The sequence below is a fragment of the Pseudoalteromonas neustonica genome, assembly GCF_001653135.1.
In the GTDB taxonomy this organism is placed as follows: domain Bacteria; phylum Pseudomonadota; class Gammaproteobacteria; order Enterobacterales; family Alteromonadaceae; genus Pseudoalteromonas; species Pseudoalteromonas neustonica.
In genome coordinates, this window is sequence record NZ_BDDS01000025.1 from 1 (window position 1) to 55,516 (window position 55,516).

Annotated in this window: 52 protein-coding genes and 1 tRNA gene; 20 read left to right on the forward strand and 33 right to left on the reverse strand. The window is 40.4% G+C overall.

The annotated features are described in order from the left end of the window. Nucleotides 1-635: 635 nt before the first annotated feature. Complete coding sequence (gene pyrE / locus A7967_RS19975) at nt 636-1,280, reverse strand: orotate phosphoribosyltransferase (RefSeq protein WP_054206701.1); 645 nt, start codon at nt 1,278-1,280, stop codon at nt 636-638. A gap of 20 nt (nt 1,281-1,300) precedes the next feature. Continuing rightward, the gene (rph, locus tag A7967_RS19980) at nt 1,301-2,014 is read right to left on the reverse strand and encodes a ribonuclease PH (RefSeq protein WP_054206700.1); all 714 of its coding nucleotides are present in this window, start codon (nt 2,012-2,014) and stop codon (nt 1,301-1,303) included. A 178-nt stretch (nt 2,015-2,192) separates the two neighbouring features. Here rph and A7967_RS19985 point away from each other — a divergent pair, with 178 nt between their 5' ends. The 7 genes from A7967_RS19985 (at nt 2,193) to A7967_RS20015 (ending at nt 10,805) form a co-directional block, all read left to right on the forward strand. After that, nucleotides 2,193-3,053 (forward strand): YicC/YloC family endoribonuclease, encoded by an 861-nt coding sequence (locus tag A7967_RS19985; RefSeq protein WP_054206699.1) that lies wholly within the window; start codon nt 2,193-2,195, stop codon nt 3,051-3,053. Nucleotides 3,054-3,301: 248 nt separating this feature from the next. Further along, nucleotides 3,302-5,311 carry a methyl-accepting chemotaxis protein gene (locus A7967_RS19990; protein WP_054206698.1) on the forward strand — a complete coding sequence of 670 codons (2,010 nt, stop codon included), beginning with the start codon at nt 3,302-3,304 and terminating at the stop codon, nt 5,309-5,311. 102 nt (nt 5,312-5,413) lie between these two features. Next, entirely contained in the window at nt 5,414-6,034 is a 621-nt protein-coding gene (gene gmk, locus A7967_RS19995; RefSeq protein ID WP_054206697.1) for a guanylate kinase, read from the forward strand. Between the two features lie 118 nt (nt 6,035-6,152). Beyond that, entirely contained in the window at nt 6,153-6,428 is a 276-nt protein-coding gene (rpoZ, locus tag A7967_RS20000) for a DNA-directed RNA polymerase subunit omega (protein WP_054206696.1), read from the forward strand. Nucleotides 6,429-6,556: 128 nt separating this feature from the next. Continuing rightward, nucleotides 6,557-8,656, forward strand: a complete 2,100-nt coding sequence (gene spoT, locus A7967_RS20005; RefSeq protein ID WP_054206695.1) for a bifunctional GTP diphosphokinase/guanosine-3',5'-bis pyrophosphate 3'-pyrophosphohydrolase — start codon at nt 6,557-6,559, stop codon at nt 8,654-8,656. 12 nt (nt 8,657-8,668) lie between these two features. Continuing rightward, on the forward strand, nt 8,669-9,061 hold the full coding sequence (gene ridA / locus A7967_RS20010; protein ID WP_054206694.1) for a RidA family protein: 393 nt from the start codon (nt 8,669-8,671) through the stop codon (nt 9,059-9,061). 139 nt (nt 9,062-9,200) lie between these two features. Beyond that, a complete protein-coding gene (locus tag A7967_RS20015; protein ID WP_054206693.1) occupies nt 9,201-10,805 on the forward strand; it encodes a flagellar assembly protein A in 1,605 nt (534 codons plus the stop codon). Between the two features lie 58 nt (nt 10,806-10,863). Here the strand turns inward: A7967_RS20015 and asnA are convergent, their stop codons facing one another. Beyond that, entirely contained in the window at nt 10,864-11,859 is a 996-nt protein-coding gene (gene asnA, locus A7967_RS20020) for an aspartate--ammonia ligase (RefSeq protein ID WP_054206692.1), read from the reverse strand. Nucleotides 11,860-12,049: 190 nt separating this feature from the next. Here asnA and asnC point away from each other — a divergent pair, with 190 nt between their 5' ends. Genes asnC through recG form a run of 3 tightly spaced genes read left to right on the forward strand, consistent with a single transcriptional unit; the run spans nt 12,050 to nt 15,378 of the window. After that, nucleotides 12,050-12,508, forward strand: coding sequence for a transcriptional regulator AsnC (gene asnC / locus A7967_RS20025; protein ID WP_054206691.1), 459 nt, complete (start codon nt 12,050-12,052; stop codon nt 12,506-12,508). Nucleotides 12,509-12,549: 41 nt separating this feature from the next. Further along, the gene (gene trmH, locus A7967_RS20030; RefSeq protein WP_054206690.1) at nt 12,550-13,236 is read left to right on the forward strand and encodes a tRNA (guanosine(18)-2'-O)-methyltransferase TrmH; all 687 of its coding nucleotides are present in this window, start codon (nt 12,550-12,552) and stop codon (nt 13,234-13,236) included. Nucleotides 13,237-13,296: 60 nt separating this feature from the next. Next, entirely contained in the window at nt 13,297-15,378 is a 2,082-nt protein-coding gene (gene recG, locus A7967_RS20035) for an ATP-dependent DNA helicase RecG (RefSeq protein ID WP_054455955.1), read from the forward strand. 218 nt (nt 15,379-15,596) lie between these two features. On the opposite strand, the gene A7967_RS20040 is transcribed toward recG, so the two are convergent. Then, entirely contained in the window at nt 15,597-16,514 is a 918-nt protein-coding gene (locus A7967_RS20040; protein WP_054206688.1) for a porin, read from the reverse strand. Nucleotides 16,515-16,704: 190 nt separating this feature from the next. Next, nucleotides 16,705-17,583 carry a LysR family transcriptional regulator gene (locus A7967_RS20045; RefSeq protein ID WP_064436035.1) on the reverse strand — a complete coding sequence of 293 codons (879 nt, stop codon included), beginning with the start codon at nt 17,581-17,583 and terminating at the stop codon, nt 16,705-16,707. 91 nt (nt 17,584-17,674) lie between these two features. Here A7967_RS20045 and A7967_RS20050 point away from each other — a divergent pair, with 91 nt between their 5' ends. Beyond that, nucleotides 17,675-18,049 (forward strand): MaoP family protein, encoded by a 375-nt coding sequence (locus A7967_RS20050; RefSeq protein WP_054206686.1) that lies wholly within the window; start codon nt 17,675-17,677, stop codon nt 18,047-18,049. A gap of 131 nt (nt 18,050-18,180) precedes the next feature. Further along, nucleotides 18,181-19,416: a response regulator gene (locus tag A7967_RS20055; RefSeq protein WP_064436036.1), complete on the forward strand. Its 1,236-nt coding sequence runs from the start codon at nt 18,181-18,183 to the stop codon at nt 19,414-19,416. On the opposite strand, the gene rarD is transcribed toward A7967_RS20055, so the two are convergent. Then, a complete protein-coding gene (gene rarD / locus A7967_RS20060) occupies nt 19,413-20,336 on the reverse strand; it encodes an EamA family transporter RarD (RefSeq protein ID WP_054455949.1) in 924 nt (307 codons plus the stop codon). The genes A7967_RS20055 and rarD overlap by 4 nt on opposite strands. 52 nt (nt 20,337-20,388) lie before the next feature. Then, nucleotides 20,389-20,844, reverse strand: a complete 456-nt coding sequence (locus A7967_RS20065) for a thioesterase family protein (RefSeq protein ID WP_054455948.1) — start codon at nt 20,842-20,844, stop codon at nt 20,389-20,391. Nucleotides 20,845-20,963: 119 nt separating this feature from the next. Here A7967_RS20065 and recQ point away from each other — a divergent pair, with 119 nt between their 5' ends. From recQ to A7967_RS20085, 4 genes are all read left to right on the forward strand, one after another. Beyond that, nucleotides 20,964-22,787, forward strand: coding sequence for a DNA helicase RecQ (gene recQ / locus A7967_RS20070; protein WP_054206706.1), 1,824 nt, complete (start codon nt 20,964-20,966; stop codon nt 22,785-22,787). 15 nt (nt 22,788-22,802) lie between these two features. Then, entirely contained in the window at nt 22,803-23,102 is a 300-nt protein-coding gene (locus A7967_RS20075) for a DUF3630 family protein (protein ID WP_054206683.1), read from the forward strand. 246 nt (nt 23,103-23,348) lie between these two features. After that, the gene (locus tag A7967_RS20080; protein WP_054206682.1) at nt 23,349-25,058 is read left to right on the forward strand and encodes a POTRA domain-containing protein; all 1,710 of its coding nucleotides are present in this window, start codon (nt 23,349-23,351) and stop codon (nt 25,056-25,058) included. A gap of 53 nt (nt 25,059-25,111) precedes the next feature. Beyond that, the gene (locus tag A7967_RS20085; RefSeq protein ID WP_054206681.1) at nt 25,112-25,687 is read left to right on the forward strand and encodes a mechanosensitive ion channel domain-containing protein; all 576 of its coding nucleotides are present in this window, start codon (nt 25,112-25,114) and stop codon (nt 25,685-25,687) included. A gap of 56 nt (nt 25,688-25,743) precedes the next feature. On the opposite strand, the gene A7967_RS20090 is transcribed toward A7967_RS20085, so the two are convergent. The 3 genes from A7967_RS20090 to A7967_RS20100 form a co-directional block, all read right to left on the reverse strand. Further along, nucleotides 25,744-26,802 (reverse strand): succinylglutamate desuccinylase/aspartoacylase family protein, encoded by a 1,059-nt coding sequence (locus tag A7967_RS20090; RefSeq protein WP_054206680.1) that lies wholly within the window; start codon nt 26,800-26,802, stop codon nt 25,744-25,746. Continuing rightward, nucleotides 26,789-27,694 carry a 30S ribosomal protein S6--L-glutamate ligase gene (gene rimK / locus A7967_RS20095; protein ID WP_054455946.1) on the reverse strand — a complete coding sequence of 302 codons (906 nt, stop codon included), beginning with the start codon at nt 27,692-27,694 and terminating at the stop codon, nt 26,789-26,791. The genes A7967_RS20090 and rimK overlap by 14 nt, the downstream gene beginning before the upstream one ends. Nucleotides 27,695-27,760: 66 nt before the next feature. Next, nucleotides 27,761-28,183 (reverse strand): ATP-dependent zinc protease family protein, encoded by a 423-nt coding sequence (locus tag A7967_RS20100; RefSeq protein WP_054206678.1) that lies wholly within the window; start codon nt 28,181-28,183, stop codon nt 27,761-27,763. A gap of 150 nt (nt 28,184-28,333) precedes the next feature. Here A7967_RS20100 and A7967_RS20105 point away from each other — a divergent pair, with 150 nt between their 5' ends. Beyond that, nucleotides 28,334-29,305 carry a zinc transporter ZntB gene (locus A7967_RS20105; protein WP_054206677.1) on the forward strand — a complete coding sequence of 324 codons (972 nt, stop codon included), beginning with the start codon at nt 28,334-28,336 and terminating at the stop codon, nt 29,303-29,305. Here the strand turns inward: A7967_RS20105 and A7967_RS20110 are convergent. Both A7967_RS20110 and A7967_RS20115 read right to left on the reverse strand, forming a co-directional pair. After that, nucleotides 29,283-29,507: a Rho-binding antiterminator gene (locus A7967_RS20110; RefSeq protein ID WP_054206676.1), complete on the reverse strand. Its 225-nt coding sequence runs from the start codon at nt 29,505-29,507 to the stop codon at nt 29,283-29,285. The two genes, A7967_RS20105 and A7967_RS20110, sit on opposite strands and share 23 nt — an antisense overlap. Before the next feature lie 65 nt (nt 29,508-29,572). After that, nucleotides 29,573-29,647 (reverse strand) — tRNA-Arg (locus A7967_RS20115). A gap of 255 nt (nt 29,648-29,902) precedes the next feature. Between A7967_RS20115 and A7967_RS20120 the strand changes: the two genes are divergently transcribed. Further along, complete coding sequence (locus A7967_RS20120) at nt 29,903-30,085, forward strand: hypothetical protein (RefSeq protein ID WP_054206675.1); 183 nt, start codon at nt 29,903-29,905, stop codon at nt 30,083-30,085. Here the strand turns inward: A7967_RS20120 and A7967_RS20125 are convergent. The 3 genes from A7967_RS20125 to A7967_RS20135 are packed head-to-tail and all read right to left on the reverse strand — an operon-like array spanning nt 30,082 to nt 31,796. Continuing rightward, the gene (locus tag A7967_RS20125) at nt 30,082-30,891 is read right to left on the reverse strand and encodes a phosphotransferase (RefSeq protein ID WP_054206674.1); all 810 of its coding nucleotides are present in this window, start codon (nt 30,889-30,891) and stop codon (nt 30,082-30,084) included. The two genes, A7967_RS20120 and A7967_RS20125, sit on opposite strands and share 4 nt — an antisense overlap. An 8-nt stretch (nt 30,892-30,899) precedes the next feature. Further along, nucleotides 30,900-31,523 carry a nicotinamide riboside transporter PnuC gene (pnuC, locus tag A7967_RS20130; RefSeq protein ID WP_054206673.1) on the reverse strand — a complete coding sequence of 208 codons (624 nt, stop codon included), beginning with the start codon at nt 31,521-31,523 and terminating at the stop codon, nt 30,900-30,902. An 18-nt stretch (nt 31,524-31,541) separates the two neighbouring features. Continuing rightward, a complete protein-coding gene (locus A7967_RS20135) occupies nt 31,542-31,796 on the reverse strand; it encodes a YkoF family thiamine/hydroxymethylpyrimidine-binding protein (protein ID WP_054206672.1) in 255 nt (84 codons plus the stop codon). 132 nt (nt 31,797-31,928) lie between these two features. On the opposite strand from A7967_RS20135, the gene A7967_RS20140 reads away from it, so the two are divergent. After that, a complete protein-coding gene (locus A7967_RS20140; RefSeq protein WP_054206671.1) occupies nt 31,929-32,168 on the forward strand; it encodes a DUF2960 domain-containing protein in 240 nt (79 codons plus the stop codon). 28 nt (nt 32,169-32,196) lie between these two features. Here the strand turns inward: A7967_RS20140 and alr are convergent, their stop codons facing one another. The 14 genes from alr to rpsF all read right to left on the reverse strand — a co-directional run bounded on the left by alr (nt 32,197) and on the right by rpsF (nt 42,701). Further along, nucleotides 32,197-33,276: an alanine racemase gene (gene alr / locus A7967_RS20145; RefSeq protein WP_064436037.1), complete on the reverse strand. Its 1,080-nt coding sequence runs from the start codon at nt 33,274-33,276 to the stop codon at nt 32,197-32,199. 1 nt (nt 33,277) lies between these two features. Further along, nucleotides 33,278-34,657, reverse strand: coding sequence for a replicative DNA helicase (gene dnaB, locus A7967_RS20150; protein WP_054206669.1), 1,380 nt, complete (start codon nt 34,655-34,657; stop codon nt 33,278-33,280). A 113-nt stretch (nt 34,658-34,770) separates the two neighbouring features. Beyond that, entirely contained in the window at nt 34,771-35,712 is a 942-nt protein-coding gene (locus A7967_RS20155) for a DUF4097 family beta strand repeat-containing protein (protein ID WP_054206705.1), read from the reverse strand. Nucleotides 35,713-35,723: 11 nt separating this feature from the next. Continuing rightward, nucleotides 35,724-36,206, reverse strand: coding sequence for a hypothetical protein (locus A7967_RS20160; RefSeq protein ID WP_082355730.1), 483 nt, complete (start codon nt 36,204-36,206; stop codon nt 35,724-35,726). Further along, nucleotides 36,187-36,744, reverse strand: a complete 558-nt coding sequence (locus tag A7967_RS20165) for an RNA polymerase sigma factor (protein WP_054206668.1) — start codon at nt 36,742-36,744, stop codon at nt 36,187-36,189. Before A7967_RS20165 ends, A7967_RS20160 begins: the two co-directional genes overlap by 20 nt. A gap of 557 nt (nt 36,745-37,301) precedes the next feature. Next, on the reverse strand, nt 37,302-39,122 hold the full coding sequence (locus A7967_RS20170; RefSeq protein WP_064436038.1) for a pilus assembly PilX family protein: 1,821 nt from the start codon (nt 39,120-39,122) through the stop codon (nt 37,302-37,304). After that, nucleotides 39,122-39,643 (reverse strand): PilW family protein, encoded by a 522-nt coding sequence (locus tag A7967_RS20175; protein WP_054206666.1) that lies wholly within the window; start codon nt 39,641-39,643, stop codon nt 39,122-39,124. The genes A7967_RS20170 and A7967_RS20175 overlap by 1 nt, the downstream gene beginning before the upstream one ends. Before the next feature lie 2 nt (nt 39,644-39,645). Further along, on the reverse strand, nt 39,646-40,047 hold the full coding sequence (locus A7967_RS20180; RefSeq protein WP_054206665.1) for a type IV pilus modification PilV family protein: 402 nt from the start codon (nt 40,045-40,047) through the stop codon (nt 39,646-39,648). After that, on the reverse strand, nt 40,047-40,496 hold the full coding sequence (locus tag A7967_RS20185; protein ID WP_064436039.1) for a GspH/FimT family pseudopilin: 450 nt from the start codon (nt 40,494-40,496) through the stop codon (nt 40,047-40,049). The genes A7967_RS20180 and A7967_RS20185 overlap by 1 nt, the downstream gene beginning before the upstream one ends. A gap of 2 nt (nt 40,497-40,498) precedes the next feature. Next, entirely contained in the window at nt 40,499-40,951 is a 453-nt protein-coding gene (locus A7967_RS20190; RefSeq protein ID WP_369691076.1) for a type IV pilin protein, read from the reverse strand. 307 nt (nt 40,952-41,258) lie between these two features. Next, nucleotides 41,259-41,711, reverse strand: coding sequence for a 50S ribosomal protein L9 (rplI, locus tag A7967_RS20195; protein WP_054206663.1), 453 nt, complete (start codon nt 41,709-41,711; stop codon nt 41,259-41,261). Nucleotides 41,712-41,747: 36 nt separating this feature from the next. Next, on the reverse strand, nt 41,748-41,975 hold the full coding sequence (rpsR, locus tag A7967_RS20200) for a 30S ribosomal protein S18 (protein WP_002962753.1): 228 nt from the start codon (nt 41,973-41,975) through the stop codon (nt 41,748-41,750). 12 nt (nt 41,976-41,987) lie between these two features. Then, nucleotides 41,988-42,290: a primosomal replication protein N gene (gene priB / locus A7967_RS20205; protein WP_054206702.1), complete on the reverse strand. Its 303-nt coding sequence runs from the start codon at nt 42,288-42,290 to the stop codon at nt 41,988-41,990. 69 nt (nt 42,291-42,359) lie between these two features. Next, the gene (rpsF, locus tag A7967_RS20210; protein ID WP_054206662.1) at nt 42,360-42,701 is read right to left on the reverse strand and encodes a 30S ribosomal protein S6; all 342 of its coding nucleotides are present in this window, start codon (nt 42,699-42,701) and stop codon (nt 42,360-42,362) included. A gap of 82 nt (nt 42,702-42,783) precedes the next feature. Here rpsF and A7967_RS20215 point away from each other — a divergent pair, with 82 nt between their 5' ends. Continuing rightward, nucleotides 42,784-43,050, forward strand: a complete 267-nt coding sequence (locus tag A7967_RS20215; protein ID WP_209438570.1) for a hypothetical protein — start codon at nt 42,784-42,786, stop codon at nt 43,048-43,050. A 35-nt stretch (nt 43,051-43,085) separates the two neighbouring features. On the opposite strand, the gene rlmB is transcribed toward A7967_RS20215, so the two are convergent. The 4 genes from rlmB to A7967_RS20235 all read right to left on the reverse strand — a co-directional run. Further along, nucleotides 43,086-43,832, reverse strand: a complete 747-nt coding sequence (gene rlmB, locus A7967_RS20220) for a 23S rRNA (guanosine(2251)-2'-O)-methyltransferase RlmB (protein WP_054206661.1) — start codon at nt 43,830-43,832, stop codon at nt 43,086-43,088. Further along, on the reverse strand, nt 43,829-46,321 hold the full coding sequence (rnr, locus tag A7967_RS20225; RefSeq protein WP_064436040.1) for a ribonuclease R: 2,493 nt from the start codon (nt 46,319-46,321) through the stop codon (nt 43,829-43,831). Before rnr ends, rlmB begins: the two co-directional genes overlap by 4 nt. A gap of 483 nt (nt 46,322-46,804) precedes the next feature. Beyond that, a complete protein-coding gene (locus A7967_RS20230) occupies nt 46,805-50,902 on the reverse strand; it encodes an OmpA family protein (RefSeq protein ID WP_064436041.1) in 4,098 nt (1,365 codons plus the stop codon). Further along, on the reverse strand, nt 50,895-55,516 hold a 4,622-nt coding region (locus A7967_RS20235; RefSeq protein ID WP_209438569.1), incomplete at its 5' end, for an SdrD B-like domain-containing protein. The genes A7967_RS20235 and A7967_RS20230, both read right to left, overlap by 8 nt.

Here is a 55,516-nt window from a genome sequence, read left to right on the forward strand (position 1 = left end):
TTCAATCTGAGCCATGATCAAACTCTTCAATTAAAAGTTTTTTCTGTTCTCATCCAATAAAGAATGAAGAACCTGCTCAATGAATTCTGAATTTATTTAATATCTTTCGATATTGAATTGACTGTGCTGCAATAAATAAATTTATTGCTGTTGGTCACTCAGTTTCAATTGAGACTCTAAATTTTTTGCCTCACTACCGAAGTAGCTTGGCTGTTAGAACTCAATCTGTACGAGTGCCCACACAGATGATTGCTTTATATTGTTAAAGAACGTTGCGATTAAAGTTAAACTTTATTTCGCTAGGGCTGCGCATCTTACGCTTTCCTATTTTTTTGTCAACACTTAATTTTTAGTTTCTTTTAAAGAATTTCAAAGTTAAGTTTTACTCGACTCACTGATTAACTCTTGCCCCGCTAAGCGTTGCGCTCTGCCGTCTCAGTGGGGTCGCATTATAGGGCGCGGCGGATTTTACGCAAGCGTTATTTGAAGAAAACTTGAAATAAAGTACTGTTCGTTCATTATTTAAACCAAACACTGCAAAACCAAAGCTTTTAACGTTTAAATAACCCTAATAACGGGTTTTAAATGTAAAAAGCCCAGTGATATATCACTGGGCTTTATTTAAATAACTCTAGTTAAGCAATACCATATTGTTCACGGTATGCTTTTACTGATTCTAGATGCTCATCCATAGTACCTTTACTCTCAAGGTAACTGATTAAATCAGCAAGCTTAACGATTGAAACTACTTTAGTTCCAAAGTCACGCTCTACTTCTTGAATTGCAGAAAGCTCTGCTTTTCCTTTTTCTTGGCGGTCTAGTGCTATTAACACACCGCTTAGGTCTGCACCGTTTTGCGCGATGATCTCCATAGACTCACGAATTGCTGTTCCAGCAGTGATCACGTCATCAACTAACATGATTTTACCTTTAAGCTCAGAGCCGACTAATGTGCCACCTTCGCCGTGTGCTTTTTTCTCTTTACGGTTAAAACAATAAGGCACATCTTTATCATGATGATCAGCAAGTGCGACTGCGGTAGTCGTTGCAATTGGAATACCTTTATAAGCAGGGCCAAATAATACATCATATTCAATTGCAGCATCTTCTAATGCTGCAGCATAAAAACGACCAAGGCGTGCAAGGTCTCGACCAGTATTAAATAAGCCCGCATTAAAGAAGTAAGGACTAGTACGGCCAGACTTTAAAGTAAACTCACCAAACTTTAGTACCTGCTTTTCAAGGGCAAATTCAATAAACTCTATTTGATAATCTTTCATTGCTATAAACCTATCATTTATTAAGCTAATGCTTGTTTTTGAATATCGATAATTTCGCGAATTGAATGTTTTGCAAGTGTTAGCAGCTCATCAAGCTCGTCAAACGAAAATGGTTCGCCTTCCGCAGTACCTTGAATTTCGATCACTTTGCCTGTTTCAGTAAGAATTACATTCATATCTGTTTCAGCGGCTGAATCTTCTAAATACTCTAAATCACTAATAGCCTGGCCTTTATAGATGCCAACAGATATAGCAGCGATCATATATTTAAGAGGATTCGAATTGATCATACCTTTACTACGCATATGTGTAAGTGCATCGACTAACGCAACACATGCGCCGCTGATAGATGCGGTACGTGTTCCGCCATCAGCTTGAATAACATCACAATCAATAGTAATAGTATTTTCACCTAACGCTTTTAAATCTACAGCAGCACGAAGTGCTCGTGCGATTAGGCGTTGAATTTCCATAGTTCGACCGCTTTGTTTGCCGCGCGCCGCTTCACGACCATTTCGAGTATGGGTAGAGCGCGGTAACATACCGTACTCAGCTGTGATCCATCCTTTGCCTTGGCCTTTCATAAAGCGTGGTACACCTGATTCAACAGTTGCTGTACAAAGTACTTTAGTGTTACCAAATTCAACCAACACAGAGCCTTCAGCATGCAAGGTGTAATTACGTGTAAATGTAACCGGTCTAATTTGGTTAGGTGTTCTTTCGCTTGGACGCATTCACGATCCCCTTAATTCAGAATTTTACGTATTATAAGTCGATGTGTGCTTAGATGCCATGCTGATTTAAACAAAAACCAACTGTAAAATTCTCATCAACAAAAATTTCCGCTAGAGCTTATACAGTGTTACGGTATAATCACTTTAATATTGTCTAAATAAAACTAGGAAACCATCCATGATCCACAGTATGACTGCTTACGCGCGTCGCGAAATTAAAGGCGATTGGGGCACTGGCACCTGGGAAGTTCGTTCAGTAAACCAACGTTACCTTGAAACCTTTATCCGCGCACCTGAGCAATTTCGTGGCATGGAGCCGGTTATTCGTGAGCGCTTACGTAAACATTTGCAACGCGGTAAAGTTGAAGTGTTCTTAAAGTTTGTAGCAAATCCAGCTCATGTTGGTGAGCTGTCGATCAATGAAGCATTGGCAGCGCAGCTTATTAATAGTGCTAAATGGGTGCAACAACAAAGTAATGGTGACATTAATCCTGTTGATATCTTACGCTGGCCTGGTGTTATGGAAGCAGAAGAACTTGATATGGACAGCGTTAACACAGCACTTATATCGGGTTTTGATCAAGTGATCGAAGACTTTAAATCTGCCCGTGGTGATGAAGGTGCTAATCTCGAAGAAATGATAGCGACCCGTCTTGATGCTATTTTAGAACAAGTGAATATAGTAGAAACTCACATGCCGGAAATAGCAAAATGGCAACGTGAAAAACTCGCTCAAAAACTAGAGGATTTAACCGCTAATATTGACGAATCACGCCTTGAGCAAGAACTTATTTACCTAGCACAAAAACAAGATGTAGCTGAAGAGCTTGACCGTTTAAAATCTCACGTAAAAGAAACAAAAAAGATTCTTAAAAAAGGCGGAGCGTGTGGTCGTCGTTTAGATTTTATGATGCAAGAGTTTAACCGCGAAGCAAATACTCTAGCGTCTAAATCTATTAATAGTGATATCACTAGCGCAGCTGTTGAACTTAAAGTATTGATTGAACAAATGCGCGAGCAGATCCAGAACATAGAGTAACGCAATAAAAAGACCCAAATAAATATTTTGCTCTTTCAGTCTATCTATAGGTACTTAAGCTAGCATTTAAGTGCCTTTAAATAGACTCTGGTTTTGCAAGAAAAGTATTTAGATCCCTCCCCTCTCTCCACTTTTTTATTTTATAAACTCACATTATTTATCATAAATAATTCGCTGCCAATAGAATATAATGGGCTATACTTACGTCTAAATAAGCAACAGTGTTGAATTTAGATAAGGTTATACCTATGAAGTTAAATGTTAAATTATACTCTGCATTTTCGAGCATCATCATTTTGATGTTAGTCTCGAGTACTATTGTTTGGTTTAAAGTATCTACTGAAACTCAACGAGCTTTAGAAATTAAAGGCGATGACTTACCTGGGCTTATTTTATACATGGCGCAGCTTGATGAAATGTATCGTATGCAAAATGAAGCTTTAGAGTACTTATCTGGTGATGTGAATAAAGTTAAAGATTTTAATGAGCTATTTACTCAATTCAAGAAAACTAATTCAGAGTTAAGGAAATACGAATCAGCAAAAGCTTCTGATCGTATAAAGATGGATAAAATCTCAAGTCTAATGGAACAGTATCATCAAAGCGTTAATAATAATATTTTTGAAAAATACAATCCTGCAACGCACCAACAAGCTATTGCTCAAGCAAAAAGCCTGAAAAATACATCTGGTAAGCAGTTAGAGACTCTTTTAGATAAATTAAAAGACGAAGAGTTTGCCGACGCCTTTAACACAACTGAAATAAACGAAGCCCTAAACGATGATTTACCCGGGGTGCGTTATTATTTAGAAATGGTTGATGAAGCCGGTGATATGCTGTCGTCGATTAATTCACATCTAGCAGGTGATTTGTCTGCGCAAAATGATTTTAAAAAGGATGCAGCAAGCTTTGCTGAATACCTAACATTAATAAAACCGCTAGAACAAAAGCCCAATGAAATTCAAAATATCAAACAAATTGAAAGTTACTTTGAAACGATAAAGCGTGAAGCTGCTGTTGTTTTTAATGCTTATAATCCACAAAACCATACAGCTGCAAAAATCGCAATTAATACTCTAGAAGAAAGTATTATTAATGAATTAGTTGCAATTTTACAATCATCCGCTGATGAAGAAAGAGATGATGCTACTTCTGCTCTAGATCACTTAGATACCGGATTAAATTTTACTTTAACTATTATTATTATAATAACCTTAATAGCAACCATCATTGGATTTAGTGTAGCTTACCTAATTAGTAAATCTATTTTATCAAGACTCTCTTTGGTACTAGATACCGCTCATAGCATTGGTAATGGAGATATATCAAAACCAGCAATCGAACATCGTAATGAAGATGAAATTGACGCACTTGCTGATGCAACCAACAAAATGTCGTTATCATTAAATAACTTACTTGAAGCCATCAGTGGAGTTGTTTCTGATGTGAAGCTTTCAAGTGGTGATATTGCAAATACAAACACCCAAATAGCAACCCGCAGCCAAGAGTCTGCCGATCAATCAACACAGGTCGCGACAGCTATTGAAGAAATGAGTTCAACGGTCTCCGAAGTTGCGCGTCAGAGTCAGCAAGCCTCCAGCCAAGCTGAAAATGCAAAAGATCTCGCAAGCAATGGGGGTATATCAGTAAAAAGTACGGTTGATGAAATCAAAAGTGCCTCAGCGCGCGTACAAACTACTGCAGATACGGTGACTGAACTTGGTGATTTAAGTGCGCAAATAGGCAATGTGATAGGGGTTATAGGCAGCATCGCAGAGCAAACTAATCTGCTAGCATTAAACGCTGCAATTGAAGCTGCTCGAGCCGGTGAACAAGGTCGTGGATTTGCCGTTGTAGCCGATGAAGTTCGTACTTTAGCTGAGCGAACAACTAAAGCAACTGAAGAAGTAGTTAATACTGTGCAATCCATTCAAAATCAAACGCAAGTTGCAGTGAACTCAATGCAAAGTAGTGTTGAACAAGTAAATATGAGCGTAACTTTAGCTGAAGAGGCTGGTAATCAGCTAGAAAACATTGTAATTGGCGCAACTGAAATCGCAGCAATGATCCAATCTATCGCAACAGCCACAGAAGAGCAGTCTGTTGTTGCAAGTGAAATGGCTAAAGATGTGTCACTCATCGAGCAATCAAGCCAAAGCTCACTCCGTGATACTCAAGTTGCTGCGCACTCCGCAAACTCATTAAATAGCCAAGCAGAGCAACTTGCGCAATTAGTTGCTAAATTTAAACTAAGGTAATGTGTAGTTGAGCAAGTTTAGTCATTTACAGTACAATGCTCCTATCAAAGGCTTGGGTAATAGTTAACCCAGGCCTGTTTACTTTATGTAGAGAATTAAATAATGGCGCAAACTCGTGGTAACCTGTTTATTTTATCAGCCCCATCTGGCGCAGGTAAATCAAGCTTAATCAATGCATTGTTAGCTAAGTATAGTGATATGAAAGTGTCTGTATCACACACTACCCGCTCACCTCGCCCTGGTGAAGAAAACGGCGCACATTACCATTTTGTGAATGTTGATGAATTCAAATCATTGATCGAAAAAAATGATTTTTTTGAATGGGCCCAAGTCTTTGATAATTACTACGGCACATCAAAGCAAGCAATTGAGGAGCAACTCGCTGCCGGTATTGATGTGTTTTTAGATATTGACTGGCAAGGCGCGCAACAATTACGCAAACTTGTTGATGATATAGAGACCATTTTTATCCTACCGCCATCAAAAGCAGAGCTTGAATCTCGCTTAAATAACCGCGGACAAGATTCACAAGAAGTGATTGCAAGTAGAATGGCTAAAGCACAATCAGAAACCTCTCACTACGATGAATATGATTATGTCGTCGTTAACGATGACTTTGCCAGTGCATTGAATGAAATTGAAACAATTGTGCTAGCAAAACGCCTATCACTACAAAGCCAAGCTATTCGTCATCAAGATTTACTCGCTGACCTACTGAGTTAAATCTTAATTTAAGCTCGGTAAGTATTTTATTTGTTTAAATTAACCACAAGCTATTGGCGAATCTGGCTCGGTGCAGTAAACTACGTCTTTGCTTAAAAATTTATTTGGAGTGCTGAAGATGGCTCGCGTAACTGTTGAAGATGCAGTAGATGCAATTGGTAATCGTTTTGACTTAATTTTAGTTGCGGCTCGTCGTGCCCGCCAAATTGCAGTTGGTGGAAAAAACCCACTAGTTGACCCTGAAAACGATAAGCCAACAGTTGTTGCTTTACGTGAAATTGAACTTGGTTTAGTTGATAGCTCATCGATGGATCTTATTGATCGTGAAGAGCAACAACACCAAGAAGCAGCTGAAATGGCTGCCGTTGCTGCTATTGTAGGTGGCAACCAATAATCTGACTTCCCGGTCCGATTTAGCCAACGACGTAGTATTTCTACTCTAGTCGTTGGCAATCCCTCCTTTTCATCGTATATTCTTAACTTACCGTTACCTATTTGCTTCACTCGAACATTGGAGTGTGAATGTATCTTTTTGAAGGTCTAAAAAAGAAAATATCAGAATACTTACCTGCTGCTGATGTAGAGCTGGTACAAAAAGCCTACGTGGTAGCCCGAGAGGCCCATGAGGGTCAAACTCGCTCAAGCGGCGAACCTTACATAACCCACCCTGTTGAAGTAACCCAGATTTTGGCTGGCATGCACTTAGATCACGAAACATTAATGGCAGCATTGATGCATGACGTGATTGAAGATACCGACTTTAGCCAACAAGATTTAGCCGAAATATTTGGCGAAACAGTTGCTGAATTGGTGGAGGGCGTCAGCAAGCTTGATAAACTAAGCTTTAAAGATAAAAAAGAATTTCAAGCTGAAAACTATCGAAAGATGATTATGGCCATGACCCAAGATATTCGGGTTATTTTAATCAAACTTGCAGATCGTACTCATAATATGCGAACTTTAGGGGCACTTCGTCCTGATAAACGTCGTCGCATTGCACGTGAAACGTTAGAGATTTATGCACCGATTGCCAATCGTTTAGGTATTCATGATATTAAGAATGAATTAGAGGATTTAGGATTTCAAGCCCTCTACCCAATGCGCCACCGCGCACTTAAATCAGAAGTTGCCAAAGCGCGCGGAAACCGTAAAGAAGTCATTTCAAATATCCAAACAGAAATCACAGCACGTTTAGAAGAAGCCGGCATTAAAGCAACCGTCTCAGGTCGTGAAAAACATTTATACAGTATCTATAAAAAAATGCTGAATAAAGAACTACTGTTTAATGAAGTAATGGATATTTACGCATTTAGAATTGCGGTTGATTCAATGGATATCTGCTACCGTGTATTAGGGGTGGCTCATAACCTCTATAAACCAATTGAAACTCGCTTTAAAGACTACATCGCAGTACCTAAAACCAACGGTTATCAATCACTACACACTTCATTAGTCGGTCCTCATGGTATACCTGTTGAAATCCAAATTCGTACTCATGATATGGATCATATGGCAGATAAAGGTGTAGCGGCGCATTGGATGTATAAAAAATCAGGTGACAGTGCCGGTCACACTGCACAGCAACGTGCTCGCCAGTGGATGCAAAGCTTACTCGAATTGCAGCAGAGCGCAGGTTCATCGTTTGAATTTGTTGAAAATGTTAAAACAGAGTTATTCCCTGAAGAAATTTATGTCTTTACCCCTGATGGTCGTATTGTCGAGCTACCTATGGGTGCAACTGCTGTAGATTTTGCTTATGCCGTACACACTGACGTAGGGAATACCTGTGTTGGTGCACGTGTTAATCGTAAACCGTACCCACTAAGTAAAGCACTGGATACAGGCCAAACAATTGAAGTTATTACTAGCTCAGGCGCGCATCCAAATGCCACTTGGCTAAACTTTATTGTTACTGGTAAAGCACGCTTAGGCATTCGTAATTACCTCAAAAGCCAGCATCATGAAGAAGCATTATTACTAGGCCGAAGATTGCTCGATTCAGCTTTAGGTGAAACTAAACTTGATGATATTCCGATTGAAAATATTAATCGTGTACTAGAAGAACATGAACTTAATAGTGTATTAGAGCTACTTGTTGAAATTGGTTCTGGTAATTTAATGAATATGCTTATTGCACGACGTTTATTGCAAAATGATGATTTAGGCGATATTGCCAAAAATGCCAAAGCGACCATTATTGGCACTGAAGGTATGCTAGTTAATTATTCTAAATGTTGTAGACCAGTACCAGGGGACGCTATCACTGCGCATATAAGCCAAGGTAAAGGGGTAACCGTTCATCGTCAAGAATGTAAAAACATTCGAGGCTGGGAGTCAGAGCGATCAAAATACCTCGTTGTAAAATGGGATGATAATCCAGAGAAAGAATACATTGCAGCACTGCGTGTTGAAATTATCAATCACCAAGGTGCATTGGCAAAATTAACCAATGTTATTGCTACAACCCAAGCAAACATTGTCGAAATCGCTACCGATGAAAAAGAAAGTAATTTATACGTGATAGATTTAGGGGTTACGGTTAAAAACCGTGTCCATGTTGCCAACATTATGCGTAGAATTCGTGTGATGCCTGACGTGCAAAAAGTCTATCGTAAAAAATAAAATAGGAAAATCATGAACAAAGCATTTATTTCTACTGATCAAGCACCTGCGGCAATCGGTACTTATAGTCAAGCCGTTAAAGTTGGCACCGCAGTTTACCTTTCAGGGCAAATCCCATTAGTGCCAGATACTATGGAAGTGATTTCTGAAGACTTTGCGGAACAAACACATCAAGTTTTTAAAAATATTCGTGCTGTGTGTGAAGAAGCCGGTGGTGAAATTCAAGACCTAGTAAAAGTTAATATTTACCTAACCGATCTTTCTAACTTTGCGACAGTAAATGAAGTAATGAGTCAGTATTTCAAAGCGCCTTATCCTGCGCGAGCAGCAATTGGGGTTAGAGCTTTACCAAAAGGCGTACAAGTTGAAATTGATGGCATTATGGAACTACCATCAACTAACTAACCCACTGTTGATAGCGGCCAAAATTAACTTTTGTCCGCTATCAACATTAAAGCCTCAGCGATTTTCTTGACAGTTATACAATTCTCTAGCACTCTTAAATTCATAAACCTTTAATTCTAGCGTTGCAAAAGGATAGTGTGTGTTTAAGCTTGCTCATAATGGTAATGTACTACTCGATGTTATTGAACATTCGCCCCCGAGTGCGGCTTTTGTTATCGAAGCCCTTGAAAAATCAAAATTCTGCGATTGCAAAATTGAGCTGAACACAATCAATGCTTACTTCAAGAAACCGAATAAAGAACGCACATTAGTCGTAGCAGTTAAATATGATGCCTCGTTTAATGTCGTTATTAGCGACGATAAAATGCTTGCTACAGGCGAATTAACACTCGCACAAGGTGGTAGCATTATTGATCTTGATACTGCAAAGCAACACCTAATCAAAGCTGGTGTTGCAAGAGGGTACAAACAAGTATTTTTAGAACAGTTACTACAACAACAATTTGAAATACCTGCAGGTCAAATAGCAAAAGGCACTTTAGCCAAAGGTCGCCTGCCAACCGATGGTCAACCATCAAGATTAATACCTCTCGTGAAAACCTTAAAAGAGCGCCTCAATGCACCGACACTACGTGAAGACGGTACCGTTGATATGCGAGACTTTGGCAAACTAGCGAGCGTCGAGCCAGGTGTATTATTGATCCGCCAACAACCTGCAACCCCAGGTAAAGAGGGCTTTACTGTTTTAGGGGATGTGTTACCCGCAAAACCAGGGGAGAGCTCTCCTTTAGTCGCGGGTGAAGGTGCTGAAATATCAAAGAACAATCCATTAGAGCTCGTTTCAACTATTCCAGGGGTTCCTGTTGATATTCGTAATGGCATGCGAGTTGATGATATTTATACCATTGGAGATGTAAATGTTAAAAGTGGCCATGTTTACTTTGATGGCAGTGTAATTGTTACTCACAACATAGAACCTGGTATGAAGGTAACAGCCAAAGGTGACATTACTGTATTAGGTACTGTTGAATCTGGTGAGCTCATAGCCCAAGGAAATGTAACAATAAAGCAAGGTGTTATTGGCCACCAGCTCGATGATAAATCTTTGTCTTGTAAAATAACCTGCCAAGGAGACATCCACCTTCTTCATGCACAATATAGCCATCTTGCTGGCAACAATATTTTTATTGAACGCCAAGCAAGTCATTGTGAAATGAAAGCAACACGACTTTTGCAAGTAGGCCAAAGTGATCACCCAAAGGGTAAATTATTTGGCGGTGAAATTTTAGACGCAGGAATGATTATCGCCGGAGAGATCGGCAATGAATCCGGCGCTAAAATGATGATAAATATGGCTGTTTCGGGACAAAACATTATCAAAGAAACAGATGACTGCTTTAAAGAACTCGCTCGTACTGACGAACAGCTCGATACTCTTCAAGCAGCCCTTGAAAAAGCTGACTTAGTGAAAGATAAAGAAAAGAAAAAATTATTGATGACTAAGATTGGAGCCACTCAACAACATTATTGCCAACAAGCGGAACAGCTTGAGCAGCGCTTATCTAGCCTTGATCATCATTTAAATAAGCTGCTTAGCGAAGCTAACTTGGCTGTGAACCAAAAGCTTCATTCCGGAGTAGAAATTCACATTTTTGATAAAGTCTTAAAAACTAATCGCACCTACCCCCCTTGCAATGTAAAACTGCAAGAAGGGAAAATAGAAATTGAATTTAAAACCAGTTAATCATTAATTTCTTAATAGAGGCTAAATCAGATTTAGCCTCTATTCATTTCAATATATTTTATAAAATACCCGTTACTTGCAGTCTTAACTCTTCAGGCCATACACTCACTTGCACTTGGCCAATATGTGGTTTTTGCAATAACAGCATTGCTAACCGAGATTGACCAATGCCACCGCCTATTGTTTGGGGTAACTCCTTAGCTAGTAGCTGCTTATGCCAGTCAAGCTCTAGCCGCCCTTCATCACCTGTAATTGCCAATTGTGCGACTAGCGCTTCTGGCGATACACGAATACCCATTGACGATATTTCAAATGCGTCTTCAAGCACTGGGTTCCACACTAAAATATCCCCATTCAAGCCCGCGTATTGATCACATGTTTGAGTGGACCAATCGTCATAGTCAGGGGCACGTACATCATGAATTTTACCATCAGCTAGTGCGCCGCCAATGCCGATTAAGAATACCGCGCCATATTCTTGAGTAATCGCTTTTTCACGTTGTTTAGCTGTAAAGCCAGGATACATTTGGCGTAATTGCTCGCTGTGTACAAACGTAATCTCGACAGGTAAAAATGGGGTGATCCCAAATTCATCAGATACAAATTGCTCAGTGGCCTTTAAACCTTTATATAAAGCATCCACCGTTTCTTTTAATTTATCCAAAGAGCGCTCACTGCTTGCACAAATCACTTTTTCCCAATCCCACTGATCTACATACACTGAATGTATTGGACTTAATGAATCCTCATCTGGGCGTAGAGCTTTCATGTGGGTATATAACCCTTCGCCTAAAGCAAAATCATGATCGGCTAATGTTTTACGCTTCCACTTTGCAAGTGAGTGAACAACTTCAAACTGACTGTCGGGAATAGTTTTAACATTTACAGCAACGGCATTCTCAGTACCACTAAGGTTATCCTGAATACCATCACCAACTTTCGCAAGTATAGGCGCCTGCACTTCAATCAACCCTAGTTGCAGTTCTAATTGCTGTGAAAAAAATTGTTTAACTTTACTAATTTGTTGCTGTTGCTGCACAAAGTGTGAACTCATAATAATTGGCCTCATTCCCAGTTATTGTTACTTGCATGATTGCGTTCAAAGCAGCCATGTCGTTAAAGCAATCCTCAAGCATTTCGTGCTTTAATTCAATAACCAATAACAAAAACACCTTTAATATGTAAATTCAATCAATTTAATGGTATAAAAAATAAAGATTCAATAATTTAAAGCGGGTATTTATATGGAAAATTATCAAATCGATAATCTCGATAAACAGATCCTCCACGCATTAATGGATAATGCTCGTATAGCCTATGCTGAATTAGCTAAACGTTTTACCGTTAGTGCAGGTACAATTCATGTACGGATTGAAAAAATGAAGCAGGCAGGGATCATCACAGGTACCCAAGTAAGCGTAAATGCCAAGCAATTAGGCTACGATGTATGCTGTTTTATAGGTATTAATCTCAATAATGCCCGCGACTACCCGCAAACCTTATTGTACTTAAAAGAGCTTGAAGAAGTCGTTGAAGCTTATTACACCACAGGTAATTACAGTATTTTTATTAAAGTAATGACTCGTTCGATTGATCACTTACAAGATGTACTAATTAACAAAATTCAGGCCATCGAAGCAATCCAGTCAACTGAAACCTTAATTTCATTACAAAACCCAATTAGCCGCAGCGTAATGCCTTAAGGTATAATGGCGTTAATTTATGAGTTCAGACAAGGCTAAAAATGGAAAACACTCGCTATCACCGCATTAAAAGTGTACTAGATCGTCGTCAAACTGATTTAACAGTGTGCTTAGAAGATGTGCACAAACACCATAACTTGTCTGCTATTGTACGCAGCGCTGATGCTGTAGGGTGTCATAATGTTCACGCAGTATGGCCAGAAAACCAAAAATGGCTGACTAATAACACGTCCGGTGGCAGTAAAAATTGGATCGCCACACACTTGCATAAAGATATCGACGATGCCGTCACACTCATGCGTCAGCACAACCCTCAGGTGCAAATATTAGCGACCAACTTATGCCCTGATGCAGTTGATTATCGCGAGATTGATTACACGCTTCCCACAGCGATTATCGTAGGCCAAGAAAAAACGGGGATCTCCCCACGAGCCCTTGCCCATGCAGATAAAAATATCATCATCCCGATGCAAGGTATGGCGCAATCATTAAATGTATCTGTTGCGGCTGCATTAATTTTATTTGAAGCTCAAAATCAACGCCTTAAAGCGGGTTTATATGAGTCAGGTAGGCTTGATGAAACCATAAAGCATAAAATGTTGTTTGAAGGCTGCCATCCTATCATCGCCCAAAAATGCAAAGAGAAGTCACTTCCTTATCCTGGTCTTGACGAAAATGGTGAAATTATTGCCGATGACGCGTTTTGGCTACGATTAAAACATGCTTGATGCCCTCAACAATCGCACGTAAACTAAAAACTATCTAAAAATGAAAGATTTGAGCGTACAGTGTCCAAGCTAACGTTAAGCCGCTACCCCATTACCGATCTAAAAGGCGTTGGCCCTAAAATGGCCGAGCGGCTAAAGAAATTAGGCATTAGCACAGCGCAAGATATGCTCTTTCATTTACCCCTGAGGTACGAAGATCGTACTCGCATTTATGCCATCAGCGATTTAGCAGTCCATAGCCATGTAAGCATTGAAGCTACCATTGAAACGAGCCAAATTACTTTTGGTAAACGTAAGATGCTTGTTTGCCAAGTTAATGATGGCACTGGCCGTTTAACACTGCGGTTTTTTAATTTCACTGCAGCACAAAAGAATGCCTTCAGCAATGGGAAAGTGATCCGCTGCTTTGGTGAGGTACGCCGTGGTCGTGTTGGGTTCGAAATGACACACCCTGAATACAGTTTAAGTGAAACACTATTAGAGCAACCTACTGCGACCACACTCACTCCCGTCTATCCGACAACAGAGGGGTTAAAACAACTCTCTATACGTGCATTGAGCGATCAGGTCATTTCCTTGCTTGAAAAATATCAAATAGAAGAGTTATTGCCTGCGCAATTTCAACATGCAGGCATGGGTTTAAGTCACGCTTTATTATTGTTACATCGTCCAAGTAATGATGTTGATTTAGCGGCGCTAGAGCTAGGGCTTCATCCAGCTCAACAACGTTTGGTATTTGAAGAATTACTTGCGCAAAACTTAAGCCTATTAAAGTTACGTCAACAAGGGCAACAAGTAAAAGCCGTAGCCCTTGCGCCAATTAACCACTTAGAACCAGACTTTTTAGCACAACTTCCGTTTGCCCCCACCAATGCGCAAAGCAGAGTCGTTGCTGAAATAAAAAGTGATTTGCAACACCCCTACCCTATGATGCGTTTAGTCCAAGGGGATGTAGGGTCGGGTAAAACTTTGGTCGCTGCACTAAGTGCTTTAACTGCAATAGCACAGGGCTACCAAGTCGCACTTATGGCTCCTACAGAGATACTTTCTGAGCAGCATGGCATAACCTTCAAAAATTGGTTTGAGCCGCTTGGGATCACTACAGCATGGCTTGGCGGTAAAACAAAAGGCAAAGAGCGTACAGCGACACTTGAAAAAATAGCCTCAGGTGACGCGCAAATGATAGTAGGCACCCATGCGTTATTTCAAGAACAAGTCGTTTTTAATAATCTAGTATTAATCATCATTGATGAACAACACCGCTTTGGTGTTCACCAGCGATTATCGCTGCGAGAAAAAGGCCGCTTTGGCGACTGCTTTCCTCATCAACTGGTGATGACTGCCACGCCGATCCCTCGCACGCTCGCTATGACTGCTTATGCTGACTTAGAGACATCGGTGATTGACGAACTTCCCCCTGGGCGAACCCCAATCACAACCGTTGCACTGCCCGATACTCGTCGGGATGAAATTATTGCACGAGTAAAAACAGCCTGCACAGAACAGGGACGCCAAGTTTATTGGGTATGCACCTTAATCGATGAATCTGAAGTACTGCAATGTCAAGCAGCTGAAGATAGTGCAGAGCAATTAACTCGTGCTTTGCCCGACTTAACCGTAGGGTTAGTTCATGGCCGAATGAAAGCAGCTGAAAAACAAGCCATTATGAGCGAATTTAAAGCGGGTAACATACATATATTGGTTGCAACCACGGTGATTGAAGTCGGTGTAGATGTGCCAAACGCCAGTTTGATCATTATTGAAAACCCAGAACGACTTGGCCTTGCCCAACTACACCAATTACGGGGTCGAGTTGGTCGTGGAGCAACCGCATCTCACTGCGTTCTTTTATACCATGCACCACTGTCATTTACCGCGAAAAAACGCTTAGCCGTATTAAGAGACAGTAATGACGGGTTTATTATTGCTGAGAAAGACTTAGAGATCCGTGGCCCAGGTGAAGTGCTTGGCACCAAACAAACAGGGTTAGCCGAATTTAAAATAGCGGACTTAACTCGCGATAAACACACGCTCAATCAAGTAAGACCAATAGCACTGCAAATGCTTAATCAATATCCTGAGCAAGTTGATAAATTAATCAACCGATGGCTAGCAGGAAAATCTGATTACGCCTTAGCCTAAAACCAAAGAGAATATATACCCAAGCGATCTCAAAATGCGAGCGTCGTTGAAATTAAAAGCGATTTAAACAAGTGCAAAGTAACGCCTTGATATTAAACACCAGTGAAACACTGAAGTCTGCATCTTGAGGTGGCTTGGGTATATTGGGGTTGCTTAGATATAAAAGCCTTATTCAAGTATGAATAAGGCCATGAAAGAGGGGAAGCTATATCGACTAATTAAAACTTGTATTCAATACCTAAACCTAAGTAATCTTGATCAACATTACTATCCATATCAAAGTTAGAATAGAAGGCAAATAGTTTAGTATTTTTACTTAATTTATGATCAACACCAGCTGATATCGCCGTCTTCTTATCCGCGTCATCAAAATCCATTACCTGATACTGCACTTTAAACGTATTGCTATCTAACGTATAAGCTGCATTAACCAAGTAACCATCAGCATCACCGCTGCCATCTACTTTTTCTTGGGTTTGATACATTGCGCCTAATTTAATATCAGCCACTTTACCCTGTACGGTAGCACGCACTACATCATAGCCATTCACTTCACTGTCAGCTGCAATAGATGCGTACACCTTGCTTTTCTTTAAACCTGAATCGCCATAAGTAAGCGCCAATGAGTAACCATTTTCGCCTTCACTGTCTTTTTCAGCGACGTAAGTGGCAAGTACTTTAAAACCGCTTAGGTCATTTGATGAATACGTTACTGTATCGCTTAAGCGATTTTCACCTTTGAATAAATTTTTAATATCGCCTTCAAGGTCATTAAATAAATCAAGCTTACCTTGCGATTGCTTTAGCGCAGTATCATTACGACCAAGCACAACTTGACCAAAACCACCTTTCAAACCAACATATTGGTTGCGTGAAGTTAACGTATCTTTTGAATCATCTGAAACATTTACTTGGAATTCGAATTTATAGACCGCTTCAAGGCCTTCACTGAGTGTTTCAGAACCCTTGAAACCAATGCGTGATGCATTACTCTTAATTTCAGTGAATGACCCTTCACCATCATCAGATGATTGTACAGAGACATTTGCTTTACCATAAACATCAACATCAGCTAATGCAGAAAAAGATACACCACTCAATACAGCTAATAACAGGCTCGACTTTGCAAAATTCATATTATTTCCTCAATAAACGCAACAGGCTAATTTTTAAAACAGCTGCAGTTTGCCAGCGATAAATTACAGTAATATTACAACAGAAATATTTATGACTTATTTAATTCATAAAAAAGAATAAAAACTGCAATTCATTTAACACTAAAATTTTGTACACCGTTTATTAGTCTATGCGATCTTGAGTATATCGCTATTTTTTCTCGCTAAAATCACTGCTAATGTTTGGGGTTAGCTCAACCAGTAAGTTAACAAGGGTTTCAAGCAATGGTTTTTGCTCATTATCCCTATGATAAGCAACAAAAATATCGCGAGATGTGTGCTCTACATCCGACACTTCAAATAACTCTCCATTCTCAATATGGCTTTTTGCTAACACTTCAGGAATAAATGCACTACCACCACATTGCAATATTAAATCTAATGCAATACGCCCTGTACTTGTACGAAAATACGGAGGCGTACGTCCGGTAAATTGACGTGCGTGCCACAGCGAAAAAGTAGTGCCCCAGTCAACATAAACATATTGGTTATCAAAAAAATTATCATTGGCTGCAGATTCAAAAGCACTCACAGGAATGATGGGTAATGCGCAAATACGCTCTACAACTAATTCATCCACTTTAGGCGGATCAAATAATATAGCCAAATCCAGTGTACGTTCTAACAATAAACGCGTACTTTCTTGCTGTGCTTTAACTTCAGCAACGAGTGACACACCGGGCATAGCAGATACAATATTTGAAATACCAAATTGTAAAAAAGCATCCCATATATTAGGTGTACCCGCTAAACACACTTGCTTATGCATGTTGTCAGCAAGTGCCACATCAACTTTTGCACGTTGCATACCTGTAATAATAATTTGTGCGTGCGGTAATAGACGCTCGCCAGGTGCTGTAAGCTGAATATTGTTACGTTGTCGAATAAACAGGTTAACGCCTAAACCTTGCTCTAATTGACGAATTCTAAAACTTACCGCCGATTGCGTGATATAAAGGTTTTCAGCCGCCTTACCAAAGTGGCGAGTTCGCACCACCTCAACAAACGTTTTTAATAAATCGATATCCAATATTTTATCCTCACGATAAAAATTTTTTGTTTAATAAATTACGTAACTTGATCCATACTCCAGCTTAAGATCCGGGTATGAGGAAACAGCAATGAACATTAATATTTCACTACTTCGTCAAGCATTTGTAAGCCAACGTCAGTTCTATGATGATTACAATTTTCCACGCGGATTTTCGCGTAGCGGCAACTTTACGTTACTTGAAGCCAGTATCCTTGAGCAACACGGTGTTGTTCTACAGGGGTTATACAACAAAACCCTTGAACCACAAAATGAAATTCAAGAACAATTTATATCTGTTACTGCAGGTAGCCAAGAGCCGACGAATCCAATCGAGCGTGCTTGGATCAAATACTTAAAATTAACGACTTCAAAAACAAAATTTCACACTTTATTTGGTCGTTCAAAAATGTCGGCACCTACGCTGCCAAGTAGCGACTATTATTCAGAATCTGATAGCATCTAAAATTCCTTTTTAGGCCACTTTCGCGTTGATTTATAAGTGGCCAAAAGACATTGTTATTTGCTTTTTCTTGTTTTAGCGGTTACAACTTGTATAAGCAATTATATTCGGCAAAGCCGAAAACAAGGTGTTACGTGACACGAAAAATACTTATCATTGAAGATACACCTACAATAGCGCGAGTACAAAAGCATATAGCGATGAAAATCGGTTATGATGCGGATATTGCAGGTTCGTTAGCTGAAGCTAAAGAGCTGATCAGTAAAAACTCATATTTTTGCGCTGTAGTAGATTTCATATTACCCGACGCCCCTAGGGGAGAAGCGGTGCCCTGCACTATAGAAGCTGAAATTCCAACTATCGTCATGACCGGAAGTTTAGATTCAACAACGCGTGACACTGTTGAAAAGTATCCAATTATTGATTACATCACTAAAGAAAATAAACAAGCCTATCAATACTTAGAAAAACAATTGCAGCGCCTACCTCGTAACGAAAATGTTAAAGTACTCGTTGTAGATGACTCAGCTGCTACACGTCGTCATATTTGCAGCTTACTTAGCCGCCATAAATACCAAATACTCCAAGCAAGTGATGGTATTGAAGCCTTAGCAATGCTAGAAAAAACACCCGATATAGCTGTCATTATCACTGATAATGAAATGCCCAATATGAATGGTGATGAACTGTGCGGCGAAATTCGCCGACTTTACAGTAATGATGAAAAAGCAATTATTGGTATTTCTGGCTCTGATGCTTCTCATCTTTCAACACGTTTTCTTAAAAATGGTGCTAATGACTACTTGCGAAAACCATTCAACAATGAAGAATTTTATTGTCGTTTAAGCCAAAACGTCGACATGCTAGAGCAAATAGCCACAATCCGACTGCAAGCAAATACTGATTTTTTAACTAAGCTACCTAACCGACGTTACTTTTTTGAAGAAACAACAAAGTCACTGAAAAAAATAGAAAAAAGCAGTCAAGCCTCCTCTTTAGCTATGCTTGATATTGACCACTTTAAATCAATCAATGACACGCATGGACATGATGTGGGCGATGAAGTACTTAAAGGACTGTCTATTTGCTTTGCTAAATATTTTGAAAAGCAGCTCGTTGCTCGTTTAGGTGGTGAAGAGTTTGCTGTTTATTTTGGCGAAACAAGCAAAGAAGAAGCACTGAAACGCCTTGAAGGGTTTAGGCACTTTATTGAACTAAGCAGCTCAGAATTTAGTAATTTAAAAATTAAATTCACAATCTCCATTGGGTATGTACACGGGCCTGTTTATCAAATTGATGAATTATTAAAACAGGCCGATATAAAACTTTACGAAGCAAAAGAGTCTGGTCGTAATATAGTTATTTCTTAAACTAATTCTGCTCGCGCAAGGAGCGCTGCTTTCTTGCGCTTTTGTGCTTGTCGGTACGAGTCCCAGCTAAATATTGCCAGCGCACTCCAAATACATGCAAAAGTAACAACGCGCTCCGCGCTAAACACTTCACCGTAAAATACCACCGCGAGTACAAACATCAGACTTGGACCAATATACTGAAAAAAGCCTAATGTTGTATATTGCAATCTTTTTGCAGCTCCCGTGAAACACAGTAAAGGTAATGTTGTTATAACACCCGCACTTATCAACAGTAGATTTGTATGCCAATCATTAACAATGAGATCTGAACTTGCTGTAGGAAGCATAAACCACCAATAAATAGCTGCAAATGGTAATAGTATAAGCGCTTCCAATAATAGACCTGGTAACGATTCGATAGGTAACTTTTTACGTAATAATCCATAAATAGCAAATGAACTAGCGAGTGAAAATGCCACTACCGGAAATGAACCAAAGCTAATTAATTGAATAACGACCCCGCCAAGCGCCAGAGCGACAGCAAAACCCTGCCATTTTCGTAGCTTTTCGCCTAAAAACAACATACCTAGCAACACGTTTAAAAGTGGATTAATATAATACCCAAGACTGGCATCAAGCATATGGTTATTATTAACTGCCCATATAAATAATCCCCAGTTAAACCCCAGCAGTGTAGCTGTTAGGGTAAGCATTAAAATTAACTTTGGTTGCTTAATGACATGCTGGATTTTATGCCACTGCTTTAAAACAGCGACAATAATCACAATAAATAACACCGACCACACAACTCGGTGCATTAATATTTCAAAAGCCGATATGTGCTGTAATAACTTAAAGTAAATGGGCGCAAGACCCCACATAAAAAAAGCCATGCAGGCTAAAATAACACCCTTGCGTTGTTCTTGATTAGTAGGCATAAATAGAATCTAGATGCTGAAAAAGGCCGCTAGTTTACCCCCTGAACACATTTTATCCAACTAAATACGTTGCTGTACCAAACGCTATTTGAGTTCTTTTTTCATTATGCAATTCCATCCGACAAACACACACTTTATTGCCTGAACGAATCAGCTTTGCACTCGCGGTAAACTCTACTCCCTTACCTGGACGTAAATAATCGGTACGTAAATCAATAGTACCTAAAGTCGCTAATTTCTGCTGAATGCTCACTATATCGAATTCAGTAAGCTTATCAATCATCGCAGCGGCAGCAAGCATACCACCTACATTATCAAGTACCGCTGAAATCACACCACCATGAAGAATTTTTTGTGCTGGGTTACCAATAAATACATCTTGCCAAGGGAAACTAATTTGCGCTTGCTCAGCATCAAGCGATACAACCTTAATTTGTAAGAATTGATTAAACGGCATTTGCTCTACGAATACCTTAGCGACTTGCTCAATTAATATAGTTTTATTCATTATTATTATCTATTATTTGAATCTGGTAGGATGAGTAAAGCATAGCATTGTATAAAGTGCGATATAAAAAGCGTATAGGTAGCTATGCAAGGTCACTTAAAAGCTCTAAAATAAGCGCAATGAATACACAAACCCCCACATCAAGCACCATAGTGCGCACTCCCGCAGCCATACTTAAGCAAGTGTTTGGCTATAGTGAATTTCGTGATGGCCAAGAAACGGTTATCAATGCAGCATTAAGCGGGCAAGACTCATTGGTGTTACTGCCCACTGGTGGCGGTAAGTCAGTATGTTACCAAGTCCCAGCTTTAGCTTTTGAAGGGTTAACGGTAGTTATTTCTCCGTTAATCTCTCTAATGCAAGATCAAGTAACACAATTACAGGCATTAGGTGTGAAAGCAGCTTACATCAATAACAGCCTTAATCGGGATGAGCAGCAGCAAATTTACCAACAGTTACACAGTGGTTTAATTAAATTACTTTATGTTGCACCTGAAAAAATTTTACAACACGAATTTTTAGAGAGGTTGCGTCATTTAAATATCAGTTTATTTGCGATTGATGAAGCTCACTGCGTTTCTCATTGGGGTCATGATTTTCGTCCACATTACTGCCGTTTAAGCGAACTTAAGCATCATTTCCCTCATGTCCCCATGATGGCTCTAACTGCCACAGCAGACACCGCTACTCGCTTTGATATTGTGCAGCAACTTGGCTTAAACGCCCCCTATATACACACGGGCAGTTTTGATAGACCAAACATTCGCTATACCATTGAAGAAAAATTCAAGCCTTTAGCACAATTGTTACGCTACTTAAAAGAACAACAAAATCAAAGTGGTATAATTTATTGCACCAGTCGTAAGCGCGTCGATGAAATAGCCGAAAAGATTGCCGATGCAGGAATGAATGCAGCGGCCTATCATGCAGGGATGAGCAACGAACAGCGTCAATTTGTACAAACCGGCTTTGCCCGTGACGATATTCAAATCGTTGTCGCAACGGTTGCTTTTGGAATGGGTATAAATAAACCGAATGTGCGCTTTGTATTGCACTATGACATTCCTAAAAGTATTGAATCTTACTACCAAGAAACCGGCCGAGCAGGACGTGATGGCTTAGCCGCTGAAGCAATTATGTACTTTGACCCTGCTGATATCGGCCGCGTAAGACGGTTCTTTGAAGATATAGAAGATGAGCAACGCCGTCGCGTTGAAGAACAACGTTTCAATGCCATGGCTAGTTTTGCAGAGGCACAAACTTGTCGCCGACAAATACTGCTTAACTATTTTAGTGAATATCAGCGAGAGCCATGTGGCAACTGCGACATATGCCTTAACCCGCCAAAAAGTTTTGATGGCACTTTAGTCGCACAGCAAGCACTATCCTGCGTATATCGAGCCGAGCAACGTTTTGGTTTAGGTTACATTGTTGAGTTATTGCGTGGCGCGAACACCAGTAGAATTCGAGATAACAACCATCATCAGCTCAGCACTTATGGTATTGGTAAAGATCATAGCAGTGAGTTTTGGCTCAGTATTTTACGCCAACTTATTCATCAAGGCTTATTGAGTCAAGATATAACCCAAGGCTCATCTCTTCGATTAACTGAAGGTGCGCGAGCAATTTTAAAAGGCGAATTCGCCTTACAGATGGCTGAACCTCGCCTGCAAGCAAAACACGTATACCAAGATAAATTGGCACAGTTTAATTACGATAAAAAGTTATTTGCGAAACTCAGAGCCTTACGTAAAGAACTTGCCGATGCAGATGATGTGCCACCCTATGTTGTCTTTAATGATAAAACACTTGCTGAAATGGCACAATTAATGCCCACTAACGACAGTGAATTTCTTAAAGTGTCGGGTGTAGGCTTTACTAAGCTCAATAAATACGGCGGCCCATTTTTGCACGCAATTCGTAACTATTTAGCACAATCCTAAGTACAGAGTAATGTCATGACTCAATACCAATTTGATAACCGCCACAATGTGATTATAATCACTCCAAGTGAAATGCCCAATGACGACGACTTTGAGCTATGGGCACATTTATTTTTACACAGCTCTGAGATTAAAATAGGTGAGTTTGAAGCTGGAGCCGACCGCCATCAAATGCGCTTTAATTATGAACAGCAAGGTTTTAACTTAAACTTCGAGCATTATAGTAACAGTGTCTGGATCAATGGCGAAGGCCAAGAAGCCAATCACTTATTAGCCGCATTAACGCATTATTTCCTAACACAAATGCAACAATGAACTAGACTTATACTATGAGTTAACCTGTATACCCAAGCCACCTCAAGACGCAAAATTCAGCGTTTCAAAGGGCTTAATATCAAGGCGCGACTTTGTAAAAATGGATTGATTTTAACAATAGAACGACTATTACTTGTAATCAATACCTTGTTGCCTAAATCGCTTTTAAATCCAACTGAAACTAGCATCTTGAGGTGGTTTGGGTATAGTAAGATAATACTAACTACGCATACCTAAGGTGTTTGAATGGTCGCAAACAGTTTCACTACATTTATTTTTCTCTCCTGTGCCAGCACTATGCTCTATAGTCAAAGTGGGCAAGCACAATCAATTGATCTAGGGAAAAGCAGTTGTAGTAATCAGCGCACCATTTCACCCAGCGAAAATAACCTTCGTCGTCAGCTTGATGGCGATGAATTATTACCTGAAAAAACCGCAAATGCTCGTATTGGGAATATCAACCTAGAACAGCTCAATGTATTTAACACGGCGCTTGAAGAAGAAGATAATTTCCTGTTCCGTTTTGCCAATCGTGTTCACATGACTACAGAACCAGATGTAATAAACAATCTTTTGCTATTTCGTTCTGGTGAAGAATATGAACCTAAAAAACTCTCCGAATCTGAACGCCTCCTAAGACGTCAAGGCTATCTATATGATGCAAAAATTGATGCTGAGATTAACTGTAATGGCGAAGTTGACGTAAACGTAGTTACCCGAGACCTATGGACCTTGCTCCCTGAAATTAGCTTTAGCCGCAGTGGCGGAGAGAATAAATCAAGCATTGGTTTTCGTGAATCAAATTTACTTGGTTGGGGGAAACGCCTTTCATTTTCACGCACTACAGACGCTGACCGCAGTGGTTATTTATTTGTCTATGACGATCCAAATATACTATCAACTCGTTATCGAGGGCGCATTGAGTATTCCGATAACAGTGATGGAAAACGCCACCTACTAGAGCTTACATATCCTTTTTATTCAATTAATACACCATACAGTTATGGCCTTGTCAGCTACTCGGATCAACGCACAGAATCGCTCTACCAACGTGGCGAAGTGTACAGCGAATTTGAACAAAAAACTGATTATAACCGTATTCATTTTGGTCACTCAAAACAACTAGGAAATAGCTGGACCCAGCGCTTAAGCGTTGGCTATGTGCACGAACAACACTCGTTTAATAAAACTGTGAATACATTTTCACCATTGGCAGATGAACGCCAACTTAGTTACCCATACGTAAGCGGGCATTGGTTTGAAGACCACTTCATTAAAGTACGAAACTTTGACAGTATTTACCGCACCGAAGATTTAAATCTAGGCTGGAATATTCAAAGCTTGCTCGGGTATTCAAATAAGCAAATTAGTGATGACGATAGCCGTGCTATTTATTCATTTAATGCGAGAAAAGCCCACTTTAGCGGTGATAACACGCTATGGCGTTTTCAAGCTAGTCTTGATGGCAACTGGAATGAAAAGCAAAGTAAAGTTGAAAACCTATTCGCCAGTAGCCAAATACAATATTATTTAAATACCACAACTAAGCAGTCATGGTATGCAAAAATACGTTTAGACTATGCCAAAAACCTTACTCACGATAAACAACTAAGCTTAGGCGGAGAAAACGGCTTGCGTGGCTACCCGCTTGACTATCAACAAGGTGATCGTAGCTTTTTAATAAATTTAGAAAAACGCTATTACTGGGAATATGATTTACTGCAACTATTTAAAGTCGGTGGAGCTGCCTTTGTTGATATTGGTCGCGCTTGGTTTAACGACCAAGCCAATACTAATCACGGTAAAGTATTAAAAAATGCAGGTATCGGATTAAGGCTGGCCCCTAGTCGCGCTAATGCAGGAACAGTCATTCATTTAGATATTGCAGCACCACTGGACAAGAGCAATGACGTTGACTCAATTCAATGGTTAGTCACTGTAAAAAATACCTTTTAAAGTACACCAAAAACGCTAAACTACGGAGCTATTAATACCTTTTTGGATTCATTGTGGAACTGCTCGAACTCATCGAACTTTTTAGTACGCAATATAAACTTATTGTTACAGTCGTGGCGCTTTTAGTTTTCCCTGTACTTTTAAAGCTGACTAAAAAGCTGCTTGAGAAAACAATTAAAGGTAAAATCGACATTCATCGTAAATACCGCGCTGAGTTACTTTTAAAAATTATACTCGCCATAGTAATGATTTGTTTAGTGCTGGTGTTTTGGGGTATAGAGCTGCGCGGTTTGCTTGTACTTGGTTCATCATTATTTGCCATGTTAGGTGTCGCACTATTTGCTGCTTGGTCACTCTTAAGCAACCTCACCTCATTTTTACTGATGTTTATTCAAAATGATTGCCGTGTTGGCTATTGGGTACGCATTATTGACGGTGCTAACTTTATCGAAGGCCGCATTGTCGAAATGGGTTTAATGAATGTCGTGCTTGAACATATTGATGGTCACCGCGTTATTTACCCTAATAATCTCTTTGTTACGCGTCCTGTGATGGTGTTAAATAAAGAACCTAAACCTACAAAGCCCGTCGCTATAAAACGTGTAATTGGCCCGAAAAAAACGCTATAAGATAAAAAGCCATTTAAGGATATCCTCAAATGGCTTTTAAAATAACGTTTAGCTTACTAATTATTTAATTCAGCTGTTTTCAACTCATCTTCAATATCGCTGATTTCATCGATAAAAGTTTCAAGTTGCTGCTCAACCAAGCTGTTTGCATGAGCAAAATACGCTAAGTGGAACACCGCATCACCTTCATTAACAAGCGGCATTGTCTGTTGACCAATAACAATACCACTGCGTGGTGCTAATAGTTCTAACTCAGAGTCGCCTAATGGGCTACTTATATACGCTAAAATCTGCCCTTTATTAACCTTCTCGCCAAGTGATACCTGCGCACGTACAATACCGTCCACTTCAGCACGTACCCAACTTGTTGAGCTGGCAATAATTGGCTCTGGCAATTTTTTAGCACGTTTACCGCGGCTCATTTTTAAGTGGCGCATCACATAATCAACACCTTGTACACCTGCTGCTATCGCAATTGGATCAAAGCGAAGTGCTTCACCAGCTTCATAAGTGATCACAGGGATCCCTAAGTTAGCCGCTTCACTGCGTAGTGAACCATTTCGTAGTGATGCATCTATCACCGCTGGCGTGCCAAATGCTTTTGCCATTTGTGCGGTAGCATCATCACTTAAATCTGCGCGAATTTGCGGTAGATTCGTACGATGAATAGCCCCTGTATGTAAGTCAATAATATGAGTGCAATGCACTGCCACTTGACTGAAAAACATGTGCGCCATGCGACCCGCAAGCGAGCCACGGATAGAGCCAGGAAAACTGCGATTCATATCACGGCGATCTGGTAAATAACGCGACTTATGGATAAAACCAAATACATTTACGATCGGTACCGCTATAAGCGTACCACGTAGCTGCGTAGGATCGATTTTAGCCAATAACTGACGAACAACTTCAACACCATTGAGCTCATCACCATGAATGGCTGCACACACCATCAGTACAGGCCCTGCATGAACGCCATTTACCACTTCAATAGGAATATTTAGCGGCGAGTGTGTATAAAGCTTTGCAGCCTCTAATGCGAGCGTTTTACGCTCACCCACACCAACAGTTTCACCTAATAAAGTAAAAGAGCTATTGATTTTAACCTTTGCCACGTGTTGCCGTTCCTTTAGTTGCAGCGGCTTTTTCGATAAAGTCGATCACCATACCTGCAATATCTTTTCCTGTTGCTACTTCAATTCCTTCAAGACCTGGTGATGAGTTTACTTCCATCACTAATGGGCCACGTGATGAACGAAGTAAGTCAACCCCAGCTACATTCAAGCCCATTGCTTTAGCCGCAGCCACCGCTGTTTTGCGTTCTTCTGGTGTAATACGCACTAATGTTGCACTGCCACCGCGGTGTAAATTAGAGCGGAACTCACCTTCTTGTGCTTGGCGCTTCATTGCGGCAATCACTTTATCACCTAGTACGAAGCAGCGAATATCGGCACCACCAGCTTCTTTAATGTATTCTTGTACCATGATATTAGCTTTTAAGCCCATGAATGCCTCAATAACACTCTCAGCCGCTTTACGTGTTTCAGCTAATACAACACCAATGCCTTGCGTACCTTCTAGTAACTTAATAACAACTGGTGCACCGCCTACCATTTCCAATAAGTCTTTCACGTCATCAGGCTTGCTTGCAAACCCTGTTACTGGCATGCCTACACCTTTGCGTGATAATAACTGTAATGAACGCAATTTATCGCGAGAGCGTGAAATAGCAACTGACTCATTAACAGGAAATACATTCATCATTTCAAACTGACGTAATACAGAGCAGCCATAAAATGTTACTGACGCACCAATACGTGGCACGATCGCATCGAAATCTTTTAAGTTTTCACCACGATAGTGGATCTCTGGTTGTTCAGAGTTAATGTTCATATAACAACGTAGTGCGTCAATCACTTTAACTTCGTGCCCACGTGCTTGAGCGGCCTCAATTAAGCGACGCGTTGAGTACAAGTTTTTGTTGCGAGATAAAATACCGATTTTCATAATCAAATCCTTTACTAGTGCATATTCTGTTTTAAGTTATTATGTAGTTAAAACTTTGGCACATTTTTATAATAAGTGAGATAAAGCCGGGTCTACGACTATACGATTTTCCATGGCTGTCCGCCCTAATAACATTCTAAACTTCATACTTGCACGACTTGTTAAAGTCACCTCAATTGGCCAACTTTTATCTCCGGCATGAAGCATTGTTTCAATAAAATAGCGTAACTCTCGCTGCCCACTTGAGCTTGTTACATACTTCATTTTTTTAACTTTAACGTCGCACTGTATTTTAGTGTGTTCGTCGTCTTGCAATGGCTGAGCAATAAACTTTACCCATTTCTCCCCATCGCGTTCATATTCTTCAATATTAAGAGCATGAATACATGAAGTACGGGCGCCCGTATCAATCTTAGCTTTAATTTTATTTATGCCAAGTTCAGGTAAACTTAACCACTCACGCCAACCAACAATTATCTTTGCCGTCATAAATGTGCCCTTTAATAAAAAAGTGTCTTATACGCTACACACACAAAAAGACCAATGAAATAATTTTATCTAATCAATCAATCGATTTGATTGACCTAATCAGCTCAATAGTCAACCATATAAACAATACACTAATAATGAGAATTTACTATGTTCGACGGTTTATTACATGCACTCATACTTGATGAGCAAGGCGGTTCACGTGCAATCGAAAGCAGTGCCGAACTTCACAATTGGCAGCCATCTCATGGGAAATTATGGGTGCATATGGATTATAGCCAAAGCGACGCTGTTGAATGGCTAAAAAGCTGTGATTTTTTAACTGATTACGAGCTAGAATCATTGACTGCAGAAGAAACTCGTCCTCGTATAGCGAGAGCGACAAATGGCTGTATGCTGTTTTTACGTGGTGTAAATTTAAATCCGGCACAAAGCCCTGAGGACATGGTGTCTATTCGTTTGTTTATTAATGAAAATGTAGTAATAACAACACGCAAACGTAGATTGCTATCGGTGCAGGATATTCTTGCTTCATTACATGAAAATACTGGGCCAAGCAGTATTTCTGAATTAGTGTGTCAATTAGCGCAAAACCTTACGTCTCGTATGCAAGGCGTTATTGATGGTTTAGACGATACGTTAGATGTATTTGAAGATGAAATTGATGAACCTACCAAGCGTTTTGATAATCAAGGTTTGTCACAATTACGCCGCCAATCAATTGGCCTAAAACGCTATATTAGACCGCAAAAAGAAGCACTGAGTACATTGATGGCAAATAAATATAGCTGGCTCAATGAAAACGATAAAGCGAAACTAAACGAAACAACGAACATGCTTATTCGTTTTATTGAAGAGTTAGACAGCTCTATCGAGCGCGCGCAGATAATTCAACAAACGATTACCAACCAAATATCTGAGCAATTAAATCAACGTATGTATGTGATGTCGGTTGTCGCGGCTTTATTTTTACCTCTGGGGTTTTTAACTGGTTTGCTCGGCGTTAATGTTGGTGGTATTCCAGGCACTGATAGCCCTTATGCCTTTAGCTTATTTGTGCTTTTTTTAGTTGTACTTACGAGCAGTATTGGTATTTACTTTAAAAATAAGAAATGGCTTTAATATGATCTAGGCGAACTCTTTGTTCGCCTTTTTCTTGATGTTCAATAAGTAAAAATTCACCTTCCCCTTTAAGGTTTAGTAAATTTTTAGCATTACCTACTACCAGTGTATTATCCGTGGTAATTATTTTAACCATTGAAAAGTGCATACAAAACAATTCATATTGATCGTAATCACTGCATTTTATTGGTTGATAAGTCATTGGCGTTAATCATTGATAAAACTAAAGTGTAGCAGGAAGAAAAAGAGAAGAAAAATAATAGCAAATGGCGCTCTCGGTAGGGATCGAACCTACAACTCAGCCTCCGGAGGGCCACGTGATATCCATTTCACCACGAGAGCACATTTGTGCCGCCACACCAACTCGCGATATCAGTGCTTAGGCATCAGCAATAATAAAGGCATCTGCAACTAAATGCTAGCTTCTATCGCCTATATGCCTATTAATTCAGCAAATTATAATAAATTGCTTCACAAGCAAGCAAAAAACAGCTATTAAATTATACTTAGTAAAAATTAATAACCATTTTGCAACATATCTATACTAGAGACGTACTTATCAAGCACGTGTAAAAGGTTTAACAAGAGGAAGTATTTATGAGTTTAATGTCAACCGAGCAAGTCGCTGAATTTTTAGGTGTAAAAACAGAACGTGTTAAGCGCCTTGCGCGAGAAAGTTTGTTAATTTCAAAATCAGTCGATGAGAACGGTGAGCCTTTATTTGATTCTGATGAAGTCACTAAATATAAAGAACTTGCAGCACGCTTTGGTGGTCTTTAGGGCTTACTAAAGCGTAAATTAATTAAACGGTCTAATTGCGTACGTAAAACGGTTACCTTATCACCCACCGAACGTGCGCTATACCAAAGAATACATAACAGCAAAAATATTAATTGGTAGCACTCAAGCTTTCTAACCGATACTGTAAATCGATGTTGTATAGGCAACGATCGCTGATACGTCTCGAGTAAACCTACCTTCTCAACTGGATCAAGCTCACAACTGACTACAATCGCGGCTAAATCAAAGTATACGTCATTGGTCTTCGCGTATTCAAAATCAATTAAAAACATTCCATAGGGGTTTTCTATAATGTTTTCTTTAACTAAATCATTATGACAAAAACCACTATCACGTGGAAATAGTTCAACCTGTGACAACGTTTGCTCAATGATAATTTTATAATGTTGATAAAGTGAGGTATCACGATAGTGATCAAGCTCTTGTTTGATGTCCATAGGTAACGTAACGACTTGATGGTGATGTAAAGCGACCAATTTATTTATTAACTCAGGGGTATAATTATTATTGGTGATAGCGCCTTCAATATACTCAAAAATAGCAAATTGGTTAATTTCATCTACCCATAAAAGCTCAGGGCACACCTGCTTTTTGGCAAATAAAGCTTGCGCCGACAAGCCGACGGTAGGCCAATGTTCACGGTAAAACTTTAGCAAATAAGCATGTTGCTTGGTACGTACTAGAAAGTTGTCGTTACTTAAGCCGTTATGAAGACGCTCAATACTGAATATTTTTAATCGAGAATTAAAAGCGGCAAAAATACCGCTAATTTCATTATCAGTCATACAGCTCCTTATAATTGCGCTAAGGGTTTGGCTTGATTTTGTTCATATTCTTCGTACCAGGTTTTAAACCCCCACACAGCCATAATGGTATAAAATACAAATAATGCTAATGTTGGGTAGTAGCCTTTCTCGTAATATAAATACATCGAAGCTGTATCAATAACTATCCAATACAACCAATTTTCGAGTACTTTTTTAGCAACTAAGTAAGTTGTTACCACAGCAAAACAGGTAGTAAAGCTATCTAAATAAGCAAAATCTGCATGGGTGTAATTAGTCATAACATAGCCCAGTATTACTGCAACGATTGAAGTCGCTACAATAATCACTAAGTGCTGATTTAGCGTCCATGAAGTAATCACTAACTCACGTAAGTTGTCCCCCCCTCTACGCCAGGCTATCCAGCCATATACTGCCATATACATATAATAAAAATGTAGCAGTGACTCCATTAACAAGGCACCATTCCAATACATTATTGTATAAATAAATGTGCTTAAGAATGCAGCAGGCCAACACCAAAGGTTCTCTTTTATTGCTAACAATAAATACGCCATTGAGAGTGCTACGGCTATATATTCCCAATACGACATCGCGGTAAACCCTGCGAGCGTTTGTGTTATAAATTCCATAATTGATCCGTTTAGACTTTAAAGTTCAGGAGAGAGATCACCATTTAGAAATTTACAAACAAAAATAGCCTTACCAAACTCTTCGTATGAACGTTTTATCTCTGTATTTAACACTGACATTACCAAATCGTAATCACCAAAAATCTGTGTTGATAGCGTATTTGTTATTACTTTTAAATCATCATATTCATTTAAACGATCAATAAAACCTTTAATAAATGGAATATAATCTTGATGAAGTGGGTATTTACTGATCTCTACTGATAATTTCATGATAATCCTTGATATTAACGACGAAAATTATAACTATTGTAACGTGACCCCAGACACAAGTCATTCAAAGGTAGAGTGGATGTAAAAGAAGGTGTAAAATCACTGTAATTTAATTCCGTTTACGAGTTTCTCATGGCACGACGCATTACTTACAAATTTAAAGATCAACCTCGCGAAATTAATTTTGCAAAAGATAAATACCACGATATGTATCAAGCGATTGCAGCTGCTGAAGGTATTGATTTAACTAACTACCTCAGCATGGTTCAGCAAATTGAAATGACATCGAAAGGCTCAGCGTCTGTCCGTAACTTTCGTGATCAAGAGTTTGCACGTATGGGATTTAGCGATGTGTACTTTATTAAAGAGTAGCTATATTAAAGAGTAGCTATAAATTTCGCTACTCTAGGTATTCATAGCTGACACGAGGGGTAATATTACAGAGTAACTCGTAAGGAATTGTCGTAGCACATTGGGCGACTTCTTCAACGGGTAACTCTGGGCCCCACATCTCGACTTCATCGCCTACTTTAATGCCAGCGGTGTTTTCACCAATGTCCACACTGATCATATCCATTGAGACACTTCCTGCGATAGGGTAACGTTTAGAGCCTATTACCACAGGCGTCCCTTGCTTTGCATGGCGCGGATATCCATCACCATATCCCATTGCAACCACAGCAAGCTTAGTGGCCTTAGTGCTTTGCCAGCGCCCGCCATATCCTACACATTGCTGCGCATCCACATCACGAATTGCTATTACTTTAGTGGTTAAACGCATCACAGGCTTTAATCCATGTTCTTTACCTGTCGCATTAAGCATTGGCGATACGCCATACATCATTAAACCTGGACGTACCCATTCACCATGACCGGCAGGCCACGCAATAATACCCGCTGAATTTGATAAACAATGCGCTTGTTGTTTACCTTGTACTAAAGAGTCAAATAAGGCAATTTGCGCAGCTGTTTTTGGATCTTGTAGATCATCAGCGCAAGAAAAGTGTGTCATCAAATTGATTGTATCTTTAGCATTACTCGTTGCTTGCAAGCGCTGGTAAAAATCATTGAGTTGCGCAGGCGCAATGCCAAGACGGTGCATACCGGTATTAATTTTTAACCAGCAACTAATTGGCTCATCAAGGCTTGCCTCTTCAAGTGCTTTAAGCTGATTTTCATCATGAATAATAGTTTGAAAGTTATTAGCCAATAAAATAGGTAAGTCATCTTGATGAAAAAAACCTTCGAGCAATACAATTGGCTTAGTTAACCCACCCGCTCTAAGTGCTAAAGCTTCATCAATGCGCGCAACAGCAAACGCATCAGCATCATTAAGATGCTGCGCTATTTTTACTAAACCATGTCCATAAGCATTGGCTTTTAATACCGCCATGACCTTACTTTTCGGCGCAAACTTGCGCACTTGCGCTAAGTTATCTGCAAGTGCTGTTAAGTTGATTTGAGCAATAGCTAAACGCATATTAATATTCGTCGTCTACCGCAGGCCCAGCGTAATTATCAAAACGCGAGAACTGACCTTGGAAGGTTAGCCGCACCTTACCAATTGGGCCGTTACGTTGTTTACCTATGATGATTTCAGCAATACCTTTGTCTGTACTGTCTTCGTTATAGACTTCATCACGGTAAATAAACATGATTAAATCGGCATCCTGCTCGATAGAGCCTGATTCACGTAAGTCAGAGTTAATTGGACGTTTATCAGCACGTTGCTCTAGGGTACGGTTAAGCTGAGACAGTGCTACCACAGGGCATTTCAATTCTTTTGCTAATGACTTGAGTGAACGTGAAATTTCAGCAATCTCTAAGGTACGATTGTCCGACAAACTTGGTACACGCATAAGTTGTAAGTAATCCACCATGATCATACTGATACCGCCATGATCACGCGCAATACGACGTGCACGTGAACGTACATCAGTTGGTGTTAAGCCTGATGCATCATCGACAAACATTTTACCTTTTTCCATGAGCAGTCCCATGGTTGAAGATAACCGTGCCCAATCATCATCATCTAATTGACCAGTACGTACTTTGGTTTGGTTAATACGACCAAGCGATGCCAGCATCCTCATCATGATTTGCTCAGATGGCATTTCTAATGAGTAAATAAGTACTGGTTTATCTTGAGTCATCGCTGCATGTTCAGCTAAGTTCATCGCAAAGGTGGTTTTACCCATTGATGGACGCGCTGCAACAATAATTAAATCTGATGGCTGTAAACCAGTCGTCATTTTATCTAGATCAGCGTAACCGGTGCTTACCCCTGTCACACCATCTTGTGGTGACTGGTATAGCTCTTCGATTTTATCGACAGTTTTTTCTAATATGCTGTGGATACTTTGCGGGCCATCGTTGCTTTTTGTGCGTTGCTCAGCAATTTTAAAAACTTTACTCTCTGCAAAATCAAGTAAGTCATGACTGGTGCGCCCTTCAGGGTTAAAACCAGCTTCGGCGATTTCATTGGCAACACCTATCATTTCACGTACTACAGCACGTTCGCGTACGATATTCGCATAAGCATCGATATTCGCCGCACTAGGAGTGTTTTTAGCAATCTCAGCTAAATAAGCAAAGCCGCCTATACCGCTGAGTAAATTCTTTTTCTCTAAGCTCTCTGAGATGGTGATCAAATCGATTGGATCACCAATCTCGGCAAGCTCAACCATCGCTTCAAAAATAAGCTTGTGAGTACGTGTATAGAAATCTTGCGAAACGACTAATTCAGCAACACGGTCAAAGGCTTGATTATCAAGCATTAAGCCACCTAAAACAGATTGCTCTGCTTCAATGGAATGAGGAGGAACTTTAAGTGTGTCGACTTGTTTATCTGGTTTAGCCATAACTTCGCAATACTAAAATACAATTGCGTCTATTCTATCGACTTGGTAACGCTGTGCAAATAGCAAAGCGGGAATTCTTTTCCCGCTTGCTACTTTTTAATTAAGTAGAATTGTTATTTTTTACGTAATTCAATTCGCCCACTGATGGTATCTATTTCAATATCTCCATCACCACCATTAATTGAAAACTCCAATTCACTTGATGGGCCGTATTTTGCTTTTTTAACTTTATCATTACTCAATTCATTGACGATTTTACCATTAGCATGTGCTTCAATTTCAAATCGTGCTGAGACATTCGCAGGAAAGAAAAACTCGGCATCACCACTAACAGACTCATAGGTTATTTGTGCACCTTTGATTAACTCATTAATCCGCACTTCGCTTTCACCATTTACGGTATTAATACGCAAACTTTTTAGTTTATCAAACGTAAAATCTATATCACCGTTTACATTCTCTAAACGCACATCTTGCGCGCGGGTTGTTGATTTTATATCGCCATTGACCGCTGTAAACCTTAATGTGCCTTGAGAGTTTTTATCGTTAATTTCACCGTTTACAGTTTCAAAGCGAATATCGCCATTAAGATCTTGCGCACTAACGTCGCCATTAACCGTGTCAAAGCTCAAGTCACCACTGAGACTTTGCACATTGATATCGCCATTGACCGTATCTATCTCAGCGCCCGCGTGTAAATCTTTGGCGCTAATAGTGACATTAACACCTGCGAACTCAAGTTCACTTGTTTTCGGCATATAGATAGTCAGTTTAGAGCCATCACCACTGTTCCAGCCATTGTTGACGTTCCGTGGCATTTTTACAATAAACTCAATCCGCCCATTGCTATTTTCTAACCTGTACCCATTGGCCTTATCATCCAGCTCACCTTCTATTTTAAGTTGCGCTTTATCCCACCCTTCGATGCGAATGTCACCTCGTTGATTTTCAATAAATACACGCTTGTTTACAGGGACATCAACTATTTCATTGATCTTTTGACCTGCTAATGCTGATAAGGGTAATACACTTAATAATAAACATAATACTTTCATAATAGGGACTCCTAAATTTGTTGCCATTTGGGTGCGTGCACCTTATTGATTAAATCCAATTGCTGTTGATATATCTGAGCAAGCATTTTCAATAGCGCTGGGTTTTCAGGCTCATTCTCAAGCGCTTGCTTTATCGCGCTTTCAGCCTCTTCCAGTTCATTTAATTGCTGCTGCCAATTATTCGTTAATGCCGGTTGATTTTGATATTGCACTAACAAGCTTTGCTTTTGCTCTGTAAAATAATCACTCATAGCAACACCCGTTTTTTGCTGCGGCGTATTAAAAAGTAACTGAGCAGTCAATAACGCTCCGACCGTGCATGCAGCAACACCAGCTAGTTTAGGCCACACAGCCACTTTAGTTTGTTGCGGTAGTTTGTGTGATAGTGCTTTTTCAATACCTGGCCACAAATCTTTTTGCGGCGGGAGTTCAGTTTGCGAGCGATTTAATGACTCAACTAAAAATTCTTCAAAATCAAGCTTGCTCATTTTCATACCACTCTTTTAATAACTGTCGTGCGCGATGAAACTGCGACTTACTAGAACCAACTGCCATACCTAGCATGGTTGCAATTTCCTCATGGCGATAACCTTCAATAGCGTGTAATACAAATACCATTCGGGCTCGCTCTGGGAGCCTTAAAACCAATTTATCGAGTCCATTTAAACCTTGGCAATCATCAGCGCTTTGCTCATCCATACCACTTTGTTCAAAACTCACTACTTTTTGCAGCCAGTTTTTATGTTTGCGTAAGTAACTAATGGCAATATTGCTGGTAACACTGTGCAGCCAAGTCGAAAATTGTGACTGCCCTTCAAAGCTAGCAATTTTATGCCATAACTGTACAAACACTTCTTGCGTGGCATCTTCAGCGTGCTCTCTATCAGCGAGTAATCGTAGGCATAATGCGTATACTCGCTTAACATGCAGTGTATACAACGCTGCATAGGCTTGTTGATCGCCACTTTTTACTTTCTCAATCAACACAGTTTCACTGTGTTGATTAAAAGCATGTTTTGCATTTATCAACATCGCAGATGTTGTCCCTTTATGATTATTATTCTGAATGTAGTTTATACTTAAGCCATGTAGAAATACGATATTTCAGGTTTTTAAGTTTCTTGCATAGTTAGACGTGAAAAGAGGTGAAAAAGGTTTAAAGGACGTTTAATTATTTTTAATTTAATCTCAATTTTGGTTAAAGTATTTCCGCGTATATTTAACTATATGAAAATAATCTCAACTGTCCAACCGGAGATTTTCAGGTATTACGGCACTAATCTCGCTAGGGGCTTTTTATCATCAGTCGATTCAACATAGTTATACCAATCTGCGTAGATATGGAGCCTATTTAATGACAAGAAAATTGCGCTATAACTAGGCTAAAATTTTTATATCTAGTTGTTCTAAATAAAATTTTTAACAACGTTATAGCGTGATTTAATTCGTTAAATTGTTCAAATATTTATGCAGATTGGTGTTAACATTGAAAATAGCCACAAGGCCTGATTTTTCAGCTAAGACTCAGAACTTAATCTATTGAAATAAAAACGACTAACCTAAGTTAGCCGTTATAAATATAAACACAATTAAGGAGTCGGTATTATGGGGTCTACCACTGCTTTTTGAGGAGTTTTATAGGACCAACCAAGGAAAATTAACTCGCCTGCAGTTTTACCTCCCCCGCCACCGCCAACATTAGTCAAGTTAACATCATGGTGAATACCACCCTTACCTGATGCGGTGACCGTTTTTCCTCTAATAGAACCACTAAAACCACCATTAGCAACCACTTTAACATCCGTTTTAGGCGCATAGATTGCAGCATACAAATTAGCATCAGCGTCTATATCTATACCATTATTTTGCTCATTGCTTGAATAGACACTAAATACAGGCTTGCCTGTGGCTGTTAAACCATGCTTCATGGTTATAGAGCCTGGTGAAGCTTTCATTTTAACTTTACCTGTTACGTAAAGAGTTAAACTACTCCCTTCTGCAATATGTATTTCTGACGACCCTTCCATTTTAAAGTCACCATTAACAACTAAAGTAACGTCACCACCGGCCACTTTTAAATTACCATTATTTAATGAAAGACTACCCATCTTGAGTACTTTAACATCAACCTCTTTATCTATCGTGGCAAGCGCATAAGTAATTGTGGCTGGGCGAGCACCTAACCAATTTTCCCATACATAGCTCCCCTGATTTTCAATTTTAGATTGCGCAATCTCAGGTGTTAACTCATAAATAACACGCGTTTCAGGCTTACTAGGAACAAGTACCGAGTTACCGTGCTTAACTATAATTTTTTCAGCCGCAGGATCAATAAGCGCAGTAACAAGTTTGGTTACATCAATTGGATCACACTTTACTTTACCGCCTTCAAAATTAGTCGGATCTTGTGAAGGAACTAACTCGACATTTGGGTTAACGTTATAGCGCAGATCTGAGTAAGGTATACCATCTTGTTCTAGTTGGGACGCCAAATTCTTTGCAGTGAATGTTCCACCATACATCACATCTAACCCATCATTATTTCGATTCACTAAGATTGTAGTTGCGCTATTGTTAGGGATAATAAAGTCCTTATTAGCCCGAATAACACCTAACACCTTGCCTTGCTTCCAAGTCACGTGACCTGCAGATAAAACATCACCACCTACAGCAGTATCAAGGGGGAAGCCGTCCGGTAAAACAGGATCGGTTGATACAGTGAAATTAGAATCAATAATAATATGATTGTTTGCGCGTAAAGTACCCGTTATAGGCGATGACCCCGAAAAAATGATACTGCCTGTTGCATGCACACTACCCCAAATTGCTGACGCTCCTGACAAGGTAACATCCTTATCTTTATAGACAGTACCTATCACCGCACCAGCTTCCGCTTTACTGGGATCATAGTCCCCCTTGCTTGAATCGAAACTATCAATTCGACCGCTCGCACTGAGTGATACGCCTTCACAGCCAACAATTGCATTTTGAAAAAGTGATTCGGCTTTACCTGGTTTAAATCCAAATCGTGCAACTAAATTGCTTTGCGCGTCACCGCTATAGCGCTGACCAAGACTAGCTATTTCTAATTCCCCAGCAAGGTTTTTACTTATGCTTGCATCATATGTTGCGTCGATTCCAATCAAACCTCTGCCACTGGCATTACCCGCTGCGGCAATTAATCCATCAATGTCTAATTCTCCATTATTATTCAACGCTTGCTGCATTAGTCTCGCTTCTTCGAACACACCTTTTTCTGCAAGCAAACGACTATTCATTTTCTTTTGAAAATTACCACTCATGCGCTCTTGTACAATATTTTCGCGTAATGAATTAAGTACTACAATACTTGCCATACTGGTCAATATAAGCACCGTAATGAGTGTAAAACCTTGCTGTTTATTGTTCACTACACACCACCAAAAGCATTCGTTAAAATAACATTAGAAACCGCAACATCAATACTTATTGCGTTACCAAACTGACTCGGTAAATTTTCAGGCGCCACATTGATTTTTACTACGTTGTTATTAATAGAAAAATTTAACCTTTCAACACCTGTTAGTAACCGCTCTGGAGCAGCAGCTCCTAACGTACACATTAAGTTATTGCCCGTTAATGTGTATATTTCCGTCGTAGGTGCCACAGCGACACTTCCATTACAGGTAATTACGCCTGCGGGCTGCCCAATACTAATAGATAACCCGTCAGCGGCGACAATCGGTAGAGTCGGTGTTTGCTTTATGCTCCGAGTAAATACTTTGCTTGTATAGCGTATAACTTCTTGTGCATTTTCAAGCTCCTTACTGACCATAATGGTACCTTTAATCGCAGAATACGACAGGCTCACCCCTGCCAATAAAAATGATCCAGCGGCCAAAGCAACCATTAATTCCACTAATGTATAGCCACGCATTGAAGAAGAGCTCATAACTAAATACACCCAGCAGGTAAAGTAGGATAACTTGCATTAAGCGATATTTGATTTACAGCTGCATCCGTCATCCGCTCATCAGCCCATGAAACTGTAATTTGCATGTCATCAGCATAAGCCGCAGGTAATGTGAGCTGAAAGTCTGTTGTTTGAGGCCCTAGAAAGGTCCGAAAGTTTACATCAGTAAATAGTGCTGGGTTTGTCGTTTGCAACTCACATAAGCGTGGCCAAATACGTTCGAGAGTATTTTGGCCTTGCACCAAAGAAACCGTATAATTGAAACTGTTATTTGCGAACTGCAACGACTTTAATTGCGCGGCAGCTAAGCCCAACAATGCTATGCCAGCAATGACAACTGACAGCATAACTTCTAACAATGAAAATCCATTTTGCTTTATCATTATGCACAACCTACCGATTTTTCAATCAGCCAATTTTGGCCGCTTTTTAAAATACACAAATAATAATCAACGGTATCAGTTGACGTATCTTCAACTAAAATTGTACTTGCAGCAGATATTTCACCAGTTGATAACACTGTACGATTAACGAGGGATACAGTAACCCCTTGATGTTGAATAACAAATTCTTTTAAAACAGTTTCGACACCATCAACAGGAGCCTTCACTTGCCACTTAGTACCGCTAACTGCTAATGTTACATCCTTATCGCGTTTCACAGCTTCACTGCGCGCATATTTATATACGCTATTAAGTTGGTTTGCAGTAGTGACTACGCGATCTTGCATAATCTGCTGGCTAAATGAAGGGAAAGCCAAGACAGCCATAATACCTATAATGCTAACTACAACCATTAATTCAACTAAAGTAAAACCAGCCGTCTTGTTCATTATTATTCCCAACAATTCGTCACGGCAAAACCACCTTTAGTAGCGGATTGTGTTCCATCTTGCTTTATAGCGAGTGCACCACAACGATCGCCTTTTTGTGCCGATGTTGATTTTGGAGTTGCTGTTAATGTAAATTGGCGATTTTTAAAATCAACATTAGCGGCGGCTCCTGGTACGCGATCTGAGGCTACATAACTAAAGCTGTAAAAGTCGGTATTGACAGCCCCATTAAAAGCATCTGGATACCCTCCATTACGAGAATAAATACGCTCTAATACTGCGCCATGTTGGAGCATTACTTGCTGAATATCAGCGCGTCGGCTACGTTCCATTTGCTCGGTATAGGCAGGCATAGCCACGGTATATAAAATACCTATAATGGCTACAACTATTAGTAACTCAACTAATGTAAAACCATTCTTTTGGCGTACATTTTCTCTCATCTTATCTTTCACTCTCTAGTTCCTTTACACTATGCCCAGTGCACAAACAATATACAGTGACAACGCTGTCAATGTCAATTAAGTACGATTTATTTACAAAAAAATATCATTTAATAGTGATAAATAATTAGTTTTTATTATTGAAATATTAAATCAAGAGTGGAATACACACTTAGCCAAAATGGGTACTCTAATCCATTTTTTCTAAAAATGATACAAAATGACGTCTATTTGCGGGGATTAAACTATTTTATTACATAAGCTGTACACAACAAAAAAGCCGTGCGCAATGCACGGCTTTTATACTTAATTATAAAAATTAAGCTTCAGCGATTACGATTACTTTAATAGTAGCCGTTACGTCTGAATGTACTGCGATTGATACGTCAAATTCGCCAGTCTCACGGATAGTTCCTAGAGGTAAACGAACTTCTGACTTAGCAACTTCAACACCAACAGCTGAGATAGCGTCAGCGATGTCGCGAGTACCAATAGAACCGAATAACTTACCTTCGTCACCAGCTTTAGATACTAATGTAACTTCAGCTAATGCTTCAAGTTTCTCAGCGCGTGCTTGTGCAGCAACAAGCTGTTCAGCGATTTTCGCTTCAAGCTCTGCACGACGTGCGTCAAAAGTTTCAACGTTAGCTTTAGTTGCAGGAACTGCCTTACCTTGCGGGAAAAGGAAGTTACGTGCGAAGCCAGATTTAACTACAACCTGGTCACCTAGGCCACCTAGGTTAGCGATCTTATCTAGTAGAATAACTTGCATGTTTCTACACCTTTTAAAAACGTGTTAATCCGCTGCTTACTTATGTAAGTCAGTGTATGGAAGAAGGGCTAAGTAGCGAGCACGCTTAATAGCAGTTGCTAGCTGGCGCTGGTATTTAGCGCTAGTACCTGTAATACGGCTAGGTACGATTTTGCCACTTTCTGTAACATAGTTTCTAAGAGTAGCTAGATCTTTATAATCGATTTGTTGTACGCCTTCCGCTTTAAAGCGGCAGAACTTACGACGTCTGAAATAACGTGCCATGAGATTAATTCCTCAAATAATTCTTTCGATATGCTGAGCATGCAAAACCAATTGGCTAAGGCCGTTACGACCTTCATGGCGGTTTAAAAAACCGCTCACTTGCAATGCCTGCCCAACGTGCAAATGTTGAGTCTGTTGTTGCATTTGCTTACCACTAGCAACCACTTGAAGCTTTACATAACTATTACGGTTAAGGTCTGCTTCAACTTGCATTGATTTATGTTCTACAACAAAAATACAATGCGGTATACCAGCAGGGCTTTGACTATATTTGGGCGTTTTACAAACGACTCCAGATAGTGTTAGTTGATTCATATAAGGACTAAGCGTTTGGCTCATCTTAATTACTCAACTGAACAAGCGCCATGCTTGGACTCAAAACAATTAAGCAGCTGGTGCTTCTTTCTTCTCTTCTCTTACAAGAGGAGACGCTTCAGTTACAGCATTTTTAGTACGCATAACTAAGTTACGAAGCACTGCATCGTTGTAGCGGAAAGTAGTTTCTAGCTCGCTGATTACTTCAGTAGGTGCTTCAACGTTCATAAGAACATAGTGAGCTTTATGAAGCTTGTTGATTGGGTATGCTAATTGACGGCGACCCCAATCTTCAAGACGGTGGATAACACCACCAGCTTCAGTGATTGAACCAGTATAACGTTCGATCATACCAGATACTTGCTCACTCTGATCAGGGTGAACCATGAATACGATTTCGTAATGACGCATGGATATTCCTTACGGTTAATAGAGCCTTCTACCGTTTCGGCCGGTCGGTTTAAGGCAAGGAATTAATAGTTTAAAAGCCGAAATGAGCGCGCATTTTACGCTTAGTTGGAAAATTAAGCAAGCAGGTTTTTTAGCTTTAAGTGGGGGAGTTAATAAATCAGCTATCAGCTATCAGCTATCAGCTATCAGCTATCAGCTATCAGCTATCAGCTATCAGCTATCAGCTATCAGCTATCAGCTATCAGCTATCAGCTATCAGCTATCAGCTATCAGCTATCAGCTAGAAATTTTGCTCATATTAACTTACGTGTCAAGACGAGCTTGTCTTAAACTGACGGCTGACGGCTGACGGCTGACGGCTGACGGCTACAAGCTTACAGCTTTTTAAGCTTGTGTTGCATTTCTCTGGCGTAGTACTTCAAACAAACAAATGCCTGTTGCTACAGAAACATTTAAGCTTGAAACGGTGCCGGCCATTGGGATTTTAACGAGTACATCACAGTGTTCGCGGGTTAAACGACGCATACCTTCACCTTCTGCCCCCATAACAATCGCCATTGGGCCTGTTAAGTTAGCATCAAATACATGAGTGTCTGTTTCGCCAGCCGTGCCAACGACCCACACACCCGCATCTTTAATCTCACGTAAAGTACGCGCAAGATTGGTTACTTGAATAAGCGGTACTGTTTCTGCTGCGCCGCAGGCAACTTTACGGGCGGTGCCATTTAGTTTTGCTGATTTATCTTTTGGTACAATAATCGCGTGAACACCCGCCGCGTCAGCACTGCGCAAACATGCACCTAAATTATGCGGATCAGTGATGCCATCTAGCACCAGTAAAAAAGGAGTTTCTTCACGCGCAATGATCTCATCAAGATCTTTTTCATTAAATGTAGGTGCAGCTATAACGTTTGCAATAATACCTTGGTGCTGCTCACCCTTTGATTTGTTATCAAGTGCTTTACGTTGCATGAATTGTACTGAGATACCAAATTTACGCGCTTCTTCAATAATTGGAGATAAGCGTTTATCATCACGACCTTTAAGAGCATATATTTCAATAAAACGCTCAGGCTCACTTTCAAAAATTGCTTCAACAGAATGAAAGCCAAAAATTAATTCATTACTCACGTATTACTTGCTCCTGAACTCGTACTTTTACGGGCGTTTTTGCCGGGTCTTTTTGGCTTTTTCACAGCCCTTTTCTTCGGTTTTTTAGCGGTTGTAGCAGCTACCGCACCTGACTTTGTAGTCGGTTTCTTTTTTCCTCTACTCGCACTGCTTTTTTTTGGCTTTGGTTTACCTTGGTCAGTGCGATTTTTTTGCTCAGGGCTAACTTGCTCGGTTTCTTTTTTAGCTGGTATTTTACCGCGCTTTAATTGCGAACGAACACTTGCAGGTTGATGCCCTTTAGGCTCACTACGACGACGGGCGTATCTATCCTGTGCAACATCGCCACTGAGCGTTAAGTTAATTCGGCGCTCATCTAAGCTGACAGATGCCACTTGAACCGTCACTTTATCACCTAGACGAAACACTTTATGAGTGTGCTCACCTATTAAGCAGTGCTTAGAAGCATCATGTTGAAAGTATTCATCACCTAAGTTGGTGACATGAATAAGGCCATCAATTTGTAAATCAGCTAAACGAATGAATAAGCCAAAATTAGTAACCGAGGAGATAACCCCTTCAAATTCATCGCCAACATGATCTTGCATGTATTCACATTTAAGCCAATCAGCTACTTCACGGGTTGCATCGTCAGCACGGCGTTCGGTAGTTGAGCATTGCTCACCCAATTGCGCAACTTCTTCCTCACTATAGGCATAAGCGCCAGAAGTAACCATCCCTTGTGCTTTTAAAATACCTTTAATAGCACGATGTACAACTAAATCTGGGTAACGACGGATTGGCGAAGTGAAATGCGCATATTCATCTAATGACAAACCAAAGTGACCAATGTTTTCAGCCTGATATACGGCTTGCTTCATTGAGCGTAACAGCATTGTCTGAATGAGTTCCGCATCAGGGCGATCACCAAGCTTTGCTAATACATGGGTAATTTCTTTTGGTGTAGGTTCATCACTAAGCGTTGATTCAATACCCAGCTCAGATAAAAACTGCCTAAAGTTACTTAATTTTTCACCATCAGGTTCAGCATGAACACGGTAAAGCGCACTGGCTTCGTGTTTTTCAAGCATTTTAGCAGCTGATACATTGGCTAAAATCATACATTCTTCAATCAACTTATGCGCATCGTTACGTACAACAGGCACGATTGATTCAATTTTGCGTTGAGCGTTAAATACAAAACGCGTTTCAAGCGTTTCAAACTCAATAGCACCACGATCTTGTCGTGCTGCTTTTAGCGCCATATACATTTGCTGTAAATCAGTCAAATGTGGCACAACTGACGCATATTCTGTACGCAGTTTCTCGTCACCGAGCAAAATATTATTTACTTTTGTGTACGTTAAACGAGCGTGCGAGTTCATCACTGCTTCATAAAAACGGTAGCCTGATAGTTTACCAGCCGCCGATACCATCATTTCTGCAACCATACATAAACGGTCAACTTTAGGGTTCAGTGAACATAAGCCGTTTGACAGCACTTTAGGCAACATAGGAATTACTTGTTCAGGGAAATACACTGAATTACCGCGCTCTATCGCTTCTTTATTTAGAGGCGTGTTCATTCCTACGTAGTGTGATACATCCGCAATAGCAACCCATAAGCGCCAACCACCTGATTGTTCTGGTTCACAATAAACGGCATCATCAAAATCACGGGCATCTTCACCATCAATCGTTACTAATGGTAAATCACGTAAATCAACACGATTTTGTTTGTCAGCTTCTTCAACAAACTCACCTAAATGCTCAACTTGCTTTTCAACCTCATCAGGCCATACATGAGGAATATCGTGGTTACGCAGTGCAACTTCTATTTCCATACCTGGCGCTAAATGCTCACCCAATACATCAATAATTTTGCCTACCGCATTCATATTACGATTAGGGTTTTGTGTAATTTGCACTTGCACCATTTGATTATGACGCGCGCCGTTATCACTGCCTGGTAAAATAATGATATCTTGCGTGATGCGTGGATCTTCGGCCACCACAACAGCAACACCATGTTCTACAAAATAGCGACCGACAATAGGTGCTCGTTCATTAGGTAGTACGCGAATAATACGCGCATCGCATTTACCACCTGAGCCTCGCTTAGTGCCTTTAGCCAGCACAATGTCACCATGGAGCACCATATTCATTTGATGCTTGGCAATAAACCAGTCTTTACTTTCGCCTTCGACTTCTAAAAAGCCAAACCCATCACGGTGACCTATGACTTTTCCTTTTACAAGCCCTGCTTCGTCAATTAAGGCGTAGCATTTAAATTTGTTAAAGAAGAGTTGGCCATCACGTTCCATAGCACGTAAACGGCGCTTGAAAGCAATTTGACGCTCATCATCGTTTACCGCTAACTCTTCACATAATTGATGGAAATTAGCTGGCTTGGCACGGTCTTTTATGTGAGTAAGTATAAACTCACGACTTGGGACAGGGTTTTCGTACTTTTCTTGTTCTCGACTGAGATTAGGATCTTGGTTTGACATTCACTATCTTGTTAATTGGTTATGACGTTATTTTAACCCAAAATAGCGCAATGAGACAGTGCAGCAGCATTAAAGTTTTATGTTACGAGAAATTGATTAAACGCTCCCTCTAATTAATTGAATTATATTAACAATTAAATATAACGGCGTGAAGAAGGATTTTTAGCGTTATAAAAAAACCCAAACAAAGTGACCTTGTTTGGGGGGGGGGGATACACCCAAACCTCCTCAAGATGTGAGTTCCAGTTGGAATTAAAAGCGATTTAGGCAAGGCATTGATTGCAAGTAATAGTGAGTCTATTGTTAAAATCAATCCCTTATAAAAGTAACGCAGTATAAATCGCTTTTAAACCAACCCCATGGACGCTTCACAGGCACTTACTCTTTGCGTTGTTACTTCTTGCCATTGTTGCAAAGTAACGCCTTGATATTAAGTCCCTGTGAAACGCTGAATTCTGTATCTTGAGGTAGTTTGGGTATAGGCTAAAACTTACCAACCATATTGATAAACCAACCTTTTGAATCATAATCTAAGTCGGTCAAATCATCTGAAAAATTAGTGAAGTTATAGCCTATACCTATCTTCATATTCTCACCAATATGACGATGAATAGCGCCGAGCGCTCCACTTCGTCTATCTTGCGATTCGCTGACTTTGAGCATGCGCCATTCTAGTGTTGCGTCCCAATTATGCTGTAAATGATAATCAGCGCGCAGTACACTTAAGGTTGCTGTTGAATCAAACCAAGGGCCTTCATCTCGCACTAAGCGTATTTCGCCTGTCCGCTGCGCAAGCTTAGTTCCAAACCGCCATCGTGGTGAAAATTGATAATTTACATCAACCGCCCACACGGTGCTGCGCTGCTGTGGAGTGTTATCTCGACCAATGCCACTAAGCTGCTGCGCTGGGGCTAAATCTTCAAGATAGGTTAAGCTTGCTAGGCCTGACCAAGGGCTGGCATCAATAGGGCGATATGCGAAACCAAGCTGCGCTTCGGTAAAATCGCTATTAAATGCGCCACTTTGCGCTTCTTGATCGCTATCACTGATCGCGGTGTCAACACGTAATTGTCCGCGCCAGTCTTCATTTAATTTAACGCTGAAATTATTACGCATTAACCAATTAGTGCGTTTTTCCTGCTCAGTTTCGTCTGTGCGATATTCTAATGCGCCTGCCCAACGAATATTTTCAAACTGATAGCCTAATCCGAGGTTAACTCCCGATCTTTCTAATCGACCATTTTCAAACATGTCAATATTGCCGTTTTCAAGGCCTAACTGTACCTGCCAACGTGAATTTATGCTGTGATCGACACCATAGGCATGTGTAAGACCTTGCTGCCTATCGTCATGCTGCCATTGTTGCTCGGCAAAAACGCTGGTTGAGTCATTAAAACGATGCCTTGCCCCGCTTACCCACTGCTTTTGCTCAGCATTATTAAACAAATCGCTACCATCAGGATCTAGGCGGTAATTAAGATACACATTACCTTTATCACTGTAGGCATAATCAATACCGGCTGTGCCTGCAAACCCTAAATTACCTTCTGAAACTTCACCATTTAGGCTAACACTTTCGGTAATTTGAACTTCTGTACCCAAACCAATGCGATTATTTCGTAAGCGAGTAGCGTCATTGGCAAGTGTGCCTTGTACAAAGCCGTAAGCTGACCAGTTTGCATCTGATTGATATGATAACTGAACAACGGTATCTGTTCGCTTACCTTCATCATTTCGGGCTTTACTTGACGCGGTATTTTGCGATTGATTTTGCACCTGAGTAAGGTTTCGACGTTCATCTTGTCTGATCCCCGCACTGGCTTGCCAATGTTTATCGATTGTTTCAGTGACGTTTATTTCTGCAGCTTGACGCTTGTAGCGATTACTTACTTTATTGTCATCGGCTTTCACTTTAACTGCTGTAGTTTCTGTCGCTTGCCATTGTATCATTATACCAGCGGTGTTTGCTTCATCCGCATTAACTTGGCCAAGCCCCGCAAAACCTTGCTCTAAACGTTGCCAATAAAATTGCGCTTGCCCGTCGCTTTCTAAACCAAATTCTTTAAAGCTGGTTGCCGCTTCTAAGCGTATTCCGTTTGCTTTAACAGGTCCTTGTCCTGAGCGTATTTCATCAAAACTAAACCCACCGTTAAATGAATTAAGCTGACTTGCAATGCCATCTGTTTGAGCAACTTCAACTTTAACGTAGCTGCTGGCGCTGTGACGATAGGTCGCATCTAAGCCGATGAGTGTGTCGTCATACTCGTCAAGTTGTTGCTTATTGGCTGTGATCCCAAGTTGAACTTGATCAGTCAACCACTTGCTTACTCGCCCACCATAAGTCAAATTATCTAACTCTGAAAAGCCTGGTGTGTACTCATAGCTTGTAACTAGATACGCCGGGTTATCGTCAAAACTTGCTGCACGAACAAGTAAATCATCTGCTGCAAATGATGAGAGTGGTCGCGTCAGTAAGATGCGCCCTTGCAATGCATCCATGTCGTAGTCTTGACCTGGTGTTAAATTACGACGGATCAACACTAACCCTGATATTTTATCGCGGATCTCTATGGCAACTTGATCAGAGCCAAGCACTATATCTTGATGTTGTAAATAATAAAGCGACCCGCCAGTTGCCCTATGTGTTTCATATGCTGGGAGTGTTTCAGCTTCTGCTACGTAAATTTCTGCTTTGCTGTTATGTTCACCAAAAGAGGTGACATCATTGCTGCGGTATTGGGTTTGCAAACCATATAATCCGCGCTCAACACGGCTGAGTTCAGTATCACTGACTTGTGTATTAAAGTTACCCCACATAACTTGTGAGTGATCTTTCGCTATTTTTAAATACACTTTACCGTTACTCGGTGCATCATCAACAACCGTTGAATCATCACCATACTCAGCTACATATTTTTGCTCTTCTAAGCGACGGAATAAGCTTTTTGGATCTTTTTCATGGAGATTAGAAAATAACTCGTTTAACGGCGCTTCGCGGGTGTCAATACGCGCTGTTACTTTGTATTCATCTTCCCATTTACCTGTTATGTAAGCGGCTAAACGCCCTTCGGCAAATAAGTTATTGTCTTTATTATGGGCGTCACTTAATAGCTCTACAGGGCCATTATGACTATTTTGACCCACGGTGAGATCGGCCATCGCAACATAGAACCAGTCACTCTTTGGTAGTGCTAAATCACGTTGAATTAATGCGCCATTGCCTTCTTCATTCAATACCGCAACTTCTGCTTTATGATAGCCAGTGCGCACAATTTGTTGATGTACAAATTTACGTTCTCGGGTAATAGCAACAACACGCCCTAAGAAATAAACGCTGTGACGATCTGGCACCTCTTCACCAAATAAGGTTAAGGTACCACCATCAACTTTAATATTTTGTTTAGCGAGTTGCGATTTACCATAGTTTGCCATTAAGTAGCCATTGACTTTTTCATTTGCTACGGCAAATTTCGGTCTAAAGTCCGCGCTACTGAAAGAGGTTTCGTCAAAGCGGCCACTTTTATCATATACCCTTAAGCGGTAATTTAGGCTCATACCTAACATATTGCCTGGTAAGCGCCATTTACCTTCTAGGTTTTCGCCCAATGGTACTTTTTTAAGTATGTCTGTGCCATTCGGTGACATGATGTGTACTTCGGCATATTCAAAAAAGTTTATGTAGTTACTGTAGCCTTTTAAATGCAGCATTAGCGTATCACCAGATTCAGTAATGGCGTGCGCCACACTGAGCTTTGGTAATGCATCCAATGGATTATATTTTAACTGAAGTTGCATTTTTTCTAACGCCACATCGGCACAACGCTGAGCATCGGCATTATTGGCACTGTCACTGCTAGCAAAAGGTTTACCATCTAGTGTGATAGCCATTGCAGCTTGTTGACGAAAATCACCATCACAAATTAATCGTCGATCTGGGCCTGCATTGACAATCGTTTTTACTGAGGTTTTTTCTTCTACATACACTGCAATTACTTCAACTCGGCGGTTACGCGCCATACCTTCAAGAGTGTCGTTGCTAGCAACGGGATCGTGATTTGAGCGCCCTTCCATTGTCGTAGCTGAGGGCAATATACCTAGCTGCTGACGAAAATATTCGGCCACAATATTGGCGCGATGCTCTGATAAACCTTGGTTAGTTTTATAAATACGTTTTGCGTTAGGACTTAACCTTTGGCTATCCGCATGGCCTATAAAATGGATTTTCAGCTGTTTTTTACCCTGCAAAAAATCAATAATTCGATCCATTTCTTGCTTGGTTGAGCCCGTTAAAAAGTGCTTACCAGAAACAAAGCGGATTGCTGAATCCTTAACGAATTCAGCACTTGCAGGAGTTTGCTTTACTTCACTAAGCTGTGTTGTAGTCGGCTTTATTTCAGGCAAAGCATGAAGTACAAAGTGCCTCTGTACTATCACTTCTTCAGTATTACTGTGGTAGCTATTTTCGCGTACTTGATCATTGCTCAGGCCGTTTGTGATCCCAGCCGCTTTTGCTACAGGTGATAAACCAAATAACGTAACGAGTGTTAATGATATTGGCGTAAATTTATGTGACTTAGTCATTTTTACGCCCCTCTGTAACAACTTCTTGCGGTAAAACATATTCGACAACTTCCGCCTCTAGGGTAAGCTCATGCTCAGTATTTGAATTGTTCCACTGAGCAATAAACCATTGATTAAGTTCAGCAATACGTTGCTTTGCTTGACGTATATTTTCATTTTCGGCCAATTGATAAGCCACCCTGACTGTAATTGGCTGTTCCACAATAACAGTTAGTAATTGCTCCAATTGCTGTCTATGCGTGGCAATTAATCCCTGCTCATCAAACGCACTTTGACTTAGCTGTACACGTGCAACACGATGGATGCTCGCTGCAAAGTCAGCCGTTACATTTTTTCCTCGTGTTAAACGAACTACACGCGGGTTTTCAGATGTGATTCGATACCCTGATGGTAAACTGCGCACATCAACCTTGATGATAAAGTTACTACCACGCGCTTGATGCGGCACATCTGCACACGCTAAATGATAGCGGCCATGCTGATCTGTGGTGATCCACAAACCTTGAGCTGTGGCTAGCTTCACGCCAGGTAAACCAGTTTCACCTTGCTCTTGTATGCCATTGCGGTTGTGATCATCAAACACCTGGCCAGTTAAGTCACTACAATCCATGATGGTGTCTGGAATAACGCGGATACTTGCAATCGCAATATTTGAAACGCGCTTTCCTTTAGGAATTTCATCACCTGGTTTACCGCCGCCACCTGGCGTGCCACCGTCATCTGGATTGTCCTGATCGCCAGAGCCTGTGTATTCAACCCATGCTTGGTTTATGTATTTGCCTTCGCTAACGCCTGCTCCTACAACAGTGAGTAACTGAATGCTTACTGTTTGTTGAGGCAGTAATTCGCGAACTGGCCAAATCAACTGTCTACCGAACACGCGAGGTTCAATGCTAATACCATCAATACGTGCACTACCAATGACATACTTTAGACCCGCTGGAAGCTGATCAATAAAGCTAACCGGCTGTAATACTTTGTCTGAGCGGTTAAAAATAACAATCTCATACGGCACCATTTCACCAACAACCACATCTTGTTTAAGGGCTGTTTTAGTCACTTGCACTAAATCATCACCGTAACCATCTACTGGTATGTGGTTATTCACCACGTTTGCTGATGGTAATTGTGGATTGATATAAAAACGCGTGTAGTACTGTGTAGACGCATTACTTTGTGCCACATTGCTAGATTGGGTAGGACAACTTGCCGCATCATGAATTGCAGAAGAAGCCACTGGTGCTTTATTGGTTTGATGAACCAATACTGGTAACGATTGAGCACTAACTTCTAAGCGCGCTGTACATGCGGGGATCAATTTTGACTCGCCCTGCAAGAAACCAACCGGTGCTGTTACCGCGAGTTGATACTCTCCAACCGGCGCATTTGCAAATAATAAGAATTGATAAAAACCATCATCTGCTGTTGTTTGCTCAACATTATCAAGACCACCAACTAGGTGTAAATCAGGTTCAAACCCAGCAGGCCCTGTAATGCTAACCTTGGCGTTTTTGATTGGCTCTCTTGAACGTGAATCATAAACAATACCTGACGGATCAACTGGCAGAGATTGCTCAACCACTTGCTCTCCGGCACTGAGAATAATATTCAAAATGGTGCCTTTATCAGTTGATGTGTCAGCATCATTTGATACCGGTATTCCGTAGATCACGCCACCTTGAGGGTGTCTAAAGCGCACTTCATATACCCCTACAGGTAAACCTGCGAAAGTATAATCACCTTGCTCATTCGAGCGAACCACAATTAATGGTTCAGCCTCAAGCGGATTAGCTTCGCCTGTTTGCGGATCTGCTAAGAGTTCAACTAACCATCCTGATTTACCGTTATTATCATCATCAGCTCGGTTGTGGTTGTTATCTTGCCATACAGAACCACTGATAGATGCAGGGTTGGTTAATTGCTCACCAAAGTTATACTCTGTCGCCAGGGTGATATGCTCATTGATATTGATGTTTTTAATTTCATCAGCACCAATTTGCTGCGCAACAACACCCCCTAATGAACCCGCTGAATCTTTACCATCTTGGGTTTGTTCTGGTTGCGTTTGCGTAATAGTGAAACCTGTAACATCTGATAATGGAAGGTGCTTAAATTGATAACGACCATAGGTATCAGTAGTTGTCATTCTTACTACTGCTTGCCCATCTAAATCAATACCTTCGATGTGCATTTGCACTTGTGCAATACCAATTTCGTTGTCTTCTTGCGTTGCATTATCATTTAAGTCAACGTAAACAGTTCCTGATAAATAGCTGCCTGTCTCAGCAAAGTTATAATCGTTACCTTGTTGTCCAAGTTCAAGTTGGATTTCACTAAAGTTGTCATTTGCAATTACACCTGATAGAGAACCTAACTGCTCTTTACCATCTAGCCAAGCACTTGGTTGTGTTTGCGTAATTGCGTAAGTTCCTGCCTTTAATGAATCAAAGGTGTATTGACCTTGTTCATTGGTTTTCGTCACGCGAGTGACATTTTCACCATCAAGTGCGACACCTGTTAGCGTGACGGTTACATCACGAATACGCAGTGTTTCTTGCTCATCTAAAGTGCCACTTTCATTCGCATCAACCCATACTTTACCTGCTAACGAAGAAGCTGGTAATTCAGCGAAGTCAAAGTAGCCGACTTCTCCCGTTCCTTGTAGTTGACCTACAACGATTATATTTGACCCTCTAGAGTCCGCAATTACTTCACCTTGTGCTGACTCTAACCCATCGAGGTAGTCTTTAGGTTGTTGTTGCTCAAGTGTGTAACCTTGTTCATTACTTGGAGACAATTCAGGGAATTCATAATAGCCAAATTCATTGGTCATGACCGTTTGCAGAATATCGTTTTGACGATAATCTTTACCTGATAGCGTGATCTCAACGTTTGCTAAAGCAATACTTTGTTGAGCTGAACTATCAGCTAAGACAGGGTAGAAACCGTCATCATCATGGTCAATAAACACACGACCTTTAACTGATAAACCGTAATTTTCTGCAAAGTTATACTCTTTGCTTTCTTGTGACGGCTTAACATTGATAGCAGTAATTATGTCGCTCTGATCACTTCTTCCGATAACATCTTGGCCAATACTTTCAAAGCCATCAATGTAGTTCTTCGGCTGTGTTTGTTGGATCTGATAACCTTGCTCATTACTTGGCGCTAAGTTTTTAAATGCATACAAACCTAAGCTATCGGTAGTCGCTGACTGGGTTACAGGGTTGTTATTATAATCACGCCCCGAAACCGTTAACTCAACACCCTCAATCGCTAAATCTTGGGCTGTTCTGATGTTATTTTTATCCGTATCAACAAAAACATAGCCCGATAAGCTTGCTGATGCTAATTCTGCAAATCCAAGCGCAGTTAACTGCTCAGACGCACTTAGAGTCACAGTAAATTTATCGTTAATACTTTGCGAATTCACAACACGGCCTGCAAGTGATTCTAAACCGTCTAACCAGTTTTCTGGCTGAACTTGCTTAACCACATAACCTCGTACGTCACTCGCTGATAATCCAACAAAAGCAAACTCGCCTTGCGCATTTGTTAATACTGTTGCATTAATAGCATTACCATAAATGTTTTGCCCAGCAAGAGTAATAACAACGTCTGAAATGCCTTGCTCGTTCGATTGACGTAGCCCATCCATATTTTCATCGCTAAATACAAAACCAGCTATGCGCGCATCATCTTTTGCCATTTCGGTAAAATCAATTAACTGATTTTCGTTAGCAATTAATTGCACCGTTACAGTATCGCTGGTGTCTGAGCCTGCAATAACACCTGATCTATTACGCTCAACACCGTCTTTATAAAGTGCAGGTTGTGTTTGCGTCACGTTGTACCCATTAGCATCGGAAGCAAATAAATCAGCAAACGTGTATTCACCTTGCACATTCGTTTGCGTTGTCAGGTTAATGTCACTCCCGAAGATGTCTTGACCTGTTAAGGTAATGTCTACATTGGCTAGTAACTTGTCGTTATCTGTAATGGTGCCGTCTTGATTTTCATCAAAATACACACGGCCTGAAATAGTTGCTGTATCTGGATTTTGCTCTGTGAAGTCAACAAGTTGGTTGCTTGTAGAAAGCGCAACGGTAACCGTATCCGTTACATCTGAACCGGTGATCAAACCAGCACTATTACGCTCTACACCGTCTTTATAAAGGCCAGGTTGGACTTGCGTGACGGTATAACCGCTGGCATCTGAGGCAAATAAATCAGCGAACGTGTATTCACCTTGCGCACTTGTTTGTGTCGTTAACGAGATTGTTGAACCGAAGATGTCTTTACCCGTTAAGGTAATGTCTACATTAGCTAATAACTTATCGTTATCTGCAATCACACCGTCTTGATTTTCATCGAAGTACACACGGCCTGAAATAGTCACTGTATCGGGGTTCTGCTCTGTGAAGTCAACAAGCTCGTTGCTTGTCGTCAGCACAACAGTCACTGTATCCGTTAGATCAGAGCCTGCAATAGCACCCGAGCTATTACGCTCAACACCGTCTTTATAAAGCGCGGGTTGTGTTTGCGCCACGGTGTATCCATTGGCATCTGAAGCAAATAAATCAGCGAACGTGTATTCACCTTGCGCATTCGTTT

What these genes read in the sequence shown, in the direction of transcription:
- ridA (WP_054206694.1), top strand. Translation starts at nt 8,669, where the DNA reads ATGAACAAAGCATTTATTTCTACTGATCAAGCACCTGCGGCAATCGGT.
- A7967_RS20230 (WP_064436041.1), bottom strand. Translation starts at nt 50,902, where the DNA reads ATGACTAAGTCACATAAATTTACGCCAATATCATTAACACTCGTTACG.
- rpoZ (WP_054206696.1), top strand. Translation starts at nt 6,153, where the DNA reads ATGGCTCGCGTAACTGTTGAAGATGCAGTAGATGCAATTGGTAATCGT.
- rpsF (WP_054206662.1), bottom strand. Translation starts at nt 42,701, where the DNA reads ATGCGTCATTACGAAATCGTATTCATGGTTCACCCTGATCAGAGTGAG.
- A7967_RS20135 (WP_054206672.1), bottom strand. Translation starts at nt 31,796, where the DNA reads ATGAAATTATCAGTAGAGATCAGTAAATACCCACTTCATCAAGATTAT.
- A7967_RS20110 (WP_054206676.1), bottom strand. Translation starts at nt 29,507, where the DNA reads ATGACTTATCAACCAATAAAATGCAGTGATTACGATCAATATGAATTG.
- rplI (WP_054206663.1), bottom strand. Translation starts at nt 41,711, where the DNA reads ATGCAAGTTATTCTACTAGATAAGATCGCTAACCTAGGTGGCCTAGGT.
- gmk (WP_054206697.1), top strand. Translation starts at nt 5,414, where the DNA reads ATGGCGCAAACTCGTGGTAACCTGTTTATTTTATCAGCCCCATCTGGC.
- A7967_RS19990 (WP_054206698.1), top strand. Translation starts at nt 3,302, where the DNA reads ATGAAGTTAAATGTTAAATTATACTCTGCATTTTCGAGCATCATCATT.
- recQ (WP_054206706.1), top strand. Translation starts at nt 20,964, where the DNA reads ATGAATACACAAACCCCCACATCAAGCACCATAGTGCGCACTCCCGCA.
- rpsR (WP_002962753.1), bottom strand. Translation starts at nt 41,975, where the DNA reads ATGGCACGTTATTTCAGACGTCGTAAGTTCTGCCGCTTTAAAGCGGAA.
- A7967_RS20100 (WP_054206678.1), bottom strand. Translation starts at nt 28,183, where the DNA reads ATGACGGCAAAGATAATTGTTGGTTGGCGTGAGTGGTTAAGTTTACCT.
- A7967_RS20160 (WP_082355730.1), bottom strand. Translation starts at nt 36,206, where the DNA reads ATGAAAATGAGCAAGCTTGATTTTGAAGAATTTTTAGTTGAGTCATTA.
- A7967_RS20120 (WP_054206675.1), top strand. Translation starts at nt 29,903, where the DNA reads ATGAGTTTAATGTCAACCGAGCAAGTCGCTGAATTTTTAGGTGTAAAA.
- A7967_RS20040 (WP_054206688.1), bottom strand. Translation starts at nt 16,514, where the DNA reads ATGAATTTTGCAAAGTCGAGCCTGTTATTAGCTGTATTGAGTGGTGTA.
- A7967_RS20180 (WP_054206665.1), bottom strand. Translation starts at nt 40,047, where the DNA reads ATGATAAAGCAAAATGGATTTTCATTGTTAGAAGTTATGCTGTCAGTT.
- A7967_RS20165 (WP_054206668.1), bottom strand. Translation starts at nt 36,744, where the DNA reads ATGTTGATAAATGCAAAACATGCTTTTAATCAACACAGTGAAACTGTG.
- rnr (WP_064436040.1), bottom strand. Translation starts at nt 46,321, where the DNA reads ATGTCAAACCAAGATCCTAATCTCAGTCGAGAACAAGAAAAGTACGAA.
- rph (WP_054206700.1), bottom strand. Translation starts at nt 2,014, where the DNA reads ATGCGTCCAAGCGAAAGAACACCTAACCAAATTAGACCGGTTACATTT.
- dnaB (WP_054206669.1), bottom strand. Translation starts at nt 34,657, where the DNA reads ATGGCTAAACCAGATAAACAAGTCGACACACTTAAAGTTCCTCCTCAT.
- A7967_RS19985 (WP_054206699.1), top strand. Translation starts at nt 2,193, where the DNA reads ATGATCCACAGTATGACTGCTTACGCGCGTCGCGAAATTAAAGGCGAT.
- rarD (WP_054455949.1), bottom strand. Translation starts at nt 20,336, where the DNA reads ATGCCTACTAATCAAGAACAACGCAAGGGTGTTATTTTAGCCTGCATG.
- alr (WP_064436037.1), bottom strand. Translation starts at nt 33,276, where the DNA reads ATGCGTTTAGCTATTGCTCAAATCAACTTAACAGCACTTGCAGATAAC.
- A7967_RS20155 (WP_054206705.1), bottom strand. Translation starts at nt 35,712, where the DNA reads ATGAAAGTATTATGTTTATTATTAAGTGTATTACCCTTATCAGCATTA.
- rimK (WP_054455946.1), bottom strand. Translation starts at nt 27,694, where the DNA reads ATGAAAATCGGTATTTTATCTCGCAACAAAAACTTGTACTCAACGCGT.
- A7967_RS20075 (WP_054206683.1), top strand. Translation starts at nt 22,803, where the DNA reads ATGACTCAATACCAATTTGATAACCGCCACAATGTGATTATAATCACT.
- A7967_RS20080 (WP_054206682.1), top strand. Translation starts at nt 23,349, where the DNA reads ATGGTCGCAAACAGTTTCACTACATTTATTTTTCTCTCCTGTGCCAGC.
- A7967_RS20125 (WP_054206674.1), bottom strand. Translation starts at nt 30,891, where the DNA reads ATGACTGATAATGAAATTAGCGGTATTTTTGCCGCTTTTAATTCTCGA.
- A7967_RS20050 (WP_054206686.1), top strand. Translation starts at nt 17,675, where the DNA reads ATGAACATTAATATTTCACTACTTCGTCAAGCATTTGTAAGCCAACGT.
- spoT (WP_054206695.1), top strand. Translation starts at nt 6,557, where the DNA reads ATGTATCTTTTTGAAGGTCTAAAAAAGAAAATATCAGAATACTTACCT.
- pyrE (WP_054206701.1), bottom strand. Translation starts at nt 1,280, where the DNA reads ATGAAAGATTATCAAATAGAGTTTATTGAATTTGCCCTTGAAAAGCAG.
- A7967_RS20185 (WP_064436039.1), bottom strand. Translation starts at nt 40,496, where the DNA reads ATGAACAAGACGGCTGGTTTTACTTTAGTTGAATTAATGGTTGTAGTT.
- A7967_RS20140 (WP_054206671.1), top strand. Translation starts at nt 31,929, where the DNA reads ATGGCACGACGCATTACTTACAAATTTAAAGATCAACCTCGCGAAATT.
- pnuC (WP_054206673.1), bottom strand. Translation starts at nt 31,523, where the DNA reads ATGGAATTTATAACACAAACGCTCGCAGGGTTTACCGCGATGTCGTAT.
- A7967_RS20065 (WP_054455948.1), bottom strand. Translation starts at nt 20,844, where the DNA reads ATGAATAAAACTATATTAATTGAGCAAGTCGCTAAGGTATTCGTAGAG.
- trmH (WP_054206690.1), top strand. Translation starts at nt 12,550, where the DNA reads ATGGAAAACACTCGCTATCACCGCATTAAAAGTGTACTAGATCGTCGT.
- A7967_RS20175 (WP_054206666.1), bottom strand. Translation starts at nt 39,643, where the DNA reads ATGAGCTCTTCTTCAATGCGTGGCTATACATTAGTGGAATTAATGGTT.
- A7967_RS20105 (WP_054206677.1), top strand. Translation starts at nt 28,334, where the DNA reads ATGTTCGACGGTTTATTACATGCACTCATACTTGATGAGCAAGGCGGT.
- A7967_RS20215 (WP_209438570.1), top strand. Translation starts at nt 42,784, where the DNA reads ATGAGCGCGCATTTTACGCTTAGTTGGAAAATTAAGCAAGCAGGTTTT.
- priB (WP_054206702.1), bottom strand. Translation starts at nt 42,290, where the DNA reads ATGAATCAACTAACACTATCTGGAGTCGTTTGTAAAACGCCCAAATAT.
- asnA (WP_054206692.1), bottom strand. Translation starts at nt 11,859, where the DNA reads ATGAGTTCACACTTTGTGCAGCAACAGCAACAAATTAGTAAAGTTAAA.
- asnC (WP_054206691.1), top strand. Translation starts at nt 12,050, where the DNA reads ATGGAAAATTATCAAATCGATAATCTCGATAAACAGATCCTCCACGCA.